Annotated in this window: 46 protein-coding genes and 1 tRNA gene; 31 read left to right on the top strand and 16 right to left on the bottom strand. The window is 65.2% G+C overall.

Features of this window, described 5'->3' with window-relative positions:
* Nucleotides 1-105, bottom strand: a 105-nt coding sequence (locus tag E3O49_RS11365) for a transposase (RefSeq protein WP_134451622.1), incomplete at its 3' end; no start/stop codon positions are given.
* An 827-nt stretch (nt 106-932) separates the two neighbouring features.
* Between E3O49_RS11365 and E3O49_RS11355 the strand changes: the two genes are divergently transcribed.
* Nucleotides 933-1172: a helix-turn-helix transcriptional regulator gene (locus tag E3O49_RS11355; RefSeq protein WP_134434720.1), complete on the top strand. Its 240-nt coding sequence runs from the start codon at nt 933-935 to the stop codon at nt 1170-1172.
* Nucleotides 1173-1182: 10 nt separating this feature from the next.
* Here E3O49_RS11355 and E3O49_RS11350 read toward each other — a convergent pair whose 3' ends face one another.
* Entirely contained in the window at nt 1183-1548 is a 366-nt protein-coding gene (locus E3O49_RS11350) for a hypothetical protein (RefSeq protein WP_134434721.1), read from the bottom strand.
* A gap of 191 nt (nt 1549-1739) precedes the next feature.
* Here E3O49_RS11350 and E3O49_RS11345 point away from each other — a divergent pair, with 191 nt between their 5' ends.
* Complete coding sequence (locus E3O49_RS11345; RefSeq protein ID WP_134434722.1) at nt 1740-2018, top strand: hypothetical protein; 279 nt, start codon at nt 1740-1742, stop codon at nt 2016-2018.
* A 127-nt stretch (nt 2019-2145) separates the two neighbouring features.
* Here the strand turns inward: E3O49_RS11345 and E3O49_RS11340 are convergent, their stop codons facing one another.
* From E3O49_RS11340 to E3O49_RS11295, 10 genes are all read right to left on the bottom strand, one after another.
* Entirely contained in the window at nt 2146-2532 is a 387-nt protein-coding gene (locus E3O49_RS11340) for a sulfate permease (protein WP_134451620.1), read from the bottom strand.
* Nucleotides 2533-2678: 146 nt separating this feature from the next.
* Nucleotides 2679-6221, bottom strand: coding sequence for a MobF family relaxase (gene mobF / locus E3O49_RS11335; protein ID WP_478213385.1), 3543 nt, complete (start codon nt 6219-6221; stop codon nt 2679-2681).
* A 122-nt stretch (nt 6222-6343) separates the two neighbouring features.
* Complete coding sequence (locus tag E3O49_RS11330) at nt 6344-6532, bottom strand: hypothetical protein (RefSeq protein WP_134451617.1); 189 nt, start codon at nt 6530-6532, stop codon at nt 6344-6346.
* A gap of 101 nt (nt 6533-6633) precedes the next feature.
* On the bottom strand, nt 6634-8577 hold the full coding sequence (locus tag E3O49_RS11325; protein WP_134451615.1) for an ATP-binding protein: 1944 nt from the start codon (nt 8575-8577) through the stop codon (nt 6634-6636).
* Nucleotides 8578-8579: 2 nt separating this feature from the next.
* Nucleotides 8580-10046 (bottom strand): hypothetical protein, encoded by a 1467-nt coding sequence (locus E3O49_RS11320; protein ID WP_198417490.1) that lies wholly within the window; start codon nt 10044-10046, stop codon nt 8580-8582.
* A gap of 2 nt (nt 10047-10048) precedes the next feature.
* Nucleotides 10049-13204 (bottom strand): restriction endonuclease, encoded by a 3156-nt coding sequence (locus E3O49_RS11315; protein ID WP_134451613.1) that lies wholly within the window; start codon nt 13202-13204, stop codon nt 10049-10051.
* A 4-nt stretch (nt 13205-13208) separates the two neighbouring features.
* Nucleotides 13209-15293, bottom strand: coding sequence for a site-specific DNA-methyltransferase (locus tag E3O49_RS11310; RefSeq protein ID WP_198417489.1), 2085 nt, complete (start codon nt 15291-15293; stop codon nt 13209-13211).
* Between the two features lie 7 nt (nt 15294-15300).
* On the bottom strand, nt 15301-15960 hold the full coding sequence (locus E3O49_RS11305; RefSeq protein ID WP_134451612.1) for a DUF4391 domain-containing protein: 660 nt from the start codon (nt 15958-15960) through the stop codon (nt 15301-15303).
* Nucleotides 15957-19229 (bottom strand): helicase-related protein, encoded by a 3273-nt coding sequence (locus E3O49_RS11300; RefSeq protein ID WP_134451610.1) that lies wholly within the window; start codon nt 19227-19229, stop codon nt 15957-15959. Before E3O49_RS11300 ends, E3O49_RS11305 begins: the two co-directional genes overlap by 4 nt.
* Nucleotides 19230-19442 carry a helix-turn-helix domain-containing protein gene (locus tag E3O49_RS11295; RefSeq protein ID WP_134451608.1) on the bottom strand — a complete coding sequence of 71 codons (213 nt, stop codon included), beginning with the start codon at nt 19440-19442 and terminating at the stop codon, nt 19230-19232. It abuts the gene before it with no gap.
* 264 nt (nt 19443-19706) lie between these two features.
* On the opposite strand from E3O49_RS11295, the gene E3O49_RS11290 reads away from it, so the two are divergent.
* From E3O49_RS11290 to E3O49_RS11210, 17 genes are all read left to right on the top strand, one after another.
* A complete protein-coding gene (locus tag E3O49_RS11290; RefSeq protein WP_160141094.1) occupies nt 19707-20570 on the top strand; it encodes a helix-turn-helix transcriptional regulator in 864 nt (287 codons plus the stop codon).
* A 158-nt stretch (nt 20571-20728) separates the two neighbouring features.
* Nucleotides 20729-21811 carry an ArdC family protein gene (locus E3O49_RS11285; protein WP_134434735.1) on the top strand — a complete coding sequence of 361 codons (1083 nt, stop codon included), beginning with the start codon at nt 20729-20731 and terminating at the stop codon, nt 21809-21811.
* Nucleotides 21811-22713, top strand: a complete 903-nt coding sequence (locus tag E3O49_RS11280; RefSeq protein ID WP_134434736.1) for a bifunctional DNA primase/polymerase — start codon at nt 21811-21813, stop codon at nt 22711-22713. The genes E3O49_RS11285 and E3O49_RS11280 overlap by 1 nt, the downstream gene beginning before the upstream one ends.
* A 50-nt stretch (nt 22714-22763) precedes the next feature.
* Entirely contained in the window at nt 22764-23354 is a 591-nt protein-coding gene (locus E3O49_RS11275) for a DUF2637 domain-containing protein (protein WP_198417491.1), read from the top strand.
* Nucleotides 23351-23761, top strand: a complete 411-nt coding sequence (locus tag E3O49_RS11270) for a hypothetical protein (RefSeq protein ID WP_134434737.1) — start codon at nt 23351-23353, stop codon at nt 23759-23761. Before E3O49_RS11275 ends, E3O49_RS11270 begins: the two co-directional genes overlap by 4 nt.
* A 79-nt stretch (nt 23762-23840) precedes the next feature.
* A complete protein-coding gene (locus tag E3O49_RS11265; protein ID WP_134434738.1) occupies nt 23841-24680 on the top strand; it encodes a hypothetical protein in 840 nt (279 codons plus the stop codon).
* 4 nt (nt 24681-24684) lie between these two features.
* The gene (locus E3O49_RS11260) at nt 24685-25659 is read left to right on the top strand and encodes a ParB N-terminal domain-containing protein (protein ID WP_134451604.1); all 975 of its coding nucleotides are present in this window, start codon (nt 24685-24687) and stop codon (nt 25657-25659) included.
* Nucleotides 25659-26339, top strand: coding sequence for a hypothetical protein (locus E3O49_RS11255; protein ID WP_134434740.1), 681 nt, complete (start codon nt 25659-25661; stop codon nt 26337-26339). The genes E3O49_RS11260 and E3O49_RS11255 overlap by 1 nt, the downstream gene beginning before the upstream one ends.
* Nucleotides 26340-26351: 12 nt before the next feature.
* Nucleotides 26352-27524 (top strand): M23 family metallopeptidase, encoded by a 1173-nt coding sequence (locus E3O49_RS11250; protein ID WP_134451602.1) that lies wholly within the window; start codon nt 26352-26354, stop codon nt 27522-27524.
* Nucleotides 27525-27526: 2 nt separating this feature from the next.
* Entirely contained in the window at nt 27527-27793 is a 267-nt protein-coding gene (locus E3O49_RS11245; RefSeq protein WP_134434742.1) for a DUF6112 family protein, read from the top strand.
* A 247-nt stretch (nt 27794-28040) separates the two neighbouring features.
* Nucleotides 28041-29015 carry a hypothetical protein gene (locus tag E3O49_RS11240; protein WP_134451601.1) on the top strand — a complete coding sequence of 325 codons (975 nt, stop codon included), beginning with the start codon at nt 28041-28043 and terminating at the stop codon, nt 29013-29015.
* Between the two features lie 46 nt (nt 29016-29061).
* Nucleotides 29062-29643: a hypothetical protein gene (locus tag E3O49_RS11235; protein ID WP_134451599.1), complete on the top strand. Its 582-nt coding sequence runs from the start codon at nt 29062-29064 to the stop codon at nt 29641-29643.
* Nucleotides 29644-30291: 648 nt separating this feature from the next.
* Nucleotides 30292-30561: a DUF6112 family protein gene (locus E3O49_RS11230; protein WP_134434745.1), complete on the top strand. Its 270-nt coding sequence runs from the start codon at nt 30292-30294 to the stop codon at nt 30559-30561.
* A 30-nt stretch (nt 30562-30591) separates the two neighbouring features.
* A complete protein-coding gene (locus E3O49_RS11225; protein ID WP_134451597.1) occupies nt 30592-31908 on the top strand; it encodes a conjugal transfer protein TrbL in 1317 nt (438 codons plus the stop codon).
* Between the two features lie 3 nt (nt 31909-31911).
* Nucleotides 31912-33378 (top strand): SCO6880 family protein, encoded by a 1467-nt coding sequence (locus E3O49_RS11220; RefSeq protein ID WP_134451596.1) that lies wholly within the window; start codon nt 31912-31914, stop codon nt 33376-33378.
* A 221-nt stretch (nt 33379-33599) separates the two neighbouring features.
* Complete coding sequence (locus tag E3O49_RS11215) at nt 33600-34139, top strand: DUF6932 family protein (RefSeq protein WP_134434748.1); 540 nt, start codon at nt 33600-33602, stop codon at nt 34137-34139.
* Nucleotides 34123-35088, top strand: a complete 966-nt coding sequence (locus tag E3O49_RS11210) for a hypothetical protein (protein WP_134434749.1) — start codon at nt 34123-34125, stop codon at nt 35086-35088. Before E3O49_RS11215 ends, E3O49_RS11210 begins: the two co-directional genes overlap by 17 nt.
* 354 nt (nt 35089-35442) lie before the next feature.
* On the opposite strand, the gene E3O49_RS11205 is transcribed toward E3O49_RS11210, so the two are convergent.
* Nucleotides 35443-36231 carry a CHAT domain-containing protein gene (locus E3O49_RS11205; protein ID WP_244285293.1) on the bottom strand — a complete coding sequence of 263 codons (789 nt, stop codon included), beginning with the start codon at nt 36229-36231 and terminating at the stop codon, nt 35443-35445.
* Between the two features lie 388 nt (nt 36232-36619).
* On the opposite strand from E3O49_RS11205, the gene E3O49_RS11200 reads away from it, so the two are divergent.
* The 8 genes from E3O49_RS11200 (at nt 36620) to E3O49_RS11165 (ending at nt 43880) form a co-directional block, all read left to right on the top strand.
* The gene (locus E3O49_RS11200; protein WP_134451594.1) at nt 36620-37075 is read left to right on the top strand and encodes a hypothetical protein; all 456 of its coding nucleotides are present in this window, start codon (nt 36620-36622) and stop codon (nt 37073-37075) included.
* Nucleotides 37072-38565, top strand: a complete 1494-nt coding sequence (locus E3O49_RS11195; RefSeq protein WP_134434751.1) for an ATP-binding protein — start codon at nt 37072-37074, stop codon at nt 38563-38565. Before E3O49_RS11200 ends, E3O49_RS11195 begins: the two co-directional genes overlap by 4 nt.
* Entirely contained in the window at nt 38562-39140 is a 579-nt protein-coding gene (locus E3O49_RS11190) for a hypothetical protein (RefSeq protein WP_134451592.1), read from the top strand. Before E3O49_RS11195 ends, E3O49_RS11190 begins: the two co-directional genes overlap by 4 nt.
* Complete coding sequence (locus E3O49_RS11185; RefSeq protein ID WP_134451590.1) at nt 39137-40909, top strand: type IV secretory system conjugative DNA transfer family protein; 1773 nt, start codon at nt 39137-39139, stop codon at nt 40907-40909. Before E3O49_RS11190 ends, E3O49_RS11185 begins: the two co-directional genes overlap by 4 nt.
* Before the next feature lie 66 nt (nt 40910-40975).
* The gene (locus E3O49_RS11180; protein ID WP_134434754.1) at nt 40976-41407 is read left to right on the top strand and encodes a single-stranded DNA-binding protein; all 432 of its coding nucleotides are present in this window, start codon (nt 40976-40978) and stop codon (nt 41405-41407) included.
* A 9-nt stretch (nt 41408-41416) separates the two neighbouring features.
* Nucleotides 41417-42004 carry a hypothetical protein gene (locus tag E3O49_RS11175; protein WP_420898203.1) on the top strand — a complete coding sequence of 196 codons (588 nt, stop codon included), beginning with the start codon at nt 41417-41419 and terminating at the stop codon, nt 42002-42004.
* A gap of 182 nt (nt 42005-42186) precedes the next feature.
* The gene (locus E3O49_RS11170) at nt 42187-42891 is read left to right on the top strand and encodes a DUF6088 family protein (RefSeq protein WP_134451588.1); all 705 of its coding nucleotides are present in this window, start codon (nt 42187-42189) and stop codon (nt 42889-42891) included.
* A complete protein-coding gene (locus E3O49_RS11165) occupies nt 42888-43880 on the top strand; it encodes a nucleotidyl transferase AbiEii/AbiGii toxin family protein (RefSeq protein WP_134451586.1) in 993 nt (330 codons plus the stop codon). Before E3O49_RS11170 ends, E3O49_RS11165 begins: the two co-directional genes overlap by 4 nt.
* 14 nt (nt 43881-43894) lie before the next feature.
* Here the strand turns inward: E3O49_RS11165 and E3O49_RS11160 are convergent, their stop codons facing one another.
* The 3 genes from E3O49_RS11160 to E3O49_RS11150 all read right to left on the bottom strand — a co-directional run bounded on the left by E3O49_RS11160 (nt 43895) and on the right by E3O49_RS11150 (nt 45612).
* Entirely contained in the window at nt 43895-45130 is a 1236-nt protein-coding gene (locus E3O49_RS11160) for a tyrosine-type recombinase/integrase (RefSeq protein ID WP_134451584.1), read from the bottom strand.
* Nucleotides 45127-45276 carry a helix-turn-helix domain-containing protein gene (locus tag E3O49_RS11155; protein ID WP_244285292.1) on the bottom strand — a complete coding sequence of 50 codons (150 nt, stop codon included), beginning with the start codon at nt 45274-45276 and terminating at the stop codon, nt 45127-45129. The genes E3O49_RS11160 and E3O49_RS11155 overlap by 4 nt, the downstream gene beginning before the upstream one ends.
* Before the next feature lie 260 nt (nt 45277-45536).
* Nucleotides 45537-45612, bottom strand: a tRNA-Lys gene (locus tag E3O49_RS11150).
* Nucleotides 45613-45736: 124 nt separating this feature from the next.
* Here E3O49_RS11150 and hisN point away from each other — a divergent pair.
* The 4 genes from hisN to E3O49_RS11130 all read left to right on the top strand — a co-directional run bounded on the left by hisN (nt 45737) and on the right by E3O49_RS11130 (nt 49526).
* The gene (gene hisN / locus E3O49_RS11145; RefSeq protein ID WP_134365122.1) at nt 45737-46579 is read left to right on the top strand and encodes a histidinol-phosphatase; all 843 of its coding nucleotides are present in this window, start codon (nt 45737-45739) and stop codon (nt 46577-46579) included.
* 94 nt (nt 46580-46673) lie between these two features.
* Nucleotides 46674-47141 carry a septum formation family protein gene (locus tag E3O49_RS11140; protein ID WP_134451580.1) on the top strand — a complete coding sequence of 156 codons (468 nt, stop codon included), beginning with the start codon at nt 46674-46676 and terminating at the stop codon, nt 47139-47141.
* A gap of 80 nt (nt 47142-47221) precedes the next feature.
* Nucleotides 47222-48385, top strand: a complete 1164-nt coding sequence (locus E3O49_RS11135) for a globin domain-containing protein (protein WP_134365124.1) — start codon at nt 47222-47224, stop codon at nt 48383-48385.
* A gap of 160 nt (nt 48386-48545) precedes the next feature.
* The gene (locus tag E3O49_RS11130) at nt 48546-49526 is read left to right on the top strand and encodes a multicopper oxidase domain-containing protein (RefSeq protein WP_198417488.1); all 981 of its coding nucleotides are present in this window, start codon (nt 48546-48548) and stop codon (nt 49524-49526) included.
* The last annotated feature ends 28 nt before the right edge of the window (nt 49527-49554 follow it).

Below are 49554 nucleotides of genomic sequence, written 5' to 3'. Positions count from 1 at the left end.
GCCATACGCGGTCGCGACATCTTTGATCGTCTTGGACGTGTTGATCACCTCGCGACACAGCTCGTCCTTGAACTCCTGGGAAAATCGCCTTCGCGATGCAGTCATGCTGATCTCTGCTTTCAGTAGTCCCTCATTTTAAGAGGGCCCACTGTCCGAGAACTCCGCAGCAGCTCACCGCTCCGTGCTCGTCTCCACATGCGAGCTCTTCGCAGACTCGTGCAGCAACCGCGGAACGCTCATGCCAGCGGCCGCAGCCTTCGCCTCGAGCTCGGCCGCCTCGGTCGGCGTCACGGTCACCGGGTAGCGCTTCGAGCGCTTCTCCCCCGGCGTCGCATTCGCACGCCGCCGGCGACCGAAGAAACCGCGATTCTGGCTCTCAGTCAGCGTGCTCGGATCGAAGAGCTGAGAGAGCCGGAGCGAAGCTCCGCGATGTTCTTGGCCGACTGCGCCGGTACGGCAACTCAGTTGCCTTTCGCACCGGGTGAGGGTACGCACCACTCCCCGATCATCAAGGGCTTCCGCGGCATATCCTCGCTGCGCTCCGGCATTCCACGGTCCCTTGACGCTCGACTCCTGGCGCTGTTTTCGGCGTGTACCGAAAGGCAATGGGAGATGTGAACGCGGGGTGTGTGATGGACAGGAATGGAACGTTGGAATCGGTAGCCCTGGGCGAATACAAAGTGCCCGTCGACCCGATGGACGAGCTGCAATGCGACAGCTGCCAGCGAGCGTCGTGGTCGACGTGACGACCCTGACGACGAACGTCCCTTCCGGGGACGACGAGGCCGGCGGCGAATAGCGAAGCTAACCGCCCGCGATGTCGACCTGAGAGCTCACGGCCGTTCCGGCTACCGGGTGTGCACAACGGTCGTCATCCCCAACGGCGATCACGTGATGATCCTCTACACGCTCGCGCGAGAGGAAAACCAACAATGACCACAAATCGGCCAAGAGTACTCGACGATGCGCTGGCAAACGAACTGTTCCTGATTCCCGATGAGGTCAGCGCCGAGCTGCGCGTCAGCCGCGGCGACCTGAAACGGCTCCGGGATACCGGCCTCGGGCCAGCGTACTTCACGATCAGCTCGACCATCCGCTACCTGCAAACCGACGTCGACCAGTGGCGGGCCGAGCACCCGCGCGGCATCGAGATCCCGCACCGTCGATCCTGAGCGAAGGTCGCTAGCGGCCGAGGCCGGGGCCCTGGTCCCGGCCCAGCCAGTAGCCGGTCGCCCCGGACGCCTCCGGAGCACGAGGACCTACCGGCGGCTGCGCCACCGGCGCCGCGGGCTGATCCATCCCCGCGATGCGCGCAGCATCCAACGCCTGGTCAATCGACCTCGAGGTGCGAAGCGCGAACCGATCAAGAGCCGACGACGGGTCGGCCGCGATTCCGGCCGGCGTCACGACCTGATCGAACATCGAGCGCATCGGGCCGAAGTCACTGCGCTCCGAAGCGGCGCGGCAGGCGGCATCGTTGACGGCACCCGGGGCGGGGCGCCAGTCCAGCTGCCAGCCAGCGTCGGCCGCAACCCGATTCCGGAACATCCGCTGAGCGCGTCCATTGCCCTCGCGGAACCGTTGGACGAAATTCCACTGGTTTTAGTGGTGGCTGAGCCGCCCAGTTATGGATCGCCGCCGCGCTCACCCCCAGCTCAACGGCCGCAGTCGTGATCGGCTTACCAGCTCGAACGAGCGCGACTGCGCGCATCCGGGACTCGGCGGGGAAGGGTCTGGGCATGGATGAGGCCGCTCAAAGAGAGCCCGGTCCACACATCAATTCGGGTAACCAAACTATGGGGCACGTCAAGGAGTCAACCGAACCGACAGCAGTCCCTCGCTTTCCGGAGTTCGATGGAACCTTCGACCCAGACCTCGCCGAAATCATCCTTAGCGAGCCCTCACGGTATCCCGCAACACTCCTTCACGCCGCGGACAAGAGAGTCAATGAGAAGACGTGCCTGCAACCGCTCGCCGCCGTCGCAGAGAAGGGAGAGTGGTTCTCCCTGCCCGATTAGCCCATCTCGCGGCGACCGGAACCGTTGCAGCCTTCACTGCAACGCGGCTACAACAACGAGCCGAGGGAGACCGCATCCATGGTGGAAAGGTGAGAGCATCGCTCCAGCGCGGCAGGCTCGCGGAGTGTCAGTCGCTCATAGAGTGCGTTAGCGGCCCCATCTGTCGATCCGGCTCGTAGCCCGCGAGGTCGCGCTCGTATGACTTGCGCGCCCGGCGTTCGGCGAGCCGCACGCGCAGGAGCATCACCAGGGTGATCGGCCCGTTGACGATGAACTTCAGCGCGTTCCAGATGAAGAGGAGCACGAGCAGGTTGAGCCAGCCGGGGCCGCGGTCGGCCACCCAGGTCGCGCAGAGCCAAGCGGCGACGAGGTACGGGGCTGCAAGCAGCATGGCAGGCACGCCCCATTTGAGGCCACGGCGCGTTCGCAGCGCGTTGAGCAGGATGTTCGTTGGCATGTAGCGCCACATGAAGCTGCGAACCCGAACGCTGAAGACCCAGAGCAGTCGGAACATGATCCCGTCTCTCGTAAAAGCGTGTCACTCCGCCGAGGAGGTAGCCCGTGAATGAGTGCCCGGAGGCTGTCGCGTACGACCGCTGAGTTGTGACCGCTACCTCGAGTCCAGAGTACGCCTCTCCTGCGACAGTCGGAAGAGCCGCGCTACAGGCTCGGCGCTGTCGCCTTTGCCGCCATGGGGGTCGGCGACTCCCACTCGGCAGTGTCGGCAGCGAGTTGGCGCGCGCAGACGAGCGCCGCACGCGCTTTGGAGGCGTCACCCCGCTGAGCCGCGGTGGTGACCGTCGAGCCCAGCGCCGATTCGTCCGCGATCCCATATCGATCGCGGTAGGCGGCAACGACGCGCGCCTCGCGTCGCCACTCCTGCGCACGCTGCGGATCGCCCGACTCGCCGCCGAGCTCGGCCAGCCACGCCTCTCCCCCGCGTACCGCTTCGGCGACCAAAGCACTGGCTCTCTGCTCGATGAGCGCGCGGCGCTCGCGCAGTGCAACGCGCATGTCGTCCGCCATCGGACCGATGGCAGGCGTGATGAGCCCAGCGATGGATGGCAGAGGCCTGCGAATACGCCCTGCACCGCGCGCGTCAGCGGTAGCCCGCGCTACTCGCGCATGGAGCACCGCAGCGATGTCGTCCGCGTCGGCCACTCCACGAGCGGCGACAAGTCGTGGCAGCAGCCGGTCCACGTCGTAGCCGTCGGCTTCGGCTCGGCGCAGCTCCGCGCCGAGGGCACCGAACGCCGTCGACGCGGTCGCCGCATCAGCGTCCTCCGAGGACAGCCCGGATGCGAGCAGGAGCGCCGCCCACCGCTCCTGCTGCGCCGCACCCGCGATGGTCTCGTATTCGGCGGCGATCTGCGCGATCGAGCCCCAGGCATCCTGCTCAGCGGCGATGGTCTGGTGGGCCGACAGCTCGGCTCCGACGTGCTGGAGCACCCCGTACAGCACCGAGCGCGCGGTCGCCTCGGCCGGATCTCCGGGGTGCCGTTCGCGGTGGTCGTCATCCAGCCGGTTAACCGAAACATACGCGGTGTTGGCCTGCCGCCCACGCGTCATGGCAACGTAAAGGTTCTCGCGCGTCGTACCCGCCTCGATGAGCGCGTGAGCGGTGTCGGTGGTGACACCCTGCGCACGGTAGGCGGTGACCGCGTACCCGAGTTCGACGTGCTCGGCGACATATCCGGCGGGAAGCACGATCGCCCCACCCCAGCGACGCCCCGCGCGGCGAACGGTCATCGCACCGTCCGCCCTCACTGCGGAGACGACCCAGCGGTCGCCGTTGCGCACCCAGTCGCGCCCGGCGCGGAGCGTGCGTTCGTTCCGGCGCGTCAACACCACGTCGCCGACGGATGCCGCGGTTCCGTCGTGAAGCGCAACTTCGGCGCTCGCATCGACATCACCGGAGAGCACGAGGTCGGCGCGGGCTCGCTGGTTGAGAGCGGTCACCGAGTCACCGGTTTCGGCGATGAGGACGGAGGCAAGCCCGTGCGCCCGGTCGCGTCGCCAGGCGGCATAGGCGGCATCCGCCATCCGCTCCGTCTCTCCGCCGGCCAGGCGACCGTGCGCTTCGTAGGCGTCAATGGCTGCGGGCTGCCCATGCCGAAGGTCGAGTGACGCGGCTTTCTCCCAGGCGTGGACGAAGCGGTGCACGTCGGCCAGCTCGGGAACATCCTCGCGACTGGCGACAAGCATGGCGAATGCCCCGCCCGCGTCGACGGATTGCAGTTGCGCCCAGTCGCCGACGAGCAGCACCTTCGCACCCGCGCGAGATGCGATGCCGGTGAGCCGGTCGAGCGAGAGCGTTCCGGCGAGCGATGCCTCATCGACAATGACGAGCTGACCCCTGGTAAACGTGATGTCGTGGTTGCGGTAGTTCTGCCACCACTTCGCGGTGTTCTCGGTCGAGATCCCGAGGTCTTCGGCGAGCGCCTGTGCAGCAGTGGCAGACGGCGCGAGGCCCACGACCGAGCCCGCGCCGTGTTCGGACTCCCACCCGCGACGCAGTTCGTTCATCGCGGTGGTCTTGCCTGCGCCGGCCGGGCCGACGAGCAGGTCGAGCACGCGGCCGGAGGTTGCGATGGATTCGAGCGCCGCACGCTGGTCCTCGCCGAGGGCGCGCCCGCGCTTGCCTCCTGTGTGCGCGGCGCGTGCGAGGGCCGCGCCCGTGATGACGGGGCCGCCGGTGTTGCGCGCGAACGCAAGCAGCCGGTCTTCGGCGTCGAGTAGTGCGGTTGCGGAGTAGCGAGCGGAGTTGCGGGGCCGAAAGACGCTCGTGCCGTCGCTGCGCTGGAACACGACGGGGCTGGTCGCAAGCTCGGGCGGGGTGAGCCGCAAGGACGCGCGCTCGGCAGCATCCGCAATCATCCCCACGATCGCCTCGCGGTCTTCGGTTGCGGTGAAGCGCCAGCCCATCGTCTGTCGCGCCGCCTCCGCATACAGGTTCCAGCGGCCCCAGGTGGTGCGCTTCTCGCCGACGACCGACACCACGACCTCTCCGACGCGAGCGATCACGTCGAGCGGCACGTCGTCTGCCCGCAGCAGCGCAGGTGCTTCCACGTTGAAAACCTCGCGCGCCCACTCGGTGGCATCGCGCCCAAGCAGACGGCCGGCGCGGGTGCGCCAGTCGTTCGTCAGCTCGGCGAGCGACCGCAGCACCTTGTCGGGCCGGGTCGCCAGGGTCGCTTGCTGACGCAGCCGGATGATCGTTGCCTTCGAGGGCGCGTGCCCGTGGGAGGCGACGTATTCGGCGATCAGCCGGTCCTTCTCGATGTCGATGTGCCGCGAACGGGAAGAGAACTCGGTGAGGAGATCCTCCGGCACCGTGGCGATCGACCAGACCGGGTTGCGGTCGGCATCGCGATCTCGCCGCTCCCACGCGACGCCGAGTGAGCGCGTCAGGTGGTCGGCAAACACCGCGTTGTGCAGCTCCGAGAGCGCGACGGTCGCCGAGTGCAAGGGGCGGCCGTCGAGCGAACGCCACTTGCCGTCGAACACGGTCTGCACTTTGTTGCTCACCACGACGTGCGTGTGCAACTGCGGGTCACCGGCACGCGAGTCGAAGTGGTCGAACGCAACCGCGATGAGGCCCGTGACATCAACCTGCGCAACCGCCCCGCCGCGCGAGGTAGCACCCGAGCGCGTGGCCGCAAGCTCGCGCTCCATGAACGCAACCACCTCCACAACCGCTGCATGATGCGCGTCGGCGATGGTCGCCTGCGTATCTGCATCCGCCACGGCCCAGAGCACGGATGCCGACTTCGGCAGCGAGAATGTGAAGTCGTACCCGGCGACTGCCCGGCGCAGCCCGCGCTCGGCTTCCTCAGCCTCGATGGCCGCGGTCGCCTCGGCCCGCTCGGCGATGCCAAGGCTCGAATCAAGCGCCGCGACGCGCTCGCCGATCCGATCGGCGATACTGACATACGACGGATACGCGCGACCGAGCGGTTCGCCGGCCACCGGGTCGAGCCCCATCCCCAGGAGCAGCTGGAGCTGTGCCTCGGATACGAGCGCTCCACCGGTGATCTCGCCATGGCCGAGAGATGCCAGCCCACTGCCGAGCCAACGACCGGGCGGCGTGCCCGCCTCGGCGTAGTAGCGGGTCAACGGTGTGGAGAGTGACCGGTCGCCGTCCGCCGCGGCGACGGTGCGGAGCAGATACTTGTACCCGTCGCCCGCGCTCATCACACGCATCGAAACTGACACCGGGCACCGCCTTTCCTCTGCCAGAGAGGTGGGTGGCTGAGCCCGCGTCAGCGGACGCGGCCCCTCGATCTGCAAGACGTGTATCAGCCGGTTCGTCGTCGGCCGAACAGTCAGACGAGGACCCTCCGGACGATAGCCAGGTCGCGGGTACGGTCGCGCACAATCTTGTCGGCTCGCACGGTGAACTCGGACTTGTGCATGACGCGCAACCGGATGCCGTGAAGCGGAATCAGCTCGGCCTTGTGCTGATCGTAGAGACGACGCTGCTCACCTCGGCTGTACATGCTGAACTCGCCCACGTCCACGACGGACAGCGAGATGACGCAATGCTCGCGTTTGGCGCGAGCACACTCACGATCATTGCTGCAACGAACTACTCAGGCTATTGTCGAGCCAACTTCTACGACCTCCTGGGTTGGGTAAGTCCCGCGGCCACAGCATCCTCCTCAGGGTGCCCTAGAACGGCACGAGGGTTGTCTTCCTCAAAGGAGTCATCGTTGGCAAGTTCGATTGCGGGGTCAAGATCGACCACCACAGGCACTGAGGTGCTGAAAGCGGGTCCGATGCAGATCGCCTGATAGCGTTTCAGGCTAGAGGCGACATCGCGGCACTCGGTACCGGCAACGGATTCGACGTACTGAAGGCTGGTCTCGTCGAGCGTTCGAAGAATGATGTAACTCTCGCACTGTGAGATGGCAGACTTACTGATGACGGCCGTGCGTTGGGAAACGAGCACGAAGTTGAGTCCATACTTCCGAGCCTGAAGGATCATGCGGCAACTCTCCGCAACGATGTCCGATTCGCCCTTCACTACTACGAAATTCCACTCAGGCAGAAATGAGTGCGCCTCCTCGATCAGGATGCTGCGGTGCCGCGGTGTACCTGCTTTATACTCCTGGAACGCCACGGTCATCGCCGCCTTGATGAAATCGCGGGCTTGAGCGGCTGGTGACTTGCCGGTGGACGATCCAGCTGCGGGCTCGAAAACTGACTCGCCGTCGGTGGTGAGCCCAGCCGTGACATCCCATAACGCCAGGCCGTAGCGGGAGCGGTACTCACCCGTCCCGTCCATCGCCACTGCGGTTCCACCGTTACCGAGCAGGTGGACTATCCTACGCGCGATCGTGCTCTTCCCCATGCCCGACATGCCAAGGATTCCAAGATGGTGTCCACGCAAGCTTGAGACTGAGATGCCGATCGGGACCTGCGTGCCGGCTATGCGGCCGATCCGCTCGTAGCCATCCGGCAGATCGGCCGTCACCGTTGCCGCACTGAAAACGGGGGCAAAAGGGGACGGTAGCCGATAGTCAGGGACAATCCCCGCTGCATCCACCGTTCCGAGCAAGCCGGCTCGCGCGTGCTCCGCGATCACCGCCGAACCATCCCAGACCAACTGACGAAGGTCGAGCCCGCGCACCTGGTACAGGTACTTTCGCGACGATGCTGTATCTATCCAGTAGACGGTGTCTCCACGAGTGAGTGCGCCGAAGGATCGCAGATCGAGGACTTTGTCTGTGGATCCATCAGCGGCCAGGCCGAGTGCCGGGCCATCGCTGCTATCGAGGAGCTCAACCTCAACTGGATCGCCGCTGGCTTCTACGACCTCGGTCCACGGCGACGACAGGGCGATCTGCACCCGGTTGCCGGACTTGTGCGCGAGGTTGCCGACGACAACTCCATTCGCTCGGCCGCGGCCTTGGACCTGAACAAGTTGCCCCGCAGTTAGGCGTGTCGTCGCCGAGACGAGCAGTAGGTTCGGATCGACCGCCGACTCGACGATGGTGAGTCCGCCGAGCCCTGGCCGCGCCGCGATGATCAGGCGATACCAGTCGGGCACGCTGATGGCGGTCGCGATGAGCACGCCGAGGGCTATGAGCGCTGTCGTCGGAAGGGTGCGATCTGTCACACCACGGATGAGTTCGATCGTCACAGCGGCGAGACCGAGCCAGACCGGACGACCAAACCTGGTCGCCACCCACCGGGCCGCCTCCCCGGCAGGCCCGTTCTGCAGCACCATCGCGATGATCGCCGCGACGATAACGACACCAGCGAGAGCGAAGTACGCGATCCACAGAGGCTCGACATCATGCTGATTCGCGGCGATACCGGCAGCGAGGCCGCCCACGCCATACAGGAGGGCTGCGATAGATCCGGTGTAATACGGTTCCGCGACTGCCGCGGTTATTGCGGTTATCGCGGCCGTCCAGAACCACCACTCCGCCAGCGGATTGATGCCCGCCGCGAGTGCGAATACGGCAAGCACCGCAACTGCGAGCACCGCCTGTCCAATGCGAATTCCGGAGATGACGCCTCGCCGCTTCGTCAAGCTCAGTGTTGCAGCCATGTCTACGCCCTTGATCCAGATGGCTTGTTGTCGGCGCGGGCGTCGATTACCACGATCGACTCCTCGCCGAGGAGCTTCAGCTCGCCGAGGATCGCGTCGACCTTCGCAACGCCCGCCGCCGTGTAGCAGACGATCATCTTCACTGACGTTCGGGTACCGTTGGCCTTCTCATAGATCTCAATCTGCTTCTGGAGGTTCCGTTTGAGGTGCGAATTGCTCGCCAGCTTCACCTCAATCAGAGACTTATCGAAGGCACCCTTACTCACCTTGAAATCGACGGGGCCACGCCCATTGTTGACTTCGCGATTGACGTCGTACTCGCTGCCGACGAACGCGAGCCCGAAGTAGAGCTGGACATCCTTTTCGTTCGAGAAAGCTCGCTCATGCCCAGGGCGATTAATCAGCTTGTAACCGTCTTGGTCTTCGATGTACTGCTTGAAGGACTTTGCCCGGAAGAGCGCCTCGGCATAGCTCGTTTGCGGCGTGAGATAGAACGATGTACGGGCAGAGAGGTCGGCAACTACCGCCTTGACCATTTCAACGAGAAACCCCTGCGTCTCTTCGCGTCGTTTGGCACTGAGTCCGATCGCCTGCTCGCCGGTGTCTTCCTTCTCCCGAATGTAGTAGTCGATGAGCTCGGGGTATCGCCGAAGCGTCGACTGCGCCGCCTTGGAGCGTTCTTCCTTCGTCGGCTCCTTGCTCAGCATGGAGCCGAAGTAGTTGTTGATCTGTGCTCGAAGCTGATCGTCCGGGACCGCATCTGGAAGGCGTGAGAAGCCATGGAGCATGTCCGCCCGACTGATCCAGGTGTCGTCACGGGTCAGCATGTCGGCGGGGGTTAAGAGCACGAAGTCGCCACGGAAAATGGGCAGTTCGTAGGTGCGCGTCGCCCACGTCTCTGTGTCGTAGTTGAACTCCGCGCGGGCCACGGGGAAGCGAGCTCGCTGGCCCTCAGAAAGGTGCTTCCGCGCGAAATCCTGCGTGTACCCAAGCAGATACCCCTTGATCAGGTTTGTCGTAAAGTCGCTGATGTTGTCGCGGCCCACTCCGTCCTTGACCAGCGCGAGCTTTTCCAGGTGGCTCCCCTTGGTGATCGTTTCCGAGCCGAAGGATTTGAGAATAGAGCCGAGCGAATCATGGAGTGCGCGTGCGAAGTCGTTTCCGAGCCCGCTACCCGAGTTTCCGAGCAGGGTGAAACCGAGCCAGTTCTGCTTGACCTCGCTGAACTTGTACCAGGCCTTGATCAGCGCCGGGCTCAGAGCGGCGCCCGCCCTATCCCGGAGGAACGTCAGGTACTTGATGATGTCTTCGTGGAGCGCCTTGTACTCGGGCCTCTCGCTGTTGAAGAGCAGGAACGGGTCCACGAAGAGCGGCAGGTCGGACGCGAGACTAATATCGAAGGCGCCGTACTCCTCAAGCACTTCGGGCGTGACGCCAAAGTACTGGGTGAAGTACAGCTCGATCGCCATCGCTATGCCCCAACGAGTTGTAGCAGCTGGTCGTAACTAGTGACGACGTCGTACTTGACACCAGGGGTGTCGGCCGCGTCATTGAGCTTCTCAAAGAGCTTGCGGGCACAGTCGATCTTGGCCTTCTCGGTGCCTCGGAGTTCGAGCGACGAGAGGGAGCCCTTCGTCTCTGCGACGAAGTAGACGTGCTTGACGGAACCCTGCATGAAGGCGATCGCCCAGTCTGGGTTGTAATCGTCGAGCGGGGTCGGGATCTTGAAGCCGCGCGGGAGCTTCGTGTAGACGACTACCTCCTCGCTGACGTCGAGGGCGGCACCGAACGCCCGCTCGACTTCAGAGTCGTCGATGACGTACTCGTAGACGTTCCGGTTTGGAGTGTGGACGGCCTTCGACAAATCCCGCGCGGTGAGATCCTTCGTGAAAATCGAGGAGTCGTAGCGGTCGTCGAGCAGGTCGTATTCAATGTGCTTGACGACGGCCGCGGCCTTCTGCTCATTGATGAGTCGGGAAGCCTCGGCGATGAACTGTTCGGGGTTCTGGCGGAACTTCGCGAAGGTGGCCGGCGTGATTCTGCTCAGGATCGTCGCGCAAGTGCGACGAGTGAGCTTGGTCTTCTCGGCGATCTCTCCGAGCAAGTCGTAAAGGACCGTCGAGCTGGCACTGAGTGACGACTCCTCGACCTTCGTGCGCGCAACCTTGAAGCTCTCACCTGATTCGAGTTGGTCGGCCTCGATCACGTCCCGCTGGATACCCTCGACGACGACGTACTGCATCCGTATGACCTGAAGCGAGGTGTCGAGCACGCGAATGCAGTTGTCGATCAACTCCTGTGAGTCGAACTCGACCTGGTAGACGGCACGCCGATTGATGCGATTCCAGAGGTCTTGGAACTCCTGTTTGCTGAAGTTCGCCGCGTTCATCGGGACGACCTTCGCCTTGCGTCCGTCATCGACCTTGGGCGCCTGGACGTGGAGCGAGTCGATGAGTTCGGCGACCTGGTAGAAGTATGGCTGAAGGGCGGGCGGGAGCGCTGGGATCTCGGGGAGATCTTTACGGCCGATCCACTTGTCCGTGAGCTGCTGGTCGTAGTCGACGAAGTCATGCTTGATGAGCCAGTGCTGCAACTGCTTCGCCTCGTCGAGTGTGATCTTGTGCTCGGTCCCGGCGGCCGCGTCGAGGAGGGCTGCTCCGACGAAGACCTCCGGGGTGGCCTTCCTGGGGCGCGCGCTGAGGAGGCTGAGCGTCTCCCGTTGGAAGCCAGCGACGAAGTCGACGTACGACTCCTCCGTTACCACGGTGAGCACGTTGATCTCATGCACCGTCACGGGGTTGTCAGTGCGGTCGCCGTTCTGATCGACAGACAGCCGAAGTCCTCGTCCGACCTCCTGGCGGCGTGAGTCGCCAGCGGTGGCCTTCTTGAGGAAGCCGAGGGTGAAGACGTTCGGGTTGTCCCAGCCTTCGCGGAGCGCCGAATGGCTGAAGATGAAACGCAGCGGGAAGTCGAGATCGAGGAGCTTCTCCTTGTCTCGCAGGATCGCGTCGTACGCCTCCGCATCCCTCGAGACACCTTTCGCCTCATCGGAGGCGTCTGAGGTGTCGCTGTCAACCCAACGGCCGGTCTTTTTGTCAACTGAGAAGTACCCGTTGTGAATGTCTCGCACCGCGTCTCGCTCGAGGAAGGCGCGATATCGCTCCCCCGCCTCATCCAGGTCGAGTTCGCTCAGCCGCTCCGCCTTGAGCACCTCGTACTCTTCCTCGAAGACTCGGGCGTAGTCGCCGAGCCGATCAGGTTGCGCATAATCACGGTACTTCCCGACCTCATCAATAAAGAAGAGCGACAGCACCTTGATCCCGAGTCCGAAGAGCTGCCGCTCTTTGTCGAGGTGGGCGCGGATCACTTCACGGACTTGCAGTCGTCGCTTCTGCTCGTCGGTGACGTCGTTCGTAACTTGGCCGACGGTGAGCGTTTGCCCATCGAGGAGCGTGACGATGTCGTTGTTCGCGTCGACGTCATCGATGACAAGGTCCTTGTACGCCTCGATACCGCCGGAGAGGTCGTGGAGACGCGACCCCTTCTGCACCTTGATCGTCTTCCGGACGATCGGCCCACTCTTGGTCTGGATTTCGAGCTCTAGGCGAGCCTTCGGGAAGTCGGCTCCCTTGCCGAGTTCGACACCATCGATATAAAGGTACGCACTGCTTCCCGCAAGGCCCTTCACGCTGATGCCGCGAGCCGCAATCTTCTTGACGAGCCTCTTGTTGTACGCATCGAGCGCGTCGAGTCGATGCACCTTGTTGTGCTCGATCTTGTGCGTCGCCGAGTACCGGATTGCGAATAGGGCGTTGAAGCGCCCGAGCGCCTTCAGCGTCTCGCTCGGCTTATTCGGATTGCTGCCAAGGCGCTGCGGTTCGTCGATGATGAGGATGGGCTGGTTCGCGGCGATGACGTCGATCGGGCGTCGGGACTTGAATCCATCGAGGGTCTTGAACATCTTGAGACCCGCTGACTTGCCCTTGCTATCAACATGATCGCCGGCCTTCTTCGCATCGCGGTTGAAGTTCTGGGCATTGATGATCATCACCTGGATGCCATCGTCGGACGAGAACGTCTCGACCTCCTCCAGGTGGTCAGAGTCGTAGACGAATGCTCGCGCCTGCCTCTTGTACTCGACGAGGAAGTGGTCAGCAGTGATCTCAAATGACTTCTTGACCCCTTCCCGGATAGCGACGCTCGGTACGACGATGACGTACTTCGACCAGCCGAACTGGCGGTGAAGTTCCATGATCGTCTTGATGTAGACGTAAGTCTTGCCTGTGCCGGTCTCCATCTCGATGTCGAGATTCAGATTCGCAGCCGGGCTGAGAACGAGTCCCGACGACAGCGCGAGTCCGCTCGTGCGACGCTGCACAGCGTGGATGTTTTCGAGCAGCTGGGCGGGACTCAGCGCAAGGTCGGTGTTGCGAAGACCCGACCGTGCAGCAGCTTCATCGACACCGTGGCCGAGCTCGGTGTGCGCCTTCCGTCCGAGTGTCCGACCCGGGTCGATCTTGTATTTGATTCCGTCGGCGAAGGGCTGACGGTGGACTGCACGGAAGCAATCGACGACCGCGTCGACCGCGGTGGTCTGATAATCCTGGATCTTGAACTGGAGCTTCATCCGGTCAGAGCACCTTGACGTTCGTGTCGGGGGAGAGCTGCTCGAAGATCTGCCCTGCGTTGATGCGGGCTGCGTCGGTAGCGAACGCGGTGTCCTTGAACACGGCCTTCAGCGGCTTGCGCTTCGCCAGGTTGCGGATTAGATCGTCATCAAGGCCGTCATCGAAACACGCGAGCAGCGCATCGTCCTCCACCGATAGCACTTCGTGACCACCGATCGGCTCAACGGAAATCGGCGATGAGAGGTCCACCCCCCAATCGATGAGCACTTCGAAGAGCACGTCCTCGCTCGAGCGATCGGTCTTCACGCTCTCGACAAGGTCGACAAGGGTGACCTGGTCGGCAGTGTCGGGCGTCATCGCGACATCGGCGAAATTGCTCGTGTCGATCGTGAAGGCGCGGAAACCGCCGTCGCCGTTCCAATCGGACGGCTTGCGGTTCGCGACCACGAGTTCCCCTGCCTTCCCAATCCGGATCTTGGTGAGTTCGGCAATCGTCAGCGGCTTCCCGAGCTTCTCCAGGAGCTTGATCGCGTTCTGGATCGTCGTCTTTGACGAGCCGGTCGCCGTCTTGAGGTTGTCCTCCAGTCGCTCGGGGAGCTGCACGAGGATCACCGGGCAGTTGAGCCCGGTTCGAGCGCAGAGGTCGAAGACCGCCTCCGCGGTTGTGCCCGAACCGGCAAAGAAGTCCATGACGATCCCACTCTTACCGCCAAGCACGTACTCGAATAGGCGAGAGAGTTCGGTGTGATCCTTCGGGTTATTGAACACCTGCGCGCCCATCAGCCCCCGAAGGTGTTTCACCGACACCTGCGACTGCTTGTAGAAGTACGTGCCTCGAACTTGAACCGCAAGTTCGACATCGTCGTCATTGTCCTGCTGGACGTCCGCGTCATCATCCTCACCCGCGATCGGCCGAAGGTGAGACTTCCTGAATGGGGGCTCGGTATGGTCGTCGCGGAAAACGACGATCCCGAGTCGGATCTTCTCCTTCATCGTCTCCGGGTCAGGCCAGATCCAGCCGCGCTCTGGCACCTTGCACGGCTGCCCCGTCACGGGATGGATAACGTCATATCGAGGGCCGCCGCCGCCCGGCCACGAGATGTTGTCGTCACGCCACGGCCCATTCGCATCGACTCGCTTGTAACGCGCCCATTTCTTCGAGGGATCCGTCCGCGGGAGCGCCGTGAACCAGGCAGAGAGATCCTTCTCTATGGCGGCGCCGGCGGCGCCGTGCAGCTCGCGAAGACGGAGATACTCGTCCCAGATTTCCCGGGCGCCGGGCTTCTCCTCGCGCCAAACGGTCTTCTGCTCGCGGAGGTATGACTTCGACTTCGCGTAGACCATGACGTACTCGTGGCCGTTGGAGAAGAACTTTGCGTCGTTCTTCCGCCCCTTCTCCCAGATGAGCTGAGCGATGAAGTTCTGTTCACCGAACACTTCGTCCATGAGCCGTCGGAGGGACGCCTGCTCGGCATCGTCGATGCTGACGAGGATCACGCCGTCCTGGGCGAGGAAGCGCTTCGCGAGTCGCAACCGAGGGTAGATCATGCTCAGCCAGTCTGAGTGGAAGCGACCGTTCGCTTGGGTGTTCGCCACGAGACGCTCGCCCGCTTCGTTCACCTGACCCGACCGCCAAAGATACTCCTGCTTCGAGGTGGCGAAGTCATCGCGATAGACGAGGTCACCGCCGGTGTTGTAGGGCGGGTCGATGTAGATGAGTCGCACCTTGCCGAGATAGGACTCTTGGAGAAGCTTCAGCGCTTCGAGATTGTCGCCCTCGATGAACAGGTTCTTCGTTGTGTCGAAGGAGACTGAGTCCGCACGGTTCGGTCGCAGAGTCTTCGCAATGGGGGCGTTCGAAGCAAACTCAGCGGCGAGCTTGCCCGGCCAGTCGATCTGGTAGACCTCCTTCGCGTCATCGACGGCATAGTCGCTGAGCTCCTGCCGCAGTGCCTCGAAATCGATGCGATGCACGAGGTTGCCCTCGTCGTCGCTCCCCTCGGTGACCACCTGCGGGAATAGCGCGGCGATGGCCTCGACGTTCTTCGCGGTCACGTCGGCCGATTGCAGCTCTAGCTTGTCCATCATCTACCTCTCACAGCAGGCTCGCGAGCGAAGCCTGGCGGTCTTGCAGTTCCCGGCGCAGCTCGATCTTGCGATTGAGCTGGGGCTCTGTGCGGAGCTTGCGCTCCAGTGCGGCGATCTCGCGTTCAAGCTTGCGCGCCCGTTCCATTCTGTCTGTGGCATGCGACACTGACTCGCCATGGCGTGTCGCCACGGGCAGCAGTGATGCGAGCAGTGCTTCGTAGAGGTTCGGGAGGTCGAGCGCGGTGGGCAACGGTGCCCGCGGTGCGTCGGCTGGCAGCCATTCCGTCGCGAAGTATGACCCCAGCTTCGGCGTCGTGCTGCCCAGGGTCTTGTGAGCAGCGACCATGCGAAGGCGGGCGTCGGAGCCGCGAACCACCTCGAAGAGGATCGGGAAGTGCACGGACTTGTCGATGGCCGTGAGCACGTCTTCGCTGACGTCCTCCTCCTTGCTCTCTACCGTGAACACCTGAATCTCCGGCACCCTGGTCGTGCCCTTTAGCCTGACGGTGGAGTCGGCGAGCTTGTACGCCCAGGTGATGCGTTGGATTTCGTCAACGAACTTCTCCCTGAGCGCCGTTCGGACGTTTCCGTGCTCGTAGAACTTAGTCTTGGGGACCATCCGGCCGAATGCGGCGGAGGCGGGCCAGCGGTAGAGGGTGCCGGTCATGAGGTCGGCTCCTCGACGATGGCCAGAAAGGCGATGAGTTCAAAGTCGTCGAGGCCGGAGATGGTCTGCACGAGCGCGGTCGTGTGACCGGGGCTGAAGAGGCTGTCGAGGTCGCGTTCCTCCGTGACGTCGATCATCGAACGGATCGCCTCGGTGAGCAGATCGCTGTACTTACTCATTTCGGCACCGTCCCGGGTGGCGACGTTGAAGACACGACAGACCTCCCAGGCGGGCTCATCGCGATTGCGGCATCCGGCGCGGATGAGATCGAGCAGGTACTTCACCTCGGTGTGATCGGCGATGACGTTGCCCTCGTCGTCGAGGTAGACGAGGTAATGCGGGTGGAGCCGGTTACCCCGGTGGAGCATGTCGTCGGCGTTGATGTTTCGGAGCGCGAACAGTGCACCCGGCTTAAGGCCCTTCTCCCGCTGGGCCGGCACGACGGCGTGAAGTCCTTTCGGGGTTCCGGCGAGGTCGCCATACTCTTTGAGGTAGCCGAGCAAGTCCATGCGGAAGTCGTTTAGACCAAGGTCGGTGATCGAGACTCCAGTGCGCACGTCCTCCAGTTCGATCACTTCCTCCTGGAGCTTGCGGAGCTGCTCCTTGCGGAATGCGGTGTCGCTCGACTCCTGGGTGAGCACGTTGTCGTCGGCGGTCGCGGCGAGGTCGGCAATGACCATGCGGTTCTCGACTCGTTCTTTGAGGTTGATGTATTCGTCGAGCGAGATGTCAGGCCAGAAGTTCACGAGCTGGATGCGCTCATTCGTCGACCCGATCCGGTCGATCCGCCCGAAGCGCTGGATGATCCGCACGGGGTTCCAGTGGATGTCATAGTTGACGACGTAGTCGCAGTCCTGAAGATTCTGCCCCTCAGAGATGCAGTCCGTGCCGATGAGCACGTCGAGTTCGCCGGTCTCTTTTGGCATCGCGAGGTGGAGCTGCTTCGATCGGGGCGAGAACAGGGTGAGGGTCTGCTGGAAGCCGTAGCCCTTGCCGAGTGTCGTGCTCGGGTTTCCTTGACCGGTGACAAGCGCAGTCTCATATCCCTGGTGTTTCAACGCGGGGCCGAGTTCACGGTACAGATACGAGGCGGTGTCGGCGAAAGCAGAGAAGATCAGCACCTTGCGGTTACCGGGGTTGATCGGCTCGGCGAACTTCGCCTCAATCAAGCCTTTGAGAATGCGCAGCTTCAGGTCATGATCCGGGGTGATCGCCTTGATAGATTCCAGGAGCTGAGAGATGACGAGCCCGTCGTGGGTGAGGTCACGGTTCCACGACTCGATGTCCATGTCGGCGAGATCGATCTGCACCTTCTTGCCGACCGTGCCGCTCGCCGGCAGGTCGAAGTCGTCATCGTCGGCATCCAGGTCGGAGAAGCCGGAGGCGAGGTCGGTGACGGCCGTGGCGTGATTGTCGATCGCCTCGAGGGCCTCGGCGACGGTCATCTCCAGTCGATTGAGGGTGAGCCGGAACGCCTCGACGCTACTCTCCAGCCGCTTGAGCAGGTTCACTGTCATGAGCTTCTGGATGCCGCGCTCTCGGCTCGCCGCGCCAAGATTCGCCACCGAGCCGCCAGCGGTATTGCTGCCACCGCCAACGTTGCCGTACAGCAACTCATACTTTTCCAAGCGGCTGGGGAAGACGTATGCGAGCGGCGCATACACCGCGAGCGTGAGCGACTGGAGCTCGTCGAAGATCTCGTTGAACGTCGGCGCGCCCGGCACATCGGTCAGGGGTGCACGCACGGACTGTGGCGGGAGCCGCTCAGGGAACGCCCCTATGTCAGCGGTGTCGTAGAACGCCTGGATGTGCTTACGGGACCGCGCGATCGTCACCGAGTCGAGCAACTCGAAGAAGTCGAAATCGAGCCGCGACAGGATCGCTTCCGGCGTGCGTCCTTCTGGCGGCAGCTCGGACCACTCGTTGAAGGCACGCTGCGCGTGGCGGAAGACCTCCTCGACTGTTGTGGAGATATTGAGCTTTGCAGCGAGTTGCGCGGAATCGCCCTCGTAGGCCAAGGCCAGCTGATTCCGAAGGTCGTTGAAACGGTTATTTACCGGAGTTGCCGAGAGCATCAGCACCTTCGTCTTCACGCCCTCACGGATCACCTTGCGCATGAGGCGCTGGTAGCGGGACTCCTTCTCCGTTGTGAAGTCCGCGTTGCGGAAGTTGTGGGACTCGTCGATCACGACGAGGTCATAGTTGCCCCAGTTCACCCGATCGAGCGGAATACCGAGCGACTCACCAGAGTCGCGAGAGAGGTCAGTGTGGGCGAGAACGTCGTAGTTGAAGCGGTCCTTCGCGAAAATGTTTGTCGTCAGGTTTGCGTTGTAGTTCGTCCAGTTCTCTGCAAGCTTTTTTGGAGCGAGAACGAGCACGCTCTTATTGCGCAGCTCGTAGTACTTGATTACGGCGAGCGCCGTGAATGTCTTCCCGAGGCCAACCGAATCAGCGAGAATGCAGCCGTTGTAGGTTTCCAACTTGTTGATGACACCAGTGGCAGCATCCTTCTGGAAGTTGTAGAGCGCATTCCAGATTGCGGTGTCCTGGTAGCCGGTGAGGTCGTTCGGCAGAACGTCCTCACTGATGTCATCGAGGAACTCGCTGAAGAGGTTGTAGAGGATGAGGAAATAGACCCGCTGCGGTGAGTTCTCCGCGTAGACACCAGCAATGTGGTCGTACACCGTCTGCGTCACGTCGTCTAGCTGCTCGGGGTTGTGCCAGATCTGGTCAAAGAGCTGGAGATAAGTCGATGTCATCGGTGCATCGTCAAGCTTGGTAACGACGTTGGACACGGCATTGCCGCGCTCGTAACCGAGATCGGCCGAGGTGAACCCTTGGAGAGGCAGGTAAGCGGCCTTGTCGTCGACGACGGCGAACTGCTGCATCGGTGCGCCCGTGCGATTAGAGCGGAACGTGACCTTCTGGCGTACCCACTCGGCACACTCACGCGCGATGGCGCGCTGGGTCAGTTTGTTCCTCAACCGAATCTCGAATTCCGATCCGTACAAGGCCGACTCGCGCTGCGCGTCACGCCGCACCTCGAAGCGCCGCCGTTCTGGCACCGCCGTGTCGGTCGCCTTCACCGTGTTGAACGACGGAGCTGTGAAGATGAACTCCAGCTCCTTGATTGACCCCAGCTCGCGCTTGAGAGCCTCGAACGCGAAGATCGAGAACGTCGACGCGGCAATGCGCAACTTCGAGCCCGGCTTGACCTCAGATTTCAGGTCGTCGCCGAGCAGCTCGTTGACGTTGTCGATGATGCGCACTCAGTCACGCCCCGTCGTTGAGCCCGAATCATCAGGGCCAAGCGAAGTCCTGCCGCTACGCACCCACTCGTCGACCTCGCTGACCTGGAACTTCCAGAGACGCCCAATCTTGTGAGCGGGCATCCCCTTGTCTGCGATCCAGGCGTACACCGTGTCTTTCGTGACACCGAGATGAGCAGCAATCTGGTCTGCCGACAGCCAGGGCTCAGCCATCAAAAGGACCTCCAATCGGCGCACATCGGAACACGGATACGCCCACCATATCGGCCAACGAGCGGCAACTCACCGGGTTTGACCGGGTATAGCCGCATAACGCCGCCTGACGGCCCCTTGCGTTGCCCCCAGTACAGGTGACAATGAGGTATGGTGCGAGTTTCACTCACGGGCAACGGCTCCGCAGGCAGCTTTCGCTACGGTCCGATCGCCGTCGAGACCAGAGAGTTCCGACGGGCGGTGCCCCCTGTCGCCTTCGACTGCGTGAAGCTGCTGCTCATCCGCGAGGGATCGACGATCCTCACGACGGAAAGCGACACGACGTTCGCCAGCGAGGGCGACCTCGTGTTCCTGCGCACCGCGACGCTCTGCGGAGGGGCGCCCGAGCAGGCGGTCACGATTTCGACGCTCTACATCGACACCGACTACCTCTTCGAGCTGTGGGTGTGGCAGCTCGCGCCCATCGGCCACGACCGCGAATCGCTGCGCGCCTACACGATGAGGCGCGAGTTTCTGCCGCCACTGACCTACGTGCGCCCCGCACCCGAGACAGCGCACCACATCGGCCTGGTCTTTGACGACCTGAGGGACAGCCTGGCGCTCGGAGCGGACGAGTTCTACCACGCCCAGTCGCTCGTGTCCGAGCTGCTGCACGTCGTCGCGCCGCTCATCGGTGTGACACCTCCCAGCACATCGCCCACGACGAGCACGCTCACGGTGCCCGCGCCGCCACGCAACCGCAAGTTCGCCCCGCTGCGAGGTGAAGCACTCGCCGCGCGCCGCGCATTACACGCCGACCCGGCGAGGCACTGGTCAATCGGTGACCTCGCAGAAGAGGTGCACCTGTCGCGCCGCCAGCTCACGCGCGTGTTCTCGACCGCGTTCGGCAAGACGCCGATGGTTTACCTGTCGATGATGCGCGCCCGGGAGATGGCACGGCTACTGGCCGAGACCAACATGACCGTCGCGGCAGCTGCGTCCCAGGTCGGATGGCGCAGTCGTAGCCATGCCATCGAGGTGTTCCGGCGCAGCATAGGCGTCACCCCCGATCAGTATCGAAGCCTGACCGGCGTTCGCAATGTGGACATACCCGACCGGGATAGGGACGCAATCGAGCGCACCGCCTGAAGCGCCGCCCGCCTCGTGTTATGCCCGAATGCATCCAGCGTCAGGCGCATCCACTCCTGACGGCGTGACCTACCTCCCTCGACCGTCTCCCGGCAACCCTGGCGCACCTGATCGACAAGAGCCCACCGGCTCCCGACCAGGCGACAGGAGGTGCCCAAATGACGAGTTGGGAGGAGTCACGCGCCGCGCGCGAGGCAAAAATCGACGCGCTGCACGAACAGCTCACAGGGGCGGTCGAGCAGCTCGTCTCGGGCACCGACTGGGCGCGTGCGATCGAGTTCGCTGCGCGCTTCCGCACTCGGTCGTTCAACAACACGCTGCTCATCTGGGTGCAGCATATGGCCGCCTTCGAGGCCGGCCGAGTGCCCGAGCCGATGCCGAGCTACGTCGCCGGATTCAAGCAGTGGCTCTCGCTTGGCCGGTCGGTACTCAAGGGCCAGGCGGGCTACATGATCCAGGCTCCCGTCACGGCACGCTTCGCCACCGCGACGCCGTTCGATCCCCAATCCTGGCGGCGACTGGAGCGAAACGAGAAGCCGCGGCCCGGTGAGATCGTCCGCTCGAAGATGGTCGGCGTCCGTCCCGTCTACGTCTGGGACGTCACACAGACCGCGGGCGACCCGATCCCCGAGCAGCCCAGCCCCAGGCTGCTCGAAGGCGAAGCACCCGCCGGGCTGTGGGACGGCCTCGCGCAGCTCATTCAGGCGCGCGGTTTCGCCGTGCTGCACGTCGCGCACGCCGGTCTCATCCTCGGCGCAAACGGGCTCACCGACTACTCAGCGCGCACCGTCGCCGTACGGCAGGACATGGACGATGCCGCTCAGGTGAAAACCCTCACACACGAGCTGGCGCACGTCATGCTGCACGGCCCCGATAACCCGGATGCCGTCCGCCACCGCGGCATCGGTGAGGTCGAAGCCGAGTCCGTCGCGCTAATGATCGGCGCGGCGCACGGCCTCGACACCACGAGCTACACCATCCCCTACGTCTCGTCGTGGGCAACCTCGGTCGAGGGCAGGTCCGCCGTCGAAGTTGTGCAGGCAACCGGGGAGCGTGTGTGCGCGACCGCGGTGAAGATTCTCGCCGAGCTCCCGACGGTGCAGATCGGCGGCGGCGATCCTCCCGGCCTGACCCGCGAGGCGAACGGGCGCACCACGGAGCGGGCGACCGCCGAGGCCGCGGAGCCGGAAGTCATCGCGCCGCAGACGCGCACCGCCGAACTCGTCGGTCGGAGCCTGTGATGGACATTGCACGCCTCCTCGCATCGGTCACAGGGCACGACCCTACGACCGCAGCCCGGCAGTATGCCGAGGCGGGCATCCCTGTCTTCCCCTGCGCGGCTGGCGGCAAGCGCCCGCTCACCACGCACGGATTTCACGACGCGAGCACCGACCCCTCGCAAGTCGCCCGCTGGTGGGCACGGTGGCCGCGCGCCAACGTCGGGATGCCGACCGGAACCGCCTCGGGGCTGGAGGTCGTCGACGTCGACGTGCACGGGGCGATCCGCGGCTTCGCGGCATTCGAGCGCGCCCGACGAGAAGGGCTGACCGATCACTGGGCCGCCTTCGTGCGCACACCCTCGGGCGGCATCCATGCCTACTACCCGGCCGACCCAGACCAGGTGCAGCCGTCATGGCAGGCGGCGAGCGCCGGAATCGACTTCCGCGGCGCAGGCGGCTACGTCGTCGTGCCGCCCTCGGTCGTCGTCACAGGTGTGGGGCCGTCTTCGTACGAGCTGATCAGCGCGGGCAAGTCGGACCCCGTGCCCGTCGACGCTCGCGCGTTGCGCGACTTCCTCCAGCCGCGTCCGGTGTGGCCCGCAGCGCTCGCCGCCACCATGCGCCGCAGCGTTGACCTCGACGTCGAGCGGATCGCCCGGTGGGTCGCCACCCGCGGTGAAGGCGAACGGAACCGCGGGCTCTTCTGGGCCTCCTGTCGCCTGGCCGAGTCAGGGCTCGCCCCCGACAGCATCCGCGCCGCACTGGCGCCGGCCGCTGAGCATGCCGGGCTGCCCACGCCCGAGGTCGCGGCGACAATCCGCTCGGCGCACCGCGCCGCCGCGGGTGCTGCGGCTCCGGCATCCGTACACGTCGAAGAGCCGAGGCTCACGTCGCGGCCATCTATGGGACAGGTGCTCTCGTGATCCCCGGCGACGTGCAGCGGCCAACCGGGCGACTCGCGGTATGGACCGCAGTGGCCGGGACCGTGTTCATCGCCGCTGGAGCGTTTTGGTTGTCGTTCACCGCGCTCGCGGACCTCGCGCGCCGCTCCGGCGTGGACGCGCGCCAGGCGTGGGCCTGGCCGCTCATCGTGGACGGGATCATCGTCGTCTCCACCGTCTCGGTGGTCGCGCTCGCCCAGCAGCGTGAGGCCTGGTATCCGTGGCTCCTACTCATGGCGGGTGCCGCGGTGTCGGTCGCAGCGAACGCAATTCATGCCGTGGTCGCCGCCGATGCCGACGTGCCTGCGGCGCTGGCCGGAGCGGTCGCGGCCGTTCCGCCGCTCGTGCTGCTGGCAATCACGCACCTGACCGTCGTACTCACGCGGCGCTTTCGCGTGGACCCCAAGCCGGTCGAGCATGAACTGGCAGCTCATGCCGTCGTGCGGCAGGCGGAGACGGCTGTGCACCTACCCCCTAAAGAACTCGCCCTGCGAATGAAGGAGGACGGCATGACGAACAAGGCGATCGCGCGTGCGACGGGCGTGCATCCGTCCACTGTCGGGCGCTGGCTCGCACCGCCTGCCATCGCCGCGGCTGCCATCCAGGAAGGAGGCGCGCTGTGAACGACGCCACGCGGGACGACCCGCAGCACATCGACCAAGCCCCCCGCGAGGTCGATTCGAAGAGCCCCGAGCCTGCCGCTGAGGTCTCGGAACTGGCGAGGCACGGTGACCCATCGCGGGTCAAAGCCTCGACTCCGGCGATGTCGGAAGAGGAGAAGTTGCGCCGGGCTGTCATCTGGGTGCGGCCGACCGAGCTGATTCCCACGACGACAGGGCGAGTTGTGGGGCGCGGCATCGACTTCCAGGCCGAGCTGGCCCGCCGCACCCGTGCACTGCCGGTGCAAGCAGCCGCAGCGACCCGGCACGGCATCCGAGAGCGCACCCGCCGCCTGGCGCCACTGGCGGCGTTCGGTAACTCCGGCGTGCACCATCCCTCGCTCGGCCGCGACGCCATCGGAAGACAGTGAGCTGCCCATGTCACCCCGCTCCCCTCACTCCGCTGCCGGCGACGACGTGTGCACCTCCCCGTCACGAGGTGGCCCGTACATGGCCGACCAGCCCGACTCGTCCCTGGCGTTCAAGACGTCGGAGGGACTGCGCGCACTGCTCATCCGCCTGCACCGCGAGGGTGAGGGTGCCTGGCGTCGCGACCCGGAGGCCACGGCGCTCATGGAGTACACGGCAGCTCGGTACGTGGCACTTGCACGAAAGCACGGTCTCGACCAGTGGGAGGCCGCAGGCGCGGCATTCGACGCAATGCGCACACCCGCGGTGCGCAACGCTAACGATCCTTGGGCGGTGATCACGCGGGCCGTCCAGGTCACGCTGATCGCTGAGGAACGCGCGAACGGGCTCCTCTGCTCGACGCACCAGGCGCGGCGACCACAGTATTCGAGCTTCCACGATGCCGAACGGTTCAGCGACCGTGAGAACCCGCTCACCGACTACCACGCGGCATTCCGTGTCAACCCGAACTCGGAAATCGACGACAACACTATGAACGACGAACGACCGACCGGCATCGTCAGGGCAGTCGAAGACGCGATTGCCCTGCTCTCCCTCCTCGGCTGGCCGGAGCGCACCGCGCGCACCGCCGTCGAGTACATCTGCATGCGGCTGAGCGAAGCGCCCTCCCGAGCGAGCGCCGCCGAGTCGCTGCGGCGCGACCTCCACGCCCGCGCGCTGCTCGATATCCCCTCGACCTCGTGGCACTCGCTGCTGCGCGCCATCCTCGGCAATCCCGACCCCGACCAGACCCACACCGCCGTCGGCCGCGGCGTGTTGCTGCGGCTACTCATCGGTGAGCCGCTGCGGTCGCTGCTCACCGATGACGACCTCGTGCTGCTCGTCGGACTCGCCGCCCCGACCCCTGCTGGAGCGAGGTGACGGGATGAGAGCGAACACGGGGCACATCGAGCTGGAGCGCACGATCGACTCGATCGTCGTCGGCAGCCGTCACCGCACCGAGCTGGGCGACATCGACGCACTGGCTGCCTCAATCGAACGCGAGGGGCTCTTGCAGCCGCCGACGGTCACTCCCGAGGGCCTGCTCGTGTGCGGCGCACGCCGCCTCGCCGCGCTGCACCAGCTCGGGTACAAGACGGTCAACGTATTCGTGCGGGCGGGCATCTCCGACCGGCTGCAACGGCTCATGCCCGAGCAGGCCGACAACGTGCTCCACAAGCCGTTCACGCAGATCGAGGCGGCGGCACTGTACCGCGAGCTGAAGGCACTCATGGCGGAGGATGCCGCACGTCGGCAGGAGACGACGCAGTTCGGCGCAAGCGGGAAGATCACGGCAAAGAATGGTGGTGCCGTCACGGCACCACCGCTAATCGGGACCTCCGGCAAGTCGCGCACACAGGCCGCGATGATGGTCACCGGCCGCAAGTCGTACACAAGCCTGGAGCAGATCAACGACCTCCAGCGCATCGCCAACGACCCGAAGCAGCCCGAGGATGTTCGTGCCTTCGCACGCTCGGAGCTGGGGTCAATCGAGGCCGGAGCGTCGATCACGGCCGCGCACGCACGCACCCACTCGATGCTCGCGATTCCGCAGGACGAACCCGAGCCGCCCGATCTGGAGCAACTTGCTGTCGAGGCGCTGGAGCGCGCGAAACAAGGGCGCAAGCGCGGCGTGAATCCTTCCGTCGCGCCAGCCGAGCCAGTGCGCTATCCGCTGCGCGCCTTCACTCTGACCTGGGATGACCTCGACGGCTGGTGGGCACACTTCGACCCCGAAGAAGTCGGCCCCGCGCTCAGCGCTGCGCAGTGGGCGCATGTCGAGACGACCGTCGCGGCCACCAACGAGTTCTTCGCTGCCGCACGAGAAGCCCGCCAGCTACGGTCAAAGGAGAGCGCCTAATGCCGCCGTCTCGATTTCCCCGCCGTCTCATCATCGTCCTCGCCGTCGCCGCCGCGGTGCTCGCGGCGCTCGTCGGTGTCGGTCTCTATGGGCTGCTCCTCGCTCCGAGATCCGCACCCACCACGGCGAGTGATGTGCCCCGCGAAACTCCCGGGCCTGCGCCCGCGATCCCGACGCCGACCGACACGATTCCCTCACTGCCGGGCATTCGTTCGACAGCGGATGCCGAGGGCTTCGCGCGCGCCGTCGCCGAGGCGCTGTTCGCCTGGGATACGGCGAGCGATTACGAACCGACCGACTACGCGCAGGTCATCGTGGACGTCGGCGACCCGTCCGGCGAAGAAGCGGCCGGTCTCGCCTCCGACGTACGAAGCTATCTGCCGACAGCGGAGGCGTGGGCGCAGTTGCAAACCATGCAGACTCGCCAATGGCTCACGATCGACGAAGCGCATGTGCCGGACTCGTGGGCCGACGCGCTGGACCAGGCAGCACCCGGCCAGCTCCTGCCCGGAACGATCGCCTATACGATCAGCGGCACACGGCACCGGGACGGCATCTCCGGCACTGAACCTGTCGAGTCCGCGCGGGGCGCGGCGTTCACGGTGATTGTGACCTGCCAGCCCACTTTCGATACCTGCCACGTGCTGCGACTCTCCCAGCTCGACAACCCTCTGCGATGAGCGGATACGCCAATGAAGAAGGTCGTCCTAACACTCGTCGTGCTGGTCGCTGCGTTCCCGGCCGCAGGCCTACTCAGCGTCGGCGTGCTGATGTCACCGGCGGCCATCGCGGCGTGCCTCTCATCGACCTCACTCACCGTCGGGGTGGTGCCCGAATCGCTCACCGCGACAATGCAGTCGGGAGCGACGGTGACGCTTGACCACCAGCAACTCACGCACGCCGCAACGGTCATCACGGTCGGAGCCCAAACCGAGGGTGTCGGACGCTCGGGTGTCGCGGTCGCGCTGATGGCCGCGCTGACCGAGTCGCGGTTGCGGATGCTGGCCAACTCGTCGGCTTACCCGGAGTCCGCCGACTATCCGAACGACGGCGAGGGCTCTGACCACGATTCGCTCGGGCTCTTCCAGATGCGCCCGACCGCGGGCTGGGGCACAGTCGCCGACTTGATGGACTCCGACTACCAGTCGAAGGCGTTCTACGGCGGGCCTATTGGGCCGAACTACCCGTCGCCCCGCGGCCTGCTCGACATCCCTGGCTGGCAGAGCATGGACCCCGGCGAAGCTGCCCAGGCCGTCGAGGTCTCGGCCTACCCCGACCGATACCAGGACTACCGGCCCGTCGCCGAGGCGATCATCGCCGCGCTCACCCGTCGTGCCCCGACGACGGCAGAGGGCGTCCCGCTCGACGGCGTTCCCGAGTCGACGAGACTCGTCTTCCCGCTGCCGTCGGGGACGTGGGTGAACTCGGACGACTTCGGCTGGCGCGCCGACCCCTACACGGGCGAGCCAGCGTTCCACTCCGGCACCGACCTCGCAGCGGCTGAAGGTACGTCGATCTTCGCGCTCGCCGATGGCGTGGTCAGCTATGCCGGCCTCTCAGGGGGTTACGGCGGACTCATCATCATCGAGCACACAATCGGCGGCCAACGCATCGCCTCCGCCTACGCGCACATGTGGCAGTACGGCATCTACGTCACCGCGGGCGATCGGGTCCTCGCGGGTCAGCACATCGGCGACGTGGGATCGTCCGGCAAGTCAACAGGCGCACATCTCCACTTCGAGATCCGCCCCGGCGGGACGACCTCTGCGGCCATCGATGCCGAGGTGTGGCTCGCCGAGCACGGGGTCGAGAACCTCGATGCCACGACGACCGCGGCACTGTGCACGGCAGGACAGGCGGCGTAGCGATGGATATTTTCCCCGACTTCGGAGCCGTCGGCGGCACCGCCGAGCTGCGCGCGATCGTCGGCGCGCTTCTGACCTTCGTGCTGATCTTCGCCGTGCTGATGCTCGTCATTTGTGCGATCGTATGGGCGATCTCGTCGTCGAGCGGCAACATCTCGTCAGCCGTCCGCGCCCGCACCGGCTTCCTCGTCTCCATCGGAGCCGCAGCCCTGGCCGGGGCCGGCGTCACCTGGGTCAACTTCCTGCTTGGCGTCGGTGCAAGTATCTAGGACTGTCTCCTAACGGCTTGAGCCAGATTGTGATGGCCCGGCGCGACTCCGCCGCGGTAGGTGATGGCGAGTTTGTCGTTCCGGGTTGGGATGGTCCGCCAACGTGCCTCGAACCGAGAAAGATCGTAGTCGGCGCCTGGTGGTGCAAATCCTGTCGCGTTGCGACACGGTAGACGGGCTCGCTTATCTGACTGTTTGTTGTGAACTTCGGAATACCATGATCATCGCCCGATGAAAGGTGGCCCGCATGGCGACGGTTGAGAAAATCGTACGGTTCTACGACACAGTCCTAATCGACGACAACGACAAGCGCCACAACATTGAGAACGACTTCTGGTCACGGCTCTTGATTGCCTTCGCCGACTGGAATCTTGCGTCCCGCAGCGGGAAGATTTTGGAGATCGACTACATCGGTCGTTCTGTCTCCCCGAAGCGGCCTGCGCTCCCGAACCTTCAGGTCGAGCGCATCCGTGCACTTACCGAGCAGCTGAACAGGTCGAACGTGGCGAATGGTGATGTTGCCCCGTTGGATTTTGACGACCCCGACGACCGAGTATCCGAGCCGACCTTCATCGTGCCCTTCGGGGCGAACGGCCGCGTGGCCGTAATGAGTCCTGCCGTTCAAGGAACTCGACCTGAGACCCTGTCTCGTTGGTTGACGCTGGTGCTCGACCTCGTGGTGAATGGATATTCGCTCGAACTGGTGCCGGTTGTCGATCCCGCTATTCTTTCCAAGATTGACAATGCGCAGGGAGCGGTGATGCTCGAAGTCCACCTCGACGCAGGCGCGCAGTTGCCTGCGACCGGCGGTGGTCCTGTGGGCGACGCCTTCAGAAGCGCGCAACATCAGGCATTGCAGGACGCAAGACTGGTATTCCGCTGGTCCCTCGATCGCTCAGGCGGCACGCAGTCCGTGCGGGACGCGCTGCGCACTGGCGCGCGGTGGGTTGTGGAACACGCGTTCAGCACCAGCGCCAAGGTCAAGCTCGCTGATCTTGACGCGCAGGGTCGACTTGTTCGGGATGACGAACGCGACCTCTTTGAGGACCGCATCACGAAGCACGTCAAGTTCAATACCAAGGACGGCGAACGCACCTCTGATGAGGTCATCCTCAACGCCATAGGCCTAGCCATTCAGGAGTTCAACCGAGGCGGCAGCACGATCGGACTACAGGCAGCTGGAACGGATGGACAGGCGAGCATCACCTTCAAGAAGAACTAATGTCGGGAGTGCCCCGTAGCATCGCCCTCCTCGGAAGGACTCGGATATGAAAGCACTCAGGGCAATCGGCGGCTGGTTCGCGAACTACCCATTGTTCGTCAGCACGCTCATTATCGGATTAGTTGCCGGGCACTACGCGTTATCTCAGAAGTTCCCGGAACTTAACGTCGCCGCAGCACTTGCGGACGCCCCAGTCGCCGACCCCTCAGACACTCTTATGTCCCTGGCTCTGGGAGTGGCCGGAGTAAGCGCGATGGTTGGCGGCTTCGCAGGCGTTGTTGTGGTCTTCGGTCTGGGGAGCGAGAACGATCGCTTCCGGCTACTGAGACGCAAGGGAAGCCACCGGCTCCGTGCGAACTGGATCTCAGTTGTGCTGAGCTCGCTTACCGGTGCTTTCGGCGCTGTCATCTCTGCTGTCATGATTGTCGGATTTGGCGCTGAACCCGGCTTGTGGGTGCTGGAAGCGTGTTTCCTTTTGACCACCCACGGCGCAGTCCGGCTTACGGCTCTTCTAGCAGGACTCACAGGAATCGTCGACAGCCAAGACGAAGATGCTGAGCAGAAGGCAAACACGATAGCCACGAAAGGCTTGATACCGACCAACGGTCGCGTCCCAGATGCTAAGTGATCGTTAGGGAGCACTCTGTACCACTCGGATCCCACCGACGGATGCGCGTTTGTCGAGGTCTTCGCGGACGAGGGTTGCTTGAACGGGGTCCACATCGAGGCGAACACGCTGGATAAGACCGTTGTAGTCGGATCCACAAGTGGATCCATTGCTCAGTTGAAGGTCGGACAGACCGGACGGATCGAGCGGCCAAACCACGGCGACCACCGTGGAAAACACCTCCTTCATCTGCTGCTAGGGGGGCTCCCAACCGTGCACGAAAAACTCGCCGTCACCTACCGCGGCGGAGTTGCGCTCCGGACCATCACAACCTGGCTCAAGCCGTTTGGAGACAGGCCTTAGTTTGGGGCGAGGTCGAGAACCCGCGCCGGGTCAGCGTCGCTTCCGTGGCGTCGACGGGCGCTCCAGCGCCGAGCCGTAGCCGACGACGTGCCACCACCCGCAGTACGGGCACTGAACGGCCTCCGCCCCCTTCGGAACCCGTGCGGCAATCGTCACGGCTTCAAGCCGCGACTCGATCGGGGGCCGCTTCGTCAGACACTTCACGCCTCGCATGGTGGTGAATCTACCCCTGACCCCCGACATTGCCGGGACGGCGTGCGCACCTTCCAAGCAGGTTCTTCTTCTGCCTGTCAAAGGAGCACACCAGTGATTGACATCGACCCCAACACCGACGGCCTGCCGGGCATCGAACAACTGCGCGTCATCGTCGGCGCAGCGATGACCGTGGGCCTCATCCTCGCAGTCCTCGCGCTCATCATTGCGGCCGTCGTCTGGGGTTACGGTGCGAACTCCTCGAACCCTCACCTCGCATCACGAGGCAAGCTCGGCGTGCTCGTGGCGTGTGGAGCGGCGATCGTCTGCGGCGCATCCGTGACCCTCGTGAACTTCTTCTGGACCGTCGGCCAATCGGTCTGACGCCTCATCGATACTTGGGCGGCAGAGCCGATGAGCGTGTGCGACGTGCCGGTCATCGCGACCGTATGCGACTCGGTTGGCGAGGGCGTCGCATCGCTCGTGTCAGCACCGTTCGACTGGCTCGCGCAGGCGATGGGGCAGACGGCTGGGTGGATGTTCGAGGCGGTCTGGGGTGTGTTCGACACGACCACACTCGTTGATGTGACGGGCGGGCAGTACATCAACGTGTACAACGTGCTCTTCGGTGTGGCGGTCTTCGTCATGCTCATCTTCTTCTGCCTCCAGCTCATCACCGGCCTCGTGAACCGCGACCCGATGGCACTCTCACGGGCGGGCCTTGGCCTCGCCAAGTCGGTACTCGGCTCGTTCATCGCGATCTCGCTCACCGCGACGCTGCTCGAAGTGACGGATCAGCTCGCCATCGGAGTCGTGCAGGCGACCGGCAACACGATGGAGGGCATGGGTGATCGAATCACCCTGCTCGCTGTCGGGCTCACGACCATCAACATCGCCTCACCCGGCGTCGGCGCGATCGTCACGATCTTCCTCGCCGGCCTCGGCATCGCGGGCGCAGCGATCGTGTGGTTCTCACTACTCATTCGCAAGGCGCTGCTACTGGTGGCGATCGTCTTCGCACCCATCGCGCTTGCCGGATTCACCTGGGATGCGGCGAAAGGATGGTTCGCCAGGTGGGCCGCCTTCATCATCGCCCTGATCTTCTCGAAGCTCGTGCTGGTCGTCATTTTCCTCGTCGCCATCGAGCAGGTCAGCGCCCCAATCGACCTCGACCTCGCCTCAATCAGCGATCCAATCTCGGGCATCGTGCTCATGTTCATCGCAGCCTTCGCCCCATACCTGACCTACAAGTTCATCTCCTTCATCGGCTTCGACATGTACCACGCGATGTCGAGCGAGCAGGAGGCGAAATCGGCGATGAATCGGCCAATCCCGATCCCGGTCAAACCCCAGCCGAACGCAGCGAAGTCAGTGCTCGACGGGCAAGGCAGCTCGGGCGGCAGCCTTACTCCCGCGCCGAACGCGGCAGCCACGGCGACTCCGGCCGCCAGCGGAACGGCAAGCGGAGCTGCCGCCTCGGGCAGCGGCGCTGCGGCATCGGGCGGAGCGGCAGGAGCGGGGGCGGCTGCCGCCGGCCCTGCCGCCGCCGCCGTCGTTGGCGCACAGGTCGTCAAGGCCGCAGCCACCGCCGGGCCGAAGACGGGGGCAACGGTGGGCGGCGCTGCGATGGGGCAAGCAGAGTCCGCTCCACCGACGCCTGCGCCCTCACCGGCCTCCACCATCCGGCAGCGACCGCCCGCTCCCACACCCGTCGGGTCACGAAAGGGGTAGATCATGGCGACTCATCAGGACCCGACGAACGGCCAGCAGCTTTCATCGGTGCAGTTCTCCCGGCTGGCTCGGCGCGGCGTTCTGCTCGGGCTGTCGGTCTCGCAACTCCTCGTCTTCGGCATCGGGATCATCACGTTTGTGATCGCGATCTACTCGGGCGGCCAAATGGTTGTCATTGGGTCGTCGCCAATCTGGCTCACCTGCCTCCTGCTCGCCTCCGTCTCGGTGCGGGGCCGCAAGCTCGTCGACTGGCTGCCGATCGTCGCCCGCTGGACGTGGCGCAGCACGGCAGGCCAGCTGATCTTCCGGCATCGGGTCATCAAACCGCGGCCCGTGGGCACGCTCTCGTTGCCGGGTGACGCGGCGGCACTCCGCGAGTGGGTCGATCCAGAGACCGGCGCAGCGATGGTGCACGATCCGCACGCGCAGACACTCACCGCCGTCCTCGGCGTCACACATCCCGCCTTCGTGCTGCTCGACCCCGGCGAACAGCAACGGCGAGTCACCGGCTGGGGACGAGTGCTCGCCACCGCATGCCACTCGGGCAGGATCGCCCGCCTCCAAGTATCGGAGCGAACCCTCCCCGACTCCGGCAGCGGACTCGCCGAGTGGTGGGCGACGCACGGCAAAGACGACGACTCCTGGCCCGCGACGACCTACCGCGAACTGATCGAACGCGCGGGGCCAACCAGCGAGCGTCACGCGACGACGATCTCGCTCGCGCTCGACATGCACGCTGCGGCGCGACAGATCCGCTCCTCGGGCGGCGGTCTCCGCGGGGCCGCCTCGGTGCTGCGGCAGGAGATGACCACGCTCGTCACCGCGCTGCGCGCCGCCGACCTCACGACGACCGGCTGGCTCTCACCGGGTGAAGTCGCGGTCATCCTCCGCTCGGCCTACGATCCGGCCGCCGCGCCCGCCCTCGAACGACACTCCGAGATCAGCCGGTCGCTCGCCACCGCGGGGCCGGTCGCGGTGACCGAAAGCTGGGACAAGATGCGGACGGACTCGGCGCACCACACGGTGCTCTGGATCTCTGAGTGGCCGCGCTCGCAGGTCTATCCAGGGTTCCTCGCACCCATGCTGCTGACCTCGGGAGTCAAACGCACGTTCTCGCTGATCTGCACACCGGTGCGCGCCGACCTGGCGGTGCGCGATATCCGCAAGAAGAAGGTTGGGCTCCTCTCGGACGCGGCGCAGCGTGCCAAGATCGGGCAGATCGAAGACGCTGCCCGCACCGCCGAATACCAGGATGTGCTCCAGCAGGAATCCGACCTCACCGCCGGCCACGGCGTGCTCCGCTACACCGGGCTCATCGCCGTCTCGGCTCCGACCGTCGACGAACTGGATGCCGCCGTCGCAGCGATCGAACAGGCCGCCATACAGGCGTCGTGCGAGACGCGGCGGCTGGTCGGGCAACTAGCCCAAGCGTTCGCCGCGGCCGCTCTGCCGCTCTGCCGGGACGTGTGACCGATCCGTGGGAGCACATGAATGTCGGTGCCACTGGTTCTTATTAAGGCTTCCTTTTCCATTTGCCCAACCGGGCTCGCTGAGCGAGCAAAGTAATAATGCTCTCCCCCGTTGGGGGATGGTTCGGCGAGCGCTTCTCGCAATAGAATCCCCCTCATGTCTCATATCCGACCGGCGAGCGCTGAAGCTTGATCCCGGAGCCCTCCCCCGGAGCCAACGCAATGGCAGTCGGCCGCTACGCAACGTCGCTCGATGACGTGCGAGCTAGGTTCGTCGATCACCCTGATTTTGCTGCGTCGACTACTAGAGCGGCCATCTGGGACGACTGGACGAAAGCCACAGAGGTGCTCCGCCGCGTTGTCCCGGTTGCTTCCGTATGGCTGGGAGGAAGCTTCACATCGACCAAGGTCCAGGCCGGGGATCTCGATTGCTTGTATTGGCTGGATTCGGCCGACGTGGCAAGCGCCCAACTGTCGGGGGATGCTGCTAACAACATCTTGAGTGTGTTTGCGAATAACCTACTTAAAAAGCCCCCCTTCGAGTTGAATCTGGACACCTTCACGGCATCGTGGCGTTCCATCCCAGAACCGCATCTCGGAGATGCTCTGGACTGGAAGTACTACCGGGACCGAGGACATTGGGACGATTGGTGGCAACGGCGCAGGACGCCTCTCACCGAGGCGGGTGGCACGCCGGCACGGCTCGATAGCCTGCCGCGACGAGGGTATTTGGAGGTGGTAATCGATGGCTTCGCTGAGTGATGCTGCCGATGAGCTCTTCAACCAACTTGCGGCGAGCGCGGCACCAAAGTGGGAGACTCCCGAGGACCTGAACAGAATGAGCATCGAGGGCCTGTGGGGCAGCACTCACCAGGCTCGTTTGGTGCGAAGCACCGGCTCGATTCGAATCTTCGGCGTGAACGTTCAAGATCACCAGGCTCGTCTCGACGCGGCCGGCCAGATCCTCCTCAACCTGCAGCGGCTGGTTACTGCGGCTGGTGCAGCGAAGGAAGGCATCAAGACCAACCGAGGGCAGCTGAGCGGAGCGCTGATCGCTTCGACACAGCTTCGGCTATTGATGAATCCGCTGCCGGGGAGCGTAGTGTTCGAGATCGGGCCGGAGATGCTGCCGGAAGCTGAGCTCATCGGAGCCGAAGGAGTGGCCCTCTACGATCAGAACCGACGGCAGTTCGTCGATGAATGCGTGGTCGATGCACTCGAGCTCGTGCGCACGGCACATTCGATTGGCCCAGATGCGGACGATTCACCGTTCGTAAGTAAGGTAACGGCCGGTGGACCACGCCTGGCAACCGCTATTCGTGAGTTCGCAAAGGGAGTCGAGCAGGCTTCCTTCGACGTGGACTTGGAATGGCGCGAACCAGATCGGGCAACGGAACGGGCGACTTTCACCAAGGCGGACGCGATACAGGTGAAGCGCTTGGTTGTCGCACGGGAGCTCGATGCCGAGACCGAGACACTACGTGGACGTCTAATCACTTTGAGCACCGCTCGCGCTTGGCAAATCGACCTAGGCGGCGACCACATCGTCACGGTGGATACGACAGATCTGCAGGGCGTCGACGTGACCCAGTTCCACTTGAGCGAGGAAATCACTATCATCGCGAAACCACAGGTCAGAGAGTTTGCGGGCGGCGGGAAGTCGATCACCTTCCGAGCGATCTCCGTCACATCGAACGAACCTAGCGCCTAAAGTTTCTCCGTTGAGGCGAGCGCCGAAACGTCAAGCGGCCCAGCACCAAGGACATTTCCTAGCGCTGGGCCGCTGTGTGGGCCGCCAAGCGACTATTCGCCGCCGACGCCGGGGGAATACTGCTGTGGGGTTCAACGTGACCAAGGAGAGCGCCTGAGGCGTTGCTACCCCGAACGCGGCTCTCATCTCGGCCAAGCGGCGAACCCGACGCCGTGGGCGCACCTCGACCTCGATGGTCGTGGCGGGACCCCCACTACGACTGCCGACGTCGAGCGAGGCGAGGCCGAGGCTGCGCTCGCGGCGAGCATCGACGAAGAACTTGCCGAATCGGCTTACGCCGAGTAGACCTCGCTGTTACTCCGCTGGGCGAACAAGCATCGTTGCAGCGGGGTCGACACCCTCAGACCACGCGAGGGTGGGCAGATCGGCTCCGTCGAGCCCGGCGAGTTGTAGCGCCGCCTGGCCGGATAGATGCGCGGAGTTGATCGACTGGCCGTTGGCGACCGCAGCGTAGAACTGCGCCGCGTAGCTGATCGCATCGCCGTCGTCGATCTCGTCTGCCATGCCGATTGCGAACGGCACAACGTCCTGAACGAGCGCGTCGACCTGGCCGGCCGACCTGCACGAGTTGAGCAGCACGAGCAACGGCGGGTCGTCAGTGGCGCGGATCGCGGCGGCGAATGCTCGCGCGGTCACGATTACGCCTTCGTGAGGCTCATCGCGCTCGTCCTCGAAGACGATGAGATCATCATTGCTGTGCCCGGAGAAGTGCACGACGTGTGGGCGGAACTTCGTGATGCCGTCCAGGAGGTCTGCGGTCGTGGCGGCCGGGCGTACGTCCAGCGCGATTCGGTCGCGATGCAGCGCGGACTCGACGGCGGCACGGATGCGCTTCTGTTCACGCCCGACGCGGAGGTCTCCCTCGGAGGAGGCGCCCAGGATCAGCACGCGAAGCGTTTCCGGCTTGGGCGGGCGCAGCTCACGGATTGCCTGAGTCACGGCTTGCTCAGTGTGGACAAGGCGCCGCTCGACCGAAGCACGCGCTACGGCTGCCTGCCGGTCGACCTGCTGCTGGTCTCGTTTGCGACGTTGTTCGGCCGTGTTCGCCTCTGAAAGCTCTGCCTTGACGAGTTTGCCTGCCAACGTAGCCTCCTCTTTCGCGTATCCCGCAGCACGCGATTGCCAGCGACCCGCTTCTTTGCCGGCCGCGACTGGCCTCGGACTCACGCCTTTCGGCGTCCCGCAGCTTGGTCTGCACCGTGCTCGTGCTCTTGGACTTTGACGCCGCAGAGCGGGCGGCCCCTGCTTCAGCCCGCTTCTTGGATTCCTTGCTGCGGTATTCGCCCGCCTTCTTGTCGGCGTCAACACGCTGCTTACGTTTCCGCTCAAGTTGGCCGCGGTACATACTCGCGCTCATCCGACCCCTTTGCTGTGACTGACCCCGACCTTACCCGGAGCCTCCGACGTAGGGCGTGTGACGCCGGGTAGCGCCGGCGTACCTCCTTGGTAATTCCGACCATCAGGAGCCCCGATGCCAACCTTCCACGACCCTGTGGCCGATGCCGCGGAAGCACACGAGGTGCTGCGGGCATTGGCTCACGCCTCACGCACGTTCGATGATCCCGCGCACACGTACACGGTGATGGGCGAGCTGCTCGGCGGTCTCCGGTCGCTCGCACAGGTACTGGAGCAGGTCGCGACTGCCCACACCTGGGATGAGTCCAGGGCGCACACCGATAGCGGCGACCACTGGGCTGGCGTAGAGGAGGCATTCGCCGCCGCGAACGCGCTTCGGCGGGCGGCGAGTCTCGTGCGTCGCGCCGAGCTAGCCGTCGATCAGGCGTCCCAGCATTCCGGTCGCGTCGCGTGGGCACCGGCGACGGAGCGCCGAGGCACCTCGCCCGAGCGAGCGCCGCGGGCTCTCTTCGGCGACGGCGACCGGTTCGCACATCGTGCGCTCTCCGAACGACGGGGGCTGTCGCTGTGAACGACGACGAGCGCGAGCGCCTCCACACGACAGTGCTGCTCGACCCGGCGAACGAGCGTCGATCGGTGCGAAGGGCACGGCGACAGGCGGCTCAGCGAATCGCTACCGACGACCGCAAGGCGCACCATGCACAGGCCCGGGCCGGGTGGGAAGCCGAGCGCGATGCGCAACGCGCGACGACTTACCTGCCGAGCGCGGGCGAGGCCCGCCCCGCCGCTTTGCGCACGCCGGGCAAGTTCCGCCTCCCGCGCCACCAGGACACGAGTGCGACGCTCGCGGGCGCATACCCGTTCCTCGCCGAGGGCGGACTGGGATCGCAAGGGGTCTTCGTCGGACAAGATCTCTACTCCGGGGCGTCCTTCGTCTACGACCCGTGGGTGCTCTATGCGAGGGGCGCCATCACCGCGCCGAACATCGTGCTTGCCGGGATCGTGGGCTCGGGGAAGTCGTCGCTGGCGAAGAGCCTCTACACCCGCAGCATCCCGTTCGGCCGGCGCGTCTACGTGCCCGGAGATCCCAAGGGCGAGCACACAGCCGTCGCCGAAGCCGTAGGCGGCCGGGCCATCGTGCTCGGGCACGGGATGCCGAACCGCCTCAACCCGCTGGATGAAGGCCACCGCCCCTCGGGGCTCAGCGACACCGAATGGCTGAGCCAGGTCACATCGAGGCGACGCGACCTCATCGGCGCGCTCGCCGAGACGGTGCTCGATCGACCGCTCACACCGCTGGAGCACACCGCAATCGACCTTGCCCTCGCCGACGCCGTGCGATCGTCCGACGTTCCGATCCTCCCGATGGTCGTCGACCGCATCCTCTCGCCCGCCGTCGACAACGATGTCGACGGCCGCCTCGTAGAAGACGGTCGTGTCGTCGGTCACGCGCTGCGGCGGCTCGTCGCTGGTGACCTCCAGGGCCTCTTCGACGGGCCGAGCACGGTGAAATTTGACCCGTCCCTGCCGATGATCTCCCTCGATCTTTCGCGCGTCGCCGGGAACTCGACCCTCGTCTCGGTGCTGATGACCTGCTCATCCGCGTGGATGGAGTCGGCGCTGCTCGACCCGCAAGGCGGTCAGCGGTGGGTGATCTATGACGAGGCGTGGCGCCTGATGTCGCACCCGGCGCTCCTTCGGCGAATGGATGCACAGTGGCGGTTGGCGAGGCACTTCGGCATCGCCAACATGCTGATCTTCCACAAGCTCAGCGACCTCGACAACGTGGGCGATCAGGGTTCTGCGATGCGCGCGCTCGCGTCGTCGCTGCTCGCCAACGCGGAGACCAGGATCATCTACCGCCAAGAGTCCGACCAGCTCGGCGCAACGGCGAGCGCGCTGGGGCTGACCGGCACCGAGCAAGGGCTACTGCCGGGGCTCGGCACCGGACAGGGGCTCTGGCGCATCAAGGACAGAAGCTTCGTCGTGCAGCACCAGCTCCATCCCGCCGAGTTGGCGGCATTCGACACGACCAGCCGGATGACAGGAGGCGTGCGATGAGCAGCACACTGACGAAGCGACGCAAGCCCCTCTCCAGCAGCAAGACCGAGGCTGCGCCGCCAATACAAGTACCCCCGGTGCTTCCGATCATCGTGATGACCGTCCAGCCGGACGCAACGCTCAGCGTCGCCGTGGATGGGCAGCAGCTCGACGCGCCGACCTTCGCTCCGCGGTGGCAGCGCCACTCGTTCGCGCAGGTCATCAGCCAGGTGATCGAGCAGCACCATTCGCCCGTCCGTGTGGTCATCAACGAGCAGGATGGCAGCGTCTACACCGACATCGTGACGCAGCCGATCCTGGGCACCCTGGCGACGGAGCCAGGCGAGGAACCGGCGCCGGTGACGGCTGAACCGAGCGCGGGCATTTCTGCGCATTTGCTGGCCGTGCACGGCGACGAGGGATTCATCCCCGGCGAGCAGGTCGCGGTGGCGATCATCATCCGCCACACTGACGCGCAGAGCGAAGGCTCCGCCCGATCGCTGATCGAGCCGGGACTACTCGACCTCAGCCCCACCCGCGAGGTTGTCCTGCTCGGGCGCATGTCAGGCACCTGCATCGTCGGGCAGCCGACGTGAGCAGCGCGTCGACGCGATCGGGGTCGTTCGGCGACGAGCTGACAAACCTCGCGCTCGGCGCACTGATCGGTGCGATGGTGCTCGCCGGGGTACTGCGGCTCGCGGGCAACGTGGCGGCGTTCCTGACGGGAGTGGCACAGCCGACGGCGGGCCTTGAGGCCGGGTTCGGCGTCGTCTTCCACGCCGACGACCCCGGCTCGGCACTCGACTCGGAGACCCTTCATCCCGTGGCCTACTGGCTGACCGCCGGCGTGATGGTCGCGGGTGCCGGAGTCGCCGGATGGTTTCTCTGGCGATTCGTCCACGAGCTGGGTCGTCGCTCGAAAGCCGACCCGAACAAGATCGTCGGCATCGCCGAGACCGGCGACATCGTGCGCTCCGCCTCGGATCGTGCCCTGCCCACCCGCGCAGGCATCCTTCGTCCCTCGCTCGACAAGCCCCGGCCCGAGGACGTCGGCTATCTGATCGGCACCGCCCGGGGGAAGCGGGTCTGGACCTCGGTGGAGGACTCCATCCTGCTCATCGGGCCGCCACGTTCTGGCAAGGGTACGCACATCGTCATCAACAGCATCCTCGACGCCCCCGGTGCTGTCGTGACTACCTCGACGCGCCCCGACAACCTCACTGCCACGCTCCGCGCACGTTCGCGGCGCGGGCCGGTCGCCGTCTTCGACCCGCAGCGGCTCGCCGAGGGCGTGCCTGCCGGTCTGCGCTGGAATCCGGTGCGTGGGTGCGAACTGCCGCTCACGGCGATGATCCGTGCCACCGGGCTCGCCGCGGGCACCGGGATCTCCGGCCCCGCAGTGGAGAACGGCGGCTTCTGGGAGGGCAAGACCCGCACAGCGCTCCAAGCACTGCTGCACGCGGCCGCCCTCGACGGCAGGCCACCCGCCGAGCTGTTTCGCTGGACGCTCGATCCCGCGGCGGCAGCGGATGCCGTCGCCATCCTGTCCGCCTCCTCCGGTGCGGCGACCGGCTGGGCGGAGTCGCTCGACGCGATGCTCCACTCCGACCCACGTACGCGCGACTCGATCTGGCAGGGGGTCTCGTTGGCTCTGGCAGCGCTCGCCGACCCGCGAGTACTCGAAGCAGTCAGTCCGAGCGAGGACGAGCAGTTCGATCCAGAGGCATTTCTCCATGACTCGGGCACGCTCTACCTGCTGGCAACGGGTGCCGGTGCCGGTGCATCATCGGCGCTCGTCGCCGCATTCGTCGAAGACCTCGTGGAAACCGCGCGCCGTCTCGCCGCGCGCTCACCCGGCGCGCGACTCGACCCGCCGGTGCTGCTCGCGCTCGATGAGATCGGCAACCTCGCACCCCTGCCCTCACTCCCGATACTCATGGCCGAGGGAGGGGGCACCGGACTGACGGTGATGCCCGTCTTGCAATCAATGGCTCAGGCGCGCGAACGCTGGGGAGAGAATGCGGCGACAGCTATTTGGGATGCCAGCATCGCCAAGATCGTGCTCGGCGGCGCATCCGGTTCCCGCGACCTTCAGGATCTCTCCACCCTCATCGGCGACCGTGATGAAACCACCGACTCGGTGACCATCGGCGAGCGCGGGTTGCGCTCGAATCAGCGCTCGACGCGGCGCGTGCCGATCATGCCGCCCGACGTCATCCGCACCCTGCCGTACGGCACGGCGCTCGTGCTGCTGCGCTCCGCTCCGCCCATCGTGACCCGGATGCGCGAGTGGACTGAGCGCCCCGACGCCGCCGAGCTGAGCGCGCAACGGGCTGGGGTCGAGAGGCTGCTTCGCCGGGGATGACGCGCGCACCTCTCTAGCAAGCCGAGACCCATTTGGGTCACCTGACCAGACTAAGGAGCATCTCTGATGGCGATCCACACCCAACAATCCCTCTCGGGATTCATCGCCACTGATCCACAACTCTCGTTCAATGCCAACGGCGAAGCACGTCTGCACGTGCGTATCGGCCAAGAGCATTTCGAGCGCAATCCCGACGGCAGCTTCACGCAGCAGGAGACAACGTTTCACGACCTCGTGATGTACCGCCGGAGTGCGGAGCGGGCATTCGCGCAGCTCGCCAAGGGTGACAATTTCGTCGCCGAGGGCTACGTGCACCCGTACAGCTACGAGCGCGATGGACAAACCATCACCGGTGAGGAGTTCGTCGCCAAGCGCCTCGGACATGATACGGCCCGGTCGATCTACGCCGTCGACCGCAGCCGCGGTCAGGGCGCGGGGATCGAGCAAACCGCCCCGGACGCCGCGGCGGCGAAGCCGATCCGCCCAATCACGCTGTGAGGTCCGGCGATGCCACTCGACGACAACACGCTCTCCATCCCCGGCTTCGACTTCGAGCCGCCGCCGGCCGATGAACCCGAGCCGATGGCCGCACCCGGCGAAGACGATGCGCACACCCCGGAGCCCCCTCGACCAATCAACTGGAACCTGCTCACCGCCGAGGAGGCACAGGTCGAATGGCTGGAGCTGAACGCCTGGATCAACTGGCTGCGGCACACCTACGGACTCAGCGTGGGCGTCATCCCGCCGCTGTGGCACCGGCATCCCGAACTCATCTGGGAGCTGTCGGCGTTGCGCCAACACTGGCTGAGCGCGTACGAGCCGAAGCAGCACGGTTCGGCCCCGATCGGCTGGCACCGCGACTTCGCTGACGCCAAGCAACGACTGCACGACTGGGTCGCCGCCTGCGGCACCCGCCTCGACAGCGACCGGCCAACGCGGCAGGCCGCGTGGCCCGGCGAAGACCCCGCCCCGACTGTCGAGGAATCGGCGATCACCGACCGGGACGAGGACTTCGTGCAGTTCGTCCGTGACGACATCGCTCGACGTCGCGCAGCAGAGGACGCCTTCTACGCGCAGCTCGCCGTGGATCACTAGACCGTAGCGTTCGTGTGGACGTGACCTTCGATCGTCCGTAGCGCGAGACTGGGATACCATCACAAGCCAGAATCATTGCGCGTCTTGCCGAACACTACGACAATTAGTGCAGTTTCCCGTATCGCTATGTAAACTGGATTACCGCAGGATCTCGTATCGTGTTACCAGAAGGGAGGGTCTACGTGACGACTGCACTTGCACCCCATCGTGACCGTCAGGGTGCGGCGCGCGCACGGCAGGCCGTGCTTGCCTCGCGCGATCGGTTCTGGCAGCCCTCCGACCTCCAGCTCAGCCCGTCGACCGTGCACCACCTGCTCGGTGACTTGGAAGACCGAGACGAACTCCGGCGCATCCGCCGCGGCCTGTACTGGCGCGGAACGAAGACCCCGCTCGGGATGGCACCGCCCTCCCCGGAACGCCTGGTCGAGGCTCTCACGCGCGGCGCTGGCGTCGGGCCAGCGGGCCTGTCCGCGGCGAATGCGCTGCGACTGTCGACGCAGGTTCCCCGGCGTGCGCAGATCGCCGTTCCCGACCGTGCGCCCTCGGATGCCGGTGTCGTCAGGTTCGTCTCCCGCGCTGCCCGCACCGGGCGGGCCGCGGCGCGCCTGACCCCGACTGAGGTGGCCATGCTCGAGGTGCTCGATGACTGGCCTGCCCTGGTCGAGGTAGAGCTCGCGCAGGCTACCCGGCAGCTCACCGAGCTGCTGCGCTCCGGCATCGTACGCGCCGAGCGGCTCGCGGATGCTGCCACGACGGAGCCGGGGCAGGCGCGCGCACGGCTCAGGGCGCTGCTGACCGCTGCGGGCCGGTCGGACCTTGCCGACCGGGTGCCCGCCGCCGACCGTCGCACCGAATCCGCCGCGCTGGCGACGCTGGCGTTCGTATGAACGAAGTGGCGGCACTGTGGCGGGATGACGATCCGGAGGTGTTCCGCGACACGATCCTCGCTGCCGCGGAACGCCTCGGGGTGCAGCCGCTCGCCGTAGAGAAGGACTACTGGGTCTGCGAGGCGCTGCGCTCGATCACAACCGCGCACCCCGACGAGATCGTTTTTAAAGGCGGTACAAGTCTGGAGAAGCTGCGGATCATCCGCCGATTCTCCGAAGACCTCGACCTGCTCGTCATCGGCCAGTACCCGTCGAAGAACGCCGAGCAACGCGCGCTACGTAACATCCTCGCCAGTGCTGCTGCAGCCACCGGCGCGGAACCGTCGGACGTCACCGCGGGCGGCAACTCCGGCACGTTCCATCGCGCGGGCTACCTGAATCCGCCGCTGGAACACCGCGGCACGCCGGGGGCGATCGCCGACCCCGCCGCGATCCTCGTCGAGCTGGGGCAGTCCGGCGGGCCGAACCCGCGCGCTAACCACCCGGTGACGTCGTTGCTCAGCCGAGAACTCGACGCCGCGGGCTTCGACACCAGCGCGTGGGACGACCTGGCATCCTTCGACGTCCCGATCCTGCACCCTGGCCGCACTCTGCTGGAGAAGCTGCTGCGCGTCAATAACTTCGCCGGCGACCCCGACGCAACCACGGGCCCCCACGGCTGGCCGCGCATCGGACGCCAGCTCTACGATATCCACGCTCTGTTACTCACGCCCGTCGTGCGCGACCTGTTCGCCGACAGGAGCCTCGTGGCCGAGATCCTCAACAGCGCCCGCGAGGTCTCCGCCGCGTTCGGCAAGCCCGATCTGCCCCTGCCCGAGGGCGGGTTCGCTGCATCGCCCGCCTTCGATGCCGCCTCGCCACTCGCCGAGCGCCTCCAGGCAGAACACGATGCCGCCATGCGCGACCTCTACTACGGCACCGAGCAACCACCGACCTTCGATGACGTGCTCGCTCAGGTGCACGCCGACGCAAAGTTACTCGACGTCTGAGCATCCCCAGGCCCTCATACGCCGTCGCCGTCCAGCTCAGCGCTGCCGAGCGTCGACCCGCCGCCGTCGGGAGCTAATCGTTCGAGGATCTCCGCCGTGACCGGGTTAACCCGCTTCGTGGGCTGAACATAGTAGGTCTCGGTGACCTCCTTCGAAGCGTGGCCGAGCAGTTCTGCGGCGAGGTCTATGGAGGCTGCCTGGTCGATCGTCGTGGCTACGGTCTTGCGGAATGTGTGCGGGCTGATGTCGCTCAGGTCGAGGTCCTCCGCCAGCCCCGCTGACGCGAGCACAGCGCGAAGCTGGCGGCGCAGGTTGTTTGGGGAGATAAAGGTGCCGTTGCGGGTGCTGAAGATCGGGTGATCGTCAGGCATGTTGCCGAGCATCGCGAGCCGTGAGCGAATGGCTTGGGCCGTGTAGCTCGGCACGGCAATGATTCGCCAGTCCTTCGAGTGCTTGACCTGAGGCTGCCGGTACAGACTGTGCCCCCTGCGCTGCACAAGTGTTCCGCTGATCGTGACCTCCGGTGGCGAGACGGTCATGTCGACGTCGCACTTGCGAATCGCCAGCGCTTCGCCGATGCGCGCAGAGGTGCCAAGGATCGTTTCGATGACGTCGGCGAGCTGACCGTCGGGCTTGGGACCGTGCACCTTCTCGCCCGTGCGCCACTTCGCCACGGCGTCGCGCAGCCGCGCAAGTTCGGCGTGGTCGAGACTGCGAATCTCCTTGCGTCCGCGCGGAACGGGCGCGGTGTCGCGCACCGGGTTCTTGCCTACCGCGTCGTGTCGCACGGCGAGATCAAAGACCAGCGCGAGCACGATCTTGGCCCGACGGGCGCGCGACGGGTGTTGGGGTGCCAGTGCCTTCAGGAATCGATCGACGCGGCCGACGGTCAGCTCCCGTAGCCGCAACTGACCGAGCGCCGGGAGCACGACTACCTCCAGGCTGCGCTCGTAGGCATCGAGCGTCTGCGGCGCCTGCCGTCCGGTAACGCGGACCTCCTCCAGCCAATAGCTCGAGAGGTCGCGCAGGCTGGTGTTGCGATCCAGATCGCTATCGCCTGCTGTGTCCACTTGCTCGGCGATCTTCACCTTGAGCGCGTTCGTGGCCTTTGTCTCGCTGGTTGCCGTGGCCTGGATGCGGAGGTAGTCGCCGTCCATGTCGCGGTAGCGCGTGGTGGCCGCATACTTCGCTCCGAGCTTTCTCACCGAAATCGAACCGTAGGTGCCCAGCGGCTGAACGGGGCGGCTCACGACTGCGCCTCCAGCCAGTCGATCACGTGACTCTCGGGATAGCGCAGCGCGCGCCCCACCTTGACCGCGCGAGGGCCGACCTTCTGCGTGCGCCACTCGTAGAGCGTCTTGACCGGCACGCCGAGGTAGTCCGAAAGCTGCTGCACCGTAAGCAGTCGCTCAAGGCGGCTCGGCAGCTCTGCGAAGGTGCGAGGCTCGTTCATACCTCGTAGGTAGGAACGAGCTCCCGGCACCACCCGGAGGTCAACGGGGAATACCCCGAAACAACCGGATGACGAGTGCCACGGAGGGTGGGCCCTCGGGGGTTTTTGACGAGTTTTTGACGACTTGAGTGTCGCTGAGGGTATGTATGAAAACACCTGATCCCCGTAGCTGTTAGGTAACTACGGGGCTCAGGCCCATTGACTGGTGCACCCCCCCGGACTTGAACCGGGAACCCACTGATTAAGAGTCAGTTGCTCTGCCAATTGAGCTAGAGGTGCGTATTTCTTTTTTATCCGTTCGAGCTACCCCGAACCGACTCGAAAGAGACTAACATCCTGACGCGATCCATGCGAATCGAGCCGCGACCCGGTGTGTCGCGCCAGAATAACTAGGCTGGGGAGCGTGACCGAGCCTCTGATCTACTCCCTCGACGATGACCTTGTCCTTGCGGCCGAACTCGCCGATCTGGCCGATGCGATTTCGCGCGACCGGTTCCACGCGATGGACCTCGTGGTGAGCACCAAACCCGACCGCACGCCCGTGACGGATGCCGACCAGGCGGTCGAGCGCGCCATCCGCACCCACCTGGCCGAGCGGCGCCCGACCGACGGCATCCTGGGCGAGGAGTTCGGCACCGAGGGCTCGACCATCCGGCAGTGGATCATCGACCCCATCGACGGGACGGCAGGCTTCATGCGCGGGATCCCGGTCTGGGGCACGCTGATCTCCCTCGCCATCGACGGCGTCCCCATGCTCGGCATGGTGAGCGCCCCTGCGCTCGGCAAACGCTGGTGGGCACGCACCGGAGGCGGCGCCTGGATGACCGACGAACGCACGCCCGGGGCCGCGCCCGTGCGCCTGCAGGTCTCCGGCGTGACCGAACTCGCGGACGCCTCCCTCAGCTATAACAGCATCCAACAGTGGGATGTCGCCGGTCACCTCGATGCGCTGGTCGCGCTGACCCGGCAGGTCTGGCGCACCCGGGCCTACGGCGACATGTGGTCCTACATGCTCCTGGCCGAAGGCCTGATCGACATCGCCGCCGAGTACGACCTGCAGCCCTACGACATGGCAGCCCTGGCCCCGATCGTGCAGGAGGCCGGCGGCCGCTTCACGTCGGCCGACGGCCGCCCCGGCCCGTGGCACGGCAGCGCGCTGGCCACCAACGGCCTCCTGCACGAGGCGACCCTGCGAGCGCTCCGAAACGCAGTCGCTGGCGGTACCACGGCCGAACCGGCCATCTAGACGGATGGCCGTCGCGCGCCTCCGGCTCGGTGCCCGGCTCATACTGCCGGCCCTGGTGATCGGGACCTTGACCGGATGCAGCATAATCGTCGATATGCTGCCGACGGTTCCCGTCACGGCGGCCCCGCGGACGCTCTCGCCCCTCGCCACCGTGTCCCCGGTCACCGCCCTCCTCGCCGGAGACTGTCTCACCGACTCTGCAGACGAGGCCACCCACGACGACACAGAGGCCACGAAAGAGGATGCGGGTGTGGATGCCGATGTCAGGACCATCCCCGTTCTCCCCTGCTCCGAGACTCACGACTTCGAGGTGTTCGACCGGTTCCCGGTGGCCGGCGAGGCTTTCCCCGGCGACATGGCGGTCACAGCGGCGGCCGAATCGGGCTGCGCGTCCGGGTTCGAGGGCTTCACCGGGATGCCGTATCAGGACTCCTCACTGGACTTGGACTACTTCACTCCGACCGAGCGGAGCTGGGCCGAGCCGGGCGGCCGTAACGTCGTCTGCCTGATCTTCGACCCGTCAGGCGCCGGAACCGGCAGTCTCAAGGGGGCTGAGCGCTGACATCGCTGAGCCGGGCGCGTCACACAGCGGTTATTTGAAATGATAGCTTTGAGTTAAATCCCTCAATGCTTGGAGTCTGCATGCTCTCTACCCAGTCACTGCCCCTGATCGAAGCGACACTGCCCCTGGTTGGGGAGCGCATGCCCGAGATCGCGAAGAACTTTTACGGCCGTATGCTAACCGCCCACCCCGAGCTCTTCGACGGGCTATTCAGCCGCTCGAACCAGAAGAACGGCTCGCAGCAACAGGCCCTGGCCGGCAGCATCGCGGTCTTCGCGACCCATCTGGTGAACAATCCCGAGACGACCCCCGAGGCCATGCTGTCCCGCATCGCCCACAAGCACATCTCCCTCGACATCCAGCCCGAGCAGTACGACATCGTCTACAAGTACCTCTTCGAAGCCATCGCCGACGAACTCAGCGACGTCATCACGGCCGAGATCGCAGGCGCCTGGACCGAGGTCTACTGGCTGATGGCCCACGCCCTGATCAAGATGGAAAAGGGCCTCTACGCCGGACTCGCCAGCGACAAGCCTCTCGCCCCCTGGGTCGTCATCAAGAAGGAAACCGCCGGCACCGACGCCGTCACGTTCACACTAGAGCCGGCCGACGACACCCCCGTCACACCCGCCCTGCCGGGCCAGTACGTCAGCGTCACGGCCACCATGCCCGACGGCATCCGCCAGGTGCGCCAGTACTCGCTGTCGGCCGGCACGGCCACGACCCGCGTCTTCACCACCAAGCTTGACGCTGACGGTGAGGTCTCGCCCGTGTTGCACCGTGACGTGCAGGTCGGCGACACCCTGATCCTCTCCGTGCCGTGCGGTGACATCACCCTGGATCAGGGCACCGGCCCGCTGATTCTTGCCTCGGCCGGAATCGGCTGCACGCCGAGCGCGTCGATCCTGCGTTCCCTGGTCGACACCGGCTCGAAGCGCGAGGTGCTCGTGCTGCACGCCGAGAGCAACCTCGAGCGCTGGGCGCTGCGCGACCAGATGAGCGAGGACATCGCGCTGCTCGAGGCGGCCGAACTGGAACTCTGGCTGGAGATCCCGAGCGAGGGCCACCACGAGGGTTTCATGTCGCTCGAGAACGTGACGATTCCGGAGGATGCCTCGGTCTACCTCTGCGGCCCGCTCCCGTTCATGCGCAGCCTGCGCTCACAGGCGCTGGAGTCCGGCGTGCCGGCCGAGCGCATCCACTACGAGATCTTCGGTCCCGACCTCTGGCTCGCCGGCGTCTAATTCGGGCGTCGCACTCCGCTGACAGGATCGGCCCCAGGGCAGACTTCGAACTGATTCGACCGCCTCAACTTCTTCGTAGCCCCGGACTATTATGTCCGCAAGGCCAGCGAAGGCCACCGAATGCCGCCGGCCTACCAACCCGACGAAACGAGGTGTGCCCGTGTCTGAGACCCTGGACCCCACCGAGGGGCCGTCAACGAACCGCCGCGTATCCCAGAACCGGCGGCGCCTGCGCCTCGCCGCGGTCGTCGCCGTGGTGGCGATCGCCTCGGCGCTGGTGCTCGCGCGTCTTTTTGGCGGCGGCGGCGGCGCGGCGAGCGTGCAGGCGGGCAGCTCCTATGTGCCACAGACCCGCACCTACTTCCTCGCCGCCGATGAGGTCGTTTGGAACTATGCCCCGGCTGGGGCCGACCAGATCACCGGCCAACCGTTCGACGCCGCCGCAGCGGTCTTTGTGGAGTCGGGTCCGCAGCGCATCGGCAGCAGTTATCTGAAGTCGCTGTACCGCGAATACACGGATGCGTCCTTCGGCACCCTCAAGCCGCGCGCCGACGCGGACCAGCGCCTGAGCATGCTCGGCCCGGTCATCCGCGGGGTTGTTGAAGACACGATCAAGGTCGTCTTCCGCAACAATCCGGACCGACCGGCGAGCGTGCACACCCACGGCGTCTTCTACAAGAAGAGCAGCGAGGGGGCGCCCTACGACGACGGCACCGCGCCCAGCGACCAGGCGGACGATGCCGTGCCGCCGGGCGGCACCTACACCTATAGCTATGGGGTGCCGGAGCGGGCCGGGCCCATGGACGGCAGCTCGGTGATGTGGATGTACCACTCGCACACGAGCGAGGTCACGGATGACTACGCGGGACTCGTCGGACCGATGGTTATCACGAAGGTGGGTGCCGCCCGTCCCGACGGGACCCCGCGCGACGTGGACCGGGAGTTCTTCCTCCAGTTCAAGGTCAGCGACGAGAAACAGAGCCCCCATCTGGCCTGTAACATCGCCAATTTCACCGGGGACCCGGCATCCGTCGACCCGGAGGACCCGGAATTCGGGGAGAGCAACCTGATGACGGCGCTCACTGAAATTCCCCAGTTCTGCTCACTGAAATTCCCCACTCCGGGTCGCTTCCGCACATAGAAGCGGGCCTTCCTCGATGCTGATGGTC

Origin of the sequence: Cryobacterium shii (assembly GCF_004402595.1) — a bacterium.
Lineage (GTDB): Bacteria > Actinomycetota > Actinomycetes > Actinomycetales > Microbacteriaceae > Cryobacterium > Cryobacterium shii.
The sequence above is the reverse complement of the archived record's forward strand: the minus strand, read 5'-3'. Positions and strand labels throughout refer to the sequence as shown.

Excerpts from the sequence above, each read along its gene's own strand:
- E3O49_RS11355 (WP_134434720.1), top strand. The coding sequence starts at position 933 with ATGACCACAAATCGGCCAAGAGTACTCGACGATGCGCTGGCAAACGAA.
- E3O49_RS11350 (WP_134434721.1), bottom strand. The coding sequence starts at position 1,548 with ATGTTCCGGAATCGGGTTGCGGCCGACGCTGGCTGGCAGCTGGACTGG.
- E3O49_RS11345 (WP_134434722.1), top strand. The coding sequence starts at position 1,740 with ATGGATGAGGCCGCTCAAAGAGAGCCCGGTCCACACATCAATTCGGGT.
- E3O49_RS11340 (WP_134451620.1), bottom strand. The coding sequence starts at position 2,532 with ATGTTCCGACTGCTCTGGGTCTTCAGCGTTCGGGTTCGCAGCTTCATG.
- mobF (WP_478213385.1), bottom strand. The coding sequence starts at position 6,221 with ATGCGTGTGATGAGCGCGGGCGACGGGTACAAGTATCTGCTCCGCACC.
- E3O49_RS11325 (WP_134451615.1), bottom strand. The coding sequence starts at position 8,577 with ATGGCTGCAACACTGAGCTTGACGAAGCGGCGAGGCGTCATCTCCGGA.
- E3O49_RS11320 (WP_198417490.1), bottom strand. The coding sequence starts at position 10,046 with ATGGCGATCGAGCTGTACTTCACCCAGTACTTTGGCGTCACGCCCGAA.
- E3O49_RS11315 (WP_134451613.1), bottom strand. The coding sequence starts at position 13,204 with ATGAAGCTCCAGTTCAAGATCCAGGATTATCAGACCACCGCGGTCGAC.
- E3O49_RS11310 (WP_198417489.1), bottom strand. The coding sequence starts at position 15,293 with ATGATGGACAAGCTAGAGCTGCAATCGGCCGACGTGACCGCGAAGAAC.
- E3O49_RS11305 (WP_134451612.1), bottom strand. The coding sequence starts at position 15,960 with ATGACCGGCACCCTCTACCGCTGGCCCGCCTCCGCCGCATTCGGCCGG.
- E3O49_RS11295 (WP_134451608.1), bottom strand. The coding sequence starts at position 19,442 with ATGGCTGAGCCCTGGCTGTCGGCAGACCAGATTGCTGCTCATCTCGGT.
- E3O49_RS11285 (WP_134434735.1), top strand. The coding sequence starts at position 20,729 with ATGACGAGTTGGGAGGAGTCACGCGCCGCGCGCGAGGCAAAAATCGAC.
- E3O49_RS11280 (WP_134434736.1), top strand. The coding sequence starts at position 21,811 with ATGGACATTGCACGCCTCCTCGCATCGGTCACAGGGCACGACCCTACG.
- E3O49_RS11265 (WP_134434738.1), top strand. The coding sequence starts at position 23,841 with ATGGCCGACCAGCCCGACTCGTCCCTGGCGTTCAAGACGTCGGAGGGA.
- E3O49_RS11260 (WP_134451604.1), top strand. The coding sequence starts at position 24,685 with ATGAGAGCGAACACGGGGCACATCGAGCTGGAGCGCACGATCGACTCG.
- E3O49_RS11255 (WP_134434740.1), top strand. The coding sequence starts at position 25,659 with ATGCCGCCGTCTCGATTTCCCCGCCGTCTCATCATCGTCCTCGCCGTC.
- E3O49_RS11250 (WP_134451602.1), top strand. The coding sequence starts at position 26,352 with ATGAAGAAGGTCGTCCTAACACTCGTCGTGCTGGTCGCTGCGTTCCCG.
- E3O49_RS11245 (WP_134434742.1), top strand. The coding sequence starts at position 27,527 with ATGGATATTTTCCCCGACTTCGGAGCCGTCGGCGGCACCGCCGAGCTG.
- E3O49_RS11240 (WP_134451601.1), top strand. The coding sequence starts at position 28,041 with ATGGCGACGGTTGAGAAAATCGTACGGTTCTACGACACAGTCCTAATC.
- E3O49_RS11235 (WP_134451599.1), top strand. The coding sequence starts at position 29,062 with ATGAAAGCACTCAGGGCAATCGGCGGCTGGTTCGCGAACTACCCATTG.
- E3O49_RS11225 (WP_134451597.1), top strand. The coding sequence starts at position 30,592 with ATGAGCGTGTGCGACGTGCCGGTCATCGCGACCGTATGCGACTCGGTT.
- E3O49_RS11220 (WP_134451596.1), top strand. The coding sequence starts at position 31,912 with ATGGCGACTCATCAGGACCCGACGAACGGCCAGCAGCTTTCATCGGTG.
- E3O49_RS11215 (WP_134434748.1), top strand. The coding sequence starts at position 33,600 with ATGGCAGTCGGCCGCTACGCAACGTCGCTCGATGACGTGCGAGCTAGG.
- E3O49_RS11210 (WP_134434749.1), top strand. The coding sequence starts at position 34,123 with ATGGCTTCGCTGAGTGATGCTGCCGATGAGCTCTTCAACCAACTTGCG.
- E3O49_RS11200 (WP_134451594.1), top strand. The coding sequence starts at position 36,620 with ATGCCAACCTTCCACGACCCTGTGGCCGATGCCGCGGAAGCACACGAG.
- E3O49_RS11190 (WP_134451592.1), top strand. The coding sequence starts at position 38,562 with ATGAGCAGCACACTGACGAAGCGACGCAAGCCCCTCTCCAGCAGCAAG.
- E3O49_RS11180 (WP_134434754.1), top strand. The coding sequence starts at position 40,976 with ATGGCGATCCACACCCAACAATCCCTCTCGGGATTCATCGCCACTGAT.
- E3O49_RS11175 (WP_420898203.1), top strand. The coding sequence starts at position 41,417 with ATGCCACTCGACGACAACACGCTCTCCATCCCCGGCTTCGACTTCGAG.
- E3O49_RS11165 (WP_134451586.1), top strand. The coding sequence starts at position 42,888 with ATGAACGAAGTGGCGGCACTGTGGCGGGATGACGATCCGGAGGTGTTC.
- E3O49_RS11140 (WP_134451580.1), top strand. The coding sequence starts at position 46,674 with ATGCTGCCGACGGTTCCCGTCACGGCGGCCCCGCGGACGCTCTCGCCC.
- E3O49_RS11135 (WP_134365124.1), top strand. The coding sequence starts at position 47,222 with ATGCTCTCTACCCAGTCACTGCCCCTGATCGAAGCGACACTGCCCCTG.